The organism is Pelobium manganitolerans (genome assembly GCF_003609575.1).
GTDB lineage: Bacteria > Bacteroidota > Bacteroidia > Sphingobacteriales > Sphingobacteriaceae > Pseudopedobacter > Pseudopedobacter manganitolerans.
This window is the reverse complement of the sequence record NZ_MBTA01000005.1, coordinates 1-57671: the sequence shown is the minus strand read 5'-3', so window position 1 is coordinate 57671 and position 57671 is coordinate 1. Positions and strand designations below refer to the sequence as shown.

Annotated in this window: 53 protein-coding genes and 1 tRNA gene (1 of these 54 running past the window's edge); 27 read left to right on the top strand and 27 right to left on the bottom strand. The window is 41.8% G+C overall.

Annotated elements, in window-relative coordinates; all coding sequences use genetic code 11:
- Together BCY91_RS05135 and BCY91_RS05130 are read left to right on the top strand one after the other, a co-directional pair.
- Positions 1–1279, top strand: partial view of a bifunctional GNAT family N-acetyltransferase/carbon-nitrogen hydrolase family protein gene (locus BCY91_RS05135; protein ID WP_120180952.1) — the 3' portion only. It extends 263 nt beyond the left edge of the window; 1279 of the gene's 1542 nt are visible here — the last part of the coding sequence; its start codon lies beyond the left edge, outside the window; it ends in the stop codon at positions 1277–1279.
- 302 nt (positions 1280–1581) lie between these two features.
- Positions 1582–2880 carry a UDP-N-acetylmuramoyl-tripeptide--D-alanyl-D-alanine ligase gene (locus tag BCY91_RS05130; protein WP_120180951.1) on the top strand — a complete coding sequence of 433 codons (1299 nt, stop codon included), beginning with the start codon at positions 1582–1584 and terminating at the stop codon, positions 2878–2880.
- Here the strand turns inward: BCY91_RS05130 and BCY91_RS05125 are convergent.
- On the bottom strand, positions 2877–4220 hold the full coding sequence (locus BCY91_RS05125) for a DNA recombination protein RmuC (RefSeq protein WP_120180950.1): 1344 nt from the start codon (positions 4218–4220) through the stop codon (positions 2877–2879). The two genes, BCY91_RS05130 and BCY91_RS05125, sit on opposite strands and share 4 nt — an antisense overlap.
- A gap of 90 nt (positions 4221–4310) precedes the next feature.
- Here BCY91_RS05125 and BCY91_RS05120 point away from each other — a divergent pair, with 90 nt between their 5' ends.
- From BCY91_RS05120 to BCY91_RS05110, 3 genes are all read left to right on the top strand, one after another.
- Positions 4311–4724 (top strand): 6-pyruvoyl trahydropterin synthase family protein, encoded by a 414-nt coding sequence (locus tag BCY91_RS05120; RefSeq protein WP_120180949.1) that lies wholly within the window; start codon positions 4311–4313, stop codon positions 4722–4724.
- 99 nt (positions 4725–4823) lie between these two features.
- Complete coding sequence (locus BCY91_RS05115; protein WP_120180948.1) at positions 4824–5459, top strand: TetR family transcriptional regulator C-terminal domain-containing protein; 636 nt, start codon at positions 4824–4826, stop codon at positions 5457–5459.
- A 40-nt stretch (positions 5460–5499) separates the two neighbouring features.
- The gene (locus BCY91_RS05110; protein WP_120180947.1) at positions 5500–6813 is read left to right on the top strand and encodes an ABC1 kinase family protein; all 1314 of its coding nucleotides are present in this window, start codon (positions 5500–5502) and stop codon (positions 6811–6813) included.
- Here BCY91_RS05110 and recG read toward each other — a convergent pair whose 3' ends face one another.
- From recG to BCY91_RS05095, 4 genes are all read right to left on the bottom strand, one after another.
- Positions 6814–8919 (bottom strand): ATP-dependent DNA helicase RecG, encoded by a 2106-nt coding sequence (gene recG / locus BCY91_RS05105; protein WP_120180946.1) that lies wholly within the window; start codon positions 8917–8919, stop codon positions 6814–6816.
- Between the two features lie 20 nt (positions 8920–8939).
- The gene (locus tag BCY91_RS05100; protein ID WP_120180945.1) at positions 8940–9320 is read right to left on the bottom strand and encodes a RidA family protein; all 381 of its coding nucleotides are present in this window, start codon (positions 9318–9320) and stop codon (positions 8940–8942) included.
- A gap of 44 nt (positions 9321–9364) precedes the next feature.
- Complete coding sequence (locus BCY91_RS17540) at positions 9365–9514, bottom strand: DUF6728 family protein (protein WP_317124678.1); 150 nt, start codon at positions 9512–9514, stop codon at positions 9365–9367.
- A 65-nt stretch (positions 9515–9579) separates the two neighbouring features.
- Complete coding sequence (locus tag BCY91_RS05095) at positions 9580–11034, bottom strand: OmpA family protein (RefSeq protein WP_120180944.1); 1455 nt, start codon at positions 11032–11034, stop codon at positions 9580–9582.
- 159 nt (positions 11035–11193) lie between these two features.
- Between BCY91_RS05095 and BCY91_RS05090 the strand changes: the two genes are divergently transcribed.
- The 4 genes from BCY91_RS05090 to BCY91_RS05075 all read left to right on the top strand — a co-directional run bounded on the left by BCY91_RS05090 (position 11194) and on the right by BCY91_RS05075 (position 15576).
- Positions 11194–12486, top strand: a complete 1293-nt coding sequence (locus tag BCY91_RS05090; protein WP_120180943.1) for an aminopeptidase P family protein — start codon at positions 11194–11196, stop codon at positions 12484–12486.
- Between the two features lie 83 nt (positions 12487–12569).
- On the top strand, positions 12570–13718 hold the full coding sequence (locus BCY91_RS05085; RefSeq protein ID WP_120180942.1) for a DNA polymerase III subunit: 1149 nt from the start codon (positions 12570–12572) through the stop codon (positions 13716–13718).
- 3 nt (positions 13719–13721) lie between these two features.
- On the top strand, positions 13722–15044 hold the full coding sequence (locus BCY91_RS05080; RefSeq protein ID WP_120180941.1) for a PSP1 domain-containing protein: 1323 nt from the start codon (positions 13722–13724) through the stop codon (positions 15042–15044).
- 58 nt (positions 15045–15102) lie between these two features.
- Positions 15103–15576, top strand: coding sequence for a gliding motility lipoprotein GldH (locus BCY91_RS05075; protein ID WP_120180940.1), 474 nt, complete (start codon positions 15103–15105; stop codon positions 15574–15576).
- Here the strand turns inward: BCY91_RS05075 and BCY91_RS05070 are convergent.
- Complete coding sequence (locus BCY91_RS05070) at positions 15569–16108, bottom strand: hypothetical protein (protein WP_120180939.1); 540 nt, start codon at positions 16106–16108, stop codon at positions 15569–15571. The two genes, BCY91_RS05075 and BCY91_RS05070, sit on opposite strands and share 8 nt — an antisense overlap.
- Positions 16109–16459: 351 nt before the next feature.
- Here BCY91_RS05070 and BCY91_RS05065 point away from each other — a divergent pair, with 351 nt between their 5' ends.
- Both BCY91_RS05065 and BCY91_RS05060 read left to right on the top strand, forming a co-directional pair.
- Positions 16460–17011, top strand: coding sequence for a 30S ribosomal protein S16 (locus tag BCY91_RS05065; protein ID WP_120181051.1), 552 nt, complete (start codon positions 16460–16462; stop codon positions 17009–17011).
- A 191-nt stretch (positions 17012–17202) separates the two neighbouring features.
- On the top strand, positions 17203–17406 hold the full coding sequence (locus BCY91_RS05060; RefSeq protein ID WP_120180938.1) for a hypothetical protein: 204 nt from the start codon (positions 17203–17205) through the stop codon (positions 17404–17406).
- Between the two features lie 4 nt (positions 17407–17410).
- On the opposite strand, the gene BCY91_RS05055 is transcribed toward BCY91_RS05060, so the two are convergent.
- Positions 17411–18205 (bottom strand): (Fe-S)-binding protein, encoded by a 795-nt coding sequence (locus tag BCY91_RS05055; protein WP_120180937.1) that lies wholly within the window; start codon positions 18203–18205, stop codon positions 17411–17413.
- Between the two features lie 272 nt (positions 18206–18477).
- Complete coding sequence (locus BCY91_RS05050; protein WP_120180936.1) at positions 18478–19788, bottom strand: (Fe-S)-binding protein; 1311 nt, start codon at positions 19786–19788, stop codon at positions 18478–18480.
- Between the two features lie 245 nt (positions 19789–20033).
- On the opposite strand from BCY91_RS05050, the gene BCY91_RS05045 reads away from it, so the two are divergent.
- The 4 genes from BCY91_RS05045 to BCY91_RS05035 all read left to right on the top strand — a co-directional run bounded on the left by BCY91_RS05045 (position 20034) and on the right by BCY91_RS05035 (position 23068).
- A tRNA-Phe gene (locus BCY91_RS05045) sits at positions 20034–20106 on the top strand.
- Positions 20107–21024: 918 nt separating this feature from the next.
- The gene (locus BCY91_RS05040; RefSeq protein WP_120180935.1) at positions 21025–21420 is read left to right on the top strand and encodes a hypothetical protein; all 396 of its coding nucleotides are present in this window, start codon (positions 21025–21027) and stop codon (positions 21418–21420) included.
- Between the two features lie 308 nt (positions 21421–21728).
- Positions 21729–21959, top strand: a complete 231-nt coding sequence (locus BCY91_RS17695; RefSeq protein WP_220699430.1) for a hypothetical protein — start codon at positions 21729–21731, stop codon at positions 21957–21959.
- Positions 21956–23068 carry a hypothetical protein gene (locus tag BCY91_RS05035; RefSeq protein ID WP_220699429.1) on the top strand — a complete coding sequence of 371 codons (1113 nt, stop codon included), beginning with the start codon at positions 21956–21958 and terminating at the stop codon, positions 23066–23068. The genes BCY91_RS17695 and BCY91_RS05035 overlap by 4 nt, the downstream gene beginning before the upstream one ends.
- Before the next feature lie 65 nt (positions 23069–23133).
- Here BCY91_RS05035 and BCY91_RS05030 read toward each other — a convergent pair whose 3' ends face one another.
- The 11 genes from BCY91_RS05030 to BCY91_RS18005 form a co-directional block, all read right to left on the bottom strand.
- Positions 23134–23568 carry a hypothetical protein gene (locus BCY91_RS05030; RefSeq protein WP_120180934.1) on the bottom strand — a complete coding sequence of 145 codons (435 nt, stop codon included), beginning with the start codon at positions 23566–23568 and terminating at the stop codon, positions 23134–23136.
- Positions 23569–23922 (bottom strand): phage holin family protein, encoded by a 354-nt coding sequence (locus BCY91_RS05025; protein ID WP_120180933.1) that lies wholly within the window; start codon positions 23920–23922, stop codon positions 23569–23571.
- A 6-nt stretch (positions 23923–23928) separates the two neighbouring features.
- Positions 23929–24195 (bottom strand): YtxH domain-containing protein, encoded by a 267-nt coding sequence (locus BCY91_RS05020; protein WP_120180932.1) that lies wholly within the window; start codon positions 24193–24195, stop codon positions 23929–23931.
- Positions 24196–24280: 85 nt separating this feature from the next.
- Positions 24281–25291: an AI-2E family transporter gene (locus BCY91_RS05015; RefSeq protein WP_120180931.1), complete on the bottom strand. Its 1011-nt coding sequence runs from the start codon at positions 25289–25291 to the stop codon at positions 24281–24283.
- 81 nt (positions 25292–25372) lie between these two features.
- On the bottom strand, positions 25373–26332 hold the full coding sequence (locus BCY91_RS05010; protein WP_120180930.1) for an OmpA family protein: 960 nt from the start codon (positions 26330–26332) through the stop codon (positions 25373–25375).
- Between the two features lie 82 nt (positions 26333–26414).
- Positions 26415–27884 carry a hybrid sensor histidine kinase/response regulator gene (locus BCY91_RS05005; RefSeq protein ID WP_120180929.1) on the bottom strand — a complete coding sequence of 490 codons (1470 nt, stop codon included), beginning with the start codon at positions 27882–27884 and terminating at the stop codon, positions 26415–26417.
- Complete coding sequence (locus BCY91_RS05000; RefSeq protein ID WP_120180928.1) at positions 27862–28278, bottom strand: response regulator; 417 nt, start codon at positions 28276–28278, stop codon at positions 27862–27864. The genes BCY91_RS05005 and BCY91_RS05000 overlap by 23 nt, the downstream gene beginning before the upstream one ends.
- Before the next feature lies 1 nt (position 28279).
- On the bottom strand, positions 28280–31105 hold the full coding sequence (locus BCY91_RS04995) for a PAS domain-containing protein (RefSeq protein WP_120180927.1): 2826 nt from the start codon (positions 31103–31105) through the stop codon (positions 28280–28282).
- 15 nt (positions 31106–31120) lie between these two features.
- Positions 31121–32542 carry a sigma-54-dependent transcriptional regulator gene (locus BCY91_RS04990; protein WP_120180926.1) on the bottom strand — a complete coding sequence of 474 codons (1422 nt, stop codon included), beginning with the start codon at positions 32540–32542 and terminating at the stop codon, positions 31121–31123.
- 170 nt (positions 32543–32712) lie between these two features.
- On the bottom strand, positions 32713–33228 hold the full coding sequence (locus BCY91_RS04985; RefSeq protein ID WP_317124677.1) for an enoyl-CoA hydratase/isomerase family protein: 516 nt from the start codon (positions 33226–33228) through the stop codon (positions 32713–32715).
- Positions 33216–33494: an enoyl-CoA hydratase-related protein gene (locus BCY91_RS18005; protein ID WP_317124676.1), complete on the bottom strand. Its 279-nt coding sequence runs from the start codon at positions 33492–33494 to the stop codon at positions 33216–33218. Before BCY91_RS18005 ends, BCY91_RS04985 begins: the two co-directional genes overlap by 13 nt.
- A 1611-nt stretch (positions 33495–35105) precedes the next feature.
- On the opposite strand from BCY91_RS18005, the gene BCY91_RS04980 reads away from it, so the two are divergent.
- From BCY91_RS04980 to BCY91_RS04935, 9 genes are all read left to right on the top strand, one after another.
- Complete coding sequence (locus BCY91_RS04980) at positions 35106–36593, top strand: transglycosylase domain-containing protein (protein WP_120180925.1); 1488 nt, start codon at positions 35106–35108, stop codon at positions 36591–36593.
- Positions 36584–37216, top strand: a complete 633-nt coding sequence (locus tag BCY91_RS04975) for a hypothetical protein (protein ID WP_120180924.1) — start codon at positions 36584–36586, stop codon at positions 37214–37216. Before BCY91_RS04980 ends, BCY91_RS04975 begins: the two co-directional genes overlap by 10 nt.
- 410 nt (positions 37217–37626) lie before the next feature.
- Positions 37627–37857, top strand: coding sequence for a hypothetical protein (locus tag BCY91_RS17535; protein WP_120180922.1), 231 nt, complete (start codon positions 37627–37629; stop codon positions 37855–37857).
- 55 nt (positions 37858–37912) lie between these two features.
- Complete coding sequence (locus BCY91_RS04960) at positions 37913–38308, top strand: hypothetical protein (RefSeq protein ID WP_120180921.1); 396 nt, start codon at positions 37913–37915, stop codon at positions 38306–38308.
- Positions 38309–38409: 101 nt separating this feature from the next.
- Positions 38410–38907 (top strand): helix-turn-helix domain-containing protein, encoded by a 498-nt coding sequence (locus BCY91_RS04955; RefSeq protein ID WP_120181050.1) that lies wholly within the window; start codon positions 38410–38412, stop codon positions 38905–38907.
- A 4-nt stretch (positions 38908–38911) separates the two neighbouring features.
- Entirely contained in the window at positions 38912–39937 is a 1026-nt protein-coding gene (locus BCY91_RS04950; RefSeq protein ID WP_120181049.1) for an HNH endonuclease signature motif containing protein, read from the top strand.
- A 168-nt stretch (positions 39938–40105) separates the two neighbouring features.
- Positions 40106–40777: a hypothetical protein gene (locus BCY91_RS04945; RefSeq protein ID WP_182995306.1), complete on the top strand. Its 672-nt coding sequence runs from the start codon at positions 40106–40108 to the stop codon at positions 40775–40777.
- Complete coding sequence (locus tag BCY91_RS04940; protein WP_120180919.1) at positions 40777–41355, top strand: hypothetical protein; 579 nt, start codon at positions 40777–40779, stop codon at positions 41353–41355. Before BCY91_RS04945 ends, BCY91_RS04940 begins: the two co-directional genes overlap by 1 nt.
- 318 nt (positions 41356–41673) lie before the next feature.
- The gene (locus BCY91_RS04935) at positions 41674–42555 is read left to right on the top strand and encodes a hypothetical protein (protein ID WP_120180918.1); all 882 of its coding nucleotides are present in this window, start codon (positions 41674–41676) and stop codon (positions 42553–42555) included.
- Between the two features lie 205 nt (positions 42556–42760).
- Here the strand turns inward: BCY91_RS04935 and BCY91_RS04930 are convergent, their stop codons facing one another.
- Entirely contained in the window at positions 42761–44017 is a 1257-nt protein-coding gene (locus BCY91_RS04930; protein WP_120180917.1) for a pyridoxal phosphate-dependent aminotransferase, read from the bottom strand.
- A 128-nt stretch (positions 44018–44145) separates the two neighbouring features.
- Between BCY91_RS04930 and BCY91_RS04925 the strand changes: the two genes are divergently transcribed.
- Positions 44146–44574 (top strand): nuclear transport factor 2 family protein, encoded by a 429-nt coding sequence (locus tag BCY91_RS04925; protein ID WP_120180916.1) that lies wholly within the window; start codon positions 44146–44148, stop codon positions 44572–44574.
- Between the two features lie 181 nt (positions 44575–44755).
- Here the strand turns inward: BCY91_RS04925 and BCY91_RS04920 are convergent, their stop codons facing one another.
- Positions 44756–45736, bottom strand: coding sequence for a deoxyhypusine synthase family protein (locus BCY91_RS04920; protein ID WP_120180915.1), 981 nt, complete (start codon positions 45734–45736; stop codon positions 44756–44758).
- A gap of 44 nt (positions 45737–45780) precedes the next feature.
- Between BCY91_RS04920 and BCY91_RS04915 the strand changes: the two genes are divergently transcribed.
- Positions 45781–46920, top strand: a complete 1140-nt coding sequence (locus BCY91_RS04915; RefSeq protein ID WP_120180914.1) for a BamA/TamA family outer membrane protein — start codon at positions 45781–45783, stop codon at positions 46918–46920.
- Between the two features lie 103 nt (positions 46921–47023).
- Here the strand turns inward: BCY91_RS04915 and BCY91_RS04910 are convergent, their stop codons facing one another.
- Together BCY91_RS04910 and BCY91_RS04905 are read right to left on the bottom strand one after the other, a co-directional pair.
- Positions 47024–48091 carry an AI-2E family transporter gene (locus BCY91_RS04910; protein WP_120180913.1) on the bottom strand — a complete coding sequence of 356 codons (1068 nt, stop codon included), beginning with the start codon at positions 48089–48091 and terminating at the stop codon, positions 47024–47026.
- A gap of 140 nt (positions 48092–48231) precedes the next feature.
- Complete coding sequence (locus BCY91_RS04905; RefSeq protein ID WP_120180912.1) at positions 48232–49017, bottom strand: O-methyltransferase; 786 nt, start codon at positions 49015–49017, stop codon at positions 48232–48234.
- Between the two features lie 104 nt (positions 49018–49121).
- Between BCY91_RS04905 and BCY91_RS04900 the strand changes: the two genes are divergently transcribed.
- Positions 49122–49982 (top strand): transglutaminase-like domain-containing protein, encoded by an 861-nt coding sequence (locus tag BCY91_RS04900; RefSeq protein WP_120180911.1) that lies wholly within the window; start codon positions 49122–49124, stop codon positions 49980–49982.
- Here BCY91_RS04900 and BCY91_RS04895 read toward each other — a convergent pair.
- From BCY91_RS04895 to BCY91_RS18125, 4 genes are all read right to left on the bottom strand, one after another.
- Positions 49979–50905, bottom strand: a complete 927-nt coding sequence (locus BCY91_RS04895; protein WP_120180910.1) for an alpha/beta hydrolase — start codon at positions 50903–50905, stop codon at positions 49979–49981. The two genes, BCY91_RS04900 and BCY91_RS04895, sit on opposite strands and share 4 nt — an antisense overlap.
- A protein-coding gene (gene prfB, locus BCY91_RS04890; protein WP_120180909.1) for a peptide chain release factor 2 occupies positions 50889–51978 on the bottom strand; the annotation gives its coding sequence in 2 pieces (ribosomal slippage) (positions 50889–51917 and positions 51919–51978; 1089 coding nt in all). The genes BCY91_RS04895 and prfB overlap by 17 nt, the downstream gene beginning before the upstream one ends.
- A 331-nt stretch (positions 51979–52309) precedes the next feature.
- Positions 52310–52852, bottom strand: coding sequence for a T9SS type A sorting domain-containing protein (locus BCY91_RS04885; RefSeq protein WP_120180908.1), 543 nt, complete (start codon positions 52850–52852; stop codon positions 52310–52312).
- A gap of 484 nt (positions 52853–53336) precedes the next feature.
- Positions 53337–54785: a hypothetical protein gene (locus BCY91_RS18125; RefSeq protein ID WP_120180906.1), complete on the bottom strand. Its 1449-nt coding sequence runs from the start codon at positions 54783–54785 to the stop codon at positions 53337–53339.
- Positions 54786–57671 lie beyond the last annotated feature (2886 nt).

Below are 57671 nucleotides of genomic sequence, written 5' to 3'. Positions count from 1 at the left end.
CACGGGCAATTACACATTCAACACGCACACTTATGACGGTGATGTTTTGTATGGGATAGAGATATTTGTGCATCCAGATTTTAGAGGTTTACGCCTAGCGCGAAGGCTTTATGACGCGCGGAAGGCGCTTTGCGAAAACCTCAATTTAAAATCGATTATTTTAGGGGGGCGTATCCCCAATTTTGAAAAACACAGCCATTTAACCCCCCGCCAATATATTGATAAGGTGAAGATGAAGGAAATTTACGATCCTACGCTTACCTTCCAGATTTCTAACGACTTCCACGTTAAAAAAATACTGAAAAACTACCTGCCGGAAGACCAGCAGTCAAAGCAGTTTGCCACCCTTTTAGAGTGGAACAACATTTATTATGTGGACGAGGAAAAGGACAATCTACTCAAAAAATCTACTGTGCGTATAGGTTTGGTGCAATGGCAAATGCGGCTTTTCCCTACCGTTACGGATTTGATGGAAAGCGCCGAATATTTTGTGGATGCCGTAAGCGATTATTCTTCGGATTTTGTGGTGTTCCCCGAATTTTTTAACGCGCCTTTAATGGCGGATTATAATCACCTGGGCGAGGCAAAAGCCATCCGAGAGCTGGCGCACCATACAGAATACATCAAAAACAGATTTTGCGAGCTTGCGGTGTCTTACAACGTAAACATCATTACCGGCAGCATGCCTTTGCTTGAGGACGAGAAATTGTACAATGTTTCTTATTTATGTCGCAGAGACGGCAGTTTTGATCGGGCGATAAAAATCCATCCTACACCTTCAGAAATTCACTCGTGGGGCATGAGCGGCGGAAACGAATTGAAAGTATTAGATACGGATGCCGGAAGAATAGGTATTTTGATTTGTTATGATTCGGAATTTCCGGAGCTTGCGCGGATGCTTGCTTTGGAGAAGATGGATATTCTTTTCGTTCCGTTCTGGACGGATACCCAGAACGCCTACAACCGTGTACGCATTTGTTCGCAAGCCCGTGCTATAGAAAATGAGTGTTATGTGGCTATCACCGGCTCGGTGGGCAACCTGCCTAAAGTGAACAACATGGATTTACAATACGCACAATCGGCCATATTTTCACCGTCTGATTTTGCTTTCCCATCAAATGCTATTGTTGGCGAAACCACTCCAAATACCGAAACCATTTTGATTGCCGATGTGAACTTGGATTTATTGAAAGAGCTTCATGAATTTGGTAGCGTAAAAAACTTAAAAGACAGACGAACGGACTTTTACGAACTGAGTTTGAAAAAGAAAGGCAAGTAAGCACTCAGGCCTTAAGTCTGTAGTCTGTAAGCAAGTTTATATGCTATTTCCTAATCTCTGCGTTCTTGGTGAACTTTGCGGTGTAACTATAATGATGGTTACATTCCCAATCTGTTTTAACCACAAAGAGCGCAGAGCACGCACAGATTGTGAGCCTTTAAGGTTGAACTACAAAATTTAGCTTGTGAGTTCTACTTACTGACGTCTGAGTGCATTGCTAACTCTGGGTAACAGCACTTCGGTAAAACTATCCCCAGAAATCTGCAGTCAAAAATGTAATTTTGCGCAACAATTTAAAGCCCATGAGCATCCCAGAACTGTATCAGTATTACCTTTCGTTTCCAAACATTTGCACGGATACCCGAAAAATTGAGCGCAACAGCCTTTTTTTCGCTTTGCGCGGAGAAAATTTCGACGCCAATGCCTTTGCAGAGCAGGCTTTGGAAAAAGGTGCGGCTTATGCGGTAATTGATAATCCGGATTTTAAGAAAAGCGAAAAATATTTGTTGGTTGAAGATAGCTTAAGCACTTTACAGCAGTTGGCAAGGTATCATCGGCAACAATTGAAGATACCGGTTATCGGTTTAACCGGAAGTAATGGAAAAACTACTACCAAAGAACTTATCAACAGCGTTTTAAGTCAAAAATTTAAAACGCTGGCAACAAAAGGCAATCTGAACAACCATATCGGCGTGCCACTAACCCTTTTAGAAATTGGTAATGATGTGGAGCTTGCTATCGTAGAAATGGGCGCTAACCATCAAAAAGAGATTGAACTCTTATGTAGCATCTGCGAACCGACGCATGGCCTCATCACTAACATCGGGAAAGCGCATTTGGAAGGTTTTGGTGGCATTGAAGGTGTAAAACAAGGCAAGGGAGAACTTTACGATTTCCTACAAGCCCACCAAGGAACTGTTTTTGTAAATGACGACAGCCCTGCGCTAAACGAAATGCTTAAAACAAGGAATTTCGTAAAGCTTGTGAAATACGGAACCGACGCAAGCAACCAAGTTATGGGCGAACTGTTGAGCAACGAACCTTATCTTAAAATTAGGTGGACTTACCCGCGCGGAACTTTTGAAGTACAATCTCAGCTCACCGGAATTTACAACTTCGAGAATATTTTGGGCGCCATTGCCATTGGTTTAGATTTTGATTTAAGTCCTGCCCAAATTAACGCCGGCATCAGCAATTATGCCCCAAAAAATAACCGCTCACAAATCAGCAAAACAGAAAAAAACACGGTAATAGGCGATTATTACAATGCCAACCCTAGCAGTATGGTACTGGCAATAGATAATATTGCCCAGCTGAAGGCCACCAAAAAGGTTTTGATTTTAGGCGATATGTTTGAGGTGGGCGAAAGCACTGCGCAGGAACACCTAAACGTGATACGCAAGGCTTTAGCTTATCCTTTTACGCAGGTAATATTTATTGGCAAACACTTTAAAGAAGCGTCTTCACAAGTCAATGCTTTATTTTTTACTGATACAGATGAAGCTTATAATCACCTTAAACACCAGCGGATTGAAGATTCTTTGGTTTTAGTGAAAGGTAGCCGGGGAATGCGCTTAGAAAAACTGATGGAACTTCTTTAATCTTCTAAAAAGCGCTCGTCTATTTGTTTAGTAGCTTTTGCACCCAGCTTACGCAGGTTTTCAACACGGTTCAAAATATTCCCTTGGCCCAAGTTAAGCTTGTTCATCGCGTCTTGATAAACCTTTTGCGATTTATCCAGATGGTCGCCAACTTTTAGCAAATCGCTGTGGAAGCCTACAAATTTATCGTAAAGCTGTCCGGCTTTGGTTGCAATATCTATGACATTGCGCGTTTGTTGTTCTTGTTTCCAAATGGATGCAACGGTTTTCAAAGTTGCCAACAAAGTAGAAGGCGTAACAATAACCACCCTTTTATTCCATGCAAAATCAAACAAATCCTGATCGTGCTGTACGGCAATGGCAAAAGACGACTCTATCGGCACAAAAAGCAACACAAATTCTGGCGAGTTAATTTGGTAAAGCTCATGGTAATTTTTACCGCCTAAACCGTTAATATGGCTTTTAATACCGGCAACATGCTGTTTTACAAATGCGATTTTATCTTCATCTGTTTCGGCATTTACCAAACGCTCATAGGCTATTAGCGAAACTTTAGAATCAATAATCAGGTGCTTGTTATCCGGTAAAAACACCACCACATCTGGCAACATCCTTTCGCCTTCGTGTGCAATATAACTGCTTTGTTTACTGTAATTTAAACCTTCCAATAAGCCAGAACGCTCTAGCAAACGGTCCAATACCATTTCGCCCCAGTTTCCTTGCTTTTTATTATCGCCTTTCAGCGCTTTGGTGAGATTGTTAGCTTCATCGCTGATTTGCTTATTAAGCTCCATCATCTTAATAATTTCGCCCTTCAGCACATTGCGTTCATCAGACTCTGCTTTATAAACCTGCTCCACCTTATCGCGGAAGGCGTTTAAATTTTCTTTTAGCGGATTTAACAACAAGCCCAAATTGTTGCGGTTCAGCTCGGTAAATTCTGCCGACTTCTGTTTTAATATCTCACTGGCCATCAGCTCAAAGTCTTTGGAAAAGCGCAATTGCATCTCAGCAATAAATTGCTTCTGCTCCTCAAAACGTTCTTGTTGTGCTCTGTGCATTTCTTGCAGTTTTACAGATGCTTGTTTGGCCAAAGAAAGCTCTTCGTACAAGGCTAGTCGCTCCTGTTCTAGCGTGGCTATTTTTAATTGCATTTTATGGTCCAAGGCTTCTTTCTCTTCTCTAATGTTTAAAGTTTGTTGCTCGGCCAATGCCACAGAGGTTTTCAGTTGCTGTAGCATCTCATCAGAATCGGTGTTTTTTGATTTCCGATTTGTAAATATCAAGATTACAGCTAGCAATAAAATCACTAGCGCTACCAGCAAAATCACAATTTCCATGCGCTCAATTTAAGCTTTCGGCGCAACACCATCAAAACAGAATTGTCGTTTTTTTTGTTTACCTTCTGAACCAAATTAGATTTTTTTGAGATGAAGCAAAAAGTAGCCGTTTTCCGAAAAGAACATTTTAATGCCGCACACCGTTTACACCAGCCCAACTGGAGCGATGAAAAAAACCAAGCATTTTTTGGCCAATGCAACAACCCTAATTACCATGGCCATAACTATGATTTGATTGTAAAACTTACGGGTTACGTGGATGAAGAGTCGGGCTACTTATACGATATGAAATTACTTTCTGCGCTTTTGCACAAGAAAGTAATTGATAAGTTTGATCACCGGAACCTAAATTTAGATACCCAAGAATTTAAGAGTTTGAACCCCACCGCAGAAAATATCGCAATGGTCATTTACGATTTATTGCGACCAGAAATTCCGCAGGACCTTGACTTAAAAATTACACTTTACGAGACCGAACGTAATTTTGTAGAATACCCCGCGTAGCGCTTTTCACAGCTTTTTGTCATAAAATTTGCTTAAGCTTTGCAGTAAAAACAACTTGCTACATTTGGCGTTATTACCCAATAACAAACCACCAAAAAAATGGCAAGCAAGCAAAAAATCCAAATCGCCTATTTAGATTATGTGTTATCCGAAGGTAAACGCCCGGCATCAGTATTTGCGTTTGCGAAAAAGCACAAGTTTGCAGAAGAAGAGTTTTACCAGCATTTCGCATCTTTTGATGCGATAGAGGCCGACGTTTGGGCAAGCTTGTTTATCACCACCATTGCAGAAGTTAAAGCACAAGAAATTTGGTCACAATATAGCTCCAGAGAAAAAGCTTTGTCTTTCTTTTACAGCTTTTTTGAACTGCTAAAAAGTAAAAGAAGTTTTGTTAGCTACAGCATAGGCAACTTCAAAAAAGGCCTGCAAACCCCTGTGCAGCTTCAAGAAAGCAAAAGCGTTTTTGCAGATTTTAGTGATGAACTGATTAAAGAAGGTTTGGAAAGCGGCGAGCTTGCAGAACGGAAGTTCTTGAGTGATAGGTATCAAGATGCGCTTTGGTTCCAGTTGATATTTGTTCTCAACTTTTGGCTCAAAGACCACTCCGCAGGTTTTGAAAAAACCGACGAAGCCATAGAAAAAGGCGTAAATCTTAGCTTCGATTTGTTCCAACAGGGACCATTAGACAGCATTTTAAGCTACGGAAAGTTTGTTTTCCAAAATGTGATGAAGTAATAGAAGAGTGAATGAGTGAAGAGTGAATAACTAAAAAAACATGGCTAAAGAACAACAGCATATCCCGGCCAGCAAAGTGGCACGTTCTGCAAAGTTTGTGGGCACCGGTATTAAAATAGGTGGAAACTACATCAAACATTATTCTAAAAAGCTCTTTAATCCCGATTTAAGTAAAGAAGAGCTAAACGAAGACAATGCTACAGACATTTACGAGTCATTAAGCCAACTGAAAGGCAGTGCTTTAAAGGTGGCGCAAATGCTAAGCATGGATAAAAACATCCTGCCAAAGGCTTATGTTGATAAATTTTCGATGTCGCAGTATAACGCACCTCCGCTAAGCGGACCGCTGATTGTGCAAACCTTTAAAAAGCATTTTGGAAAAAGTCCGGAGCAGATTTACGATAAGTTTAACCTCAAATCTAGCAACGCCGCCTCTATTGGACAGGTGCACCAGGCGGAGCTTAAGGAAGAAAAACTTGCGGTAAAAATCCAATATCCGGGCGTAGGCAGTTCCATTTCATCTGATCTAAAAATGGTGAAACCTTTTGCTTTCCGCCTATTAGGAATGAGCGAAGCCGAGCTTGCCGTTTACATGAAAGAGGTAGAAGAGCGCTTATTGGAAGAAACCGATTACGAATTGGAGCTGCGGAGCTCGATGAAAATTTCTGAAGCCTGCAAAGACATCCCAAACCTGGTTTTCCCAAAATATTATCCAGAACTCTCGGGGCCACGTGTAATTACCATGAGCTGGTTAAACGGACTTCATTTGAAAGAATTTTTAGCCACCGAACCTTCGCAAGAAACACGCAACCAAATTGGGCAGGCGCTGTGGGATTTTTACAATTTTCAGCAACATGAACTGCGCGCTGTACATGCCGATCCGCATCCGGGCAACTTTTTAATCACACCCGAAGGAAAGTTGGGCATCATTGATTTTGGCTGCATTAAATCGTTACCGGATAGCTTTTATTATCCGTTTTTCGCTACTACCTCTTCAGATTTGATGGATAACAAGGAAAAAACCATCAAAGCGTTTAGACAGCTGGAAATGATTTTACCAAAGGATAATGAGGCACAGGTTGAGTTTTATTACCAAACCTACCGCGAAATGATTTCTTTGTTTGCACAACCCTACGCAAAAGGCAGTTTTGATTTTAGTAAAAACGGCTACTTTGATCAATTATATGCTTTTGGAGAAAAACTAGCCAAGATGCCCGAATTTAAGCAGGCACGCGGCGTAAAACACTTCATTTATGTAAACCGCACCAACTTTGGATTATACAGCATTTTGCATGAGCTGGGCGCTCAGGTGCGCACAGACACCTATAAACCGCATTTAAAAACTGATTATTAGTTACGAGATTTTATTGAGCGTAATGCCAGTATCAGATTTTAACAGCAGTATTTTAAGGCACTGATGTTCCGGTTTTTCCAGTTGTGGATCTTCTTCAAAAATCTTGATGACAGTTTTTCGCGCTTCTGCCAAAATATGCTGGTCCATCGCTAAATCTGCCAGTTTTAACTCCATTACACCGCTCTGCTCCTTCCCCTCAATATTGCCTGGTCCGCGCAGCTGAAGGTCAATTTCTGCAATTTCAAAACCATCACTACTTTTTACCATAGTTTCTAAACGGGTGCGCCCGTCTTTGCTCAGCTTATCGCCAGACATTAAAATACAGTAAGACTGTTCGGCGCCACGCCCCACCCTGCCGCGCAATTGATGCAGTTGCGATAAACCAAAACGTTCGGCGTTCTCAATCACCATCACCGATGCATTAGGAACATTGACGCCGACCTCAATTACTGTTGTGGCCACCATGATATGCGTTTGCCCTTTCACAAAGCGCTGCATTTCAAATTCTTTCTCATCCGCTTTTAGCTGGCCGTGGACAATACTTATCTGATATTTTGGCAAAGGAAATTCGTGGCGCATGGTTTCCACGCCATCCAACAAATTTTTCAGATCGAGCTTCGCGCTTTCTTGTATCAGCGGATATACCATATACACCTGCCTGCCCTTTGCTATCTCGCGTTTCATAAAGCCAAACATGCGCAAACGCTGGCTCTCAAAAAGATGTAATGTTTCTATTGGTTTTCGGCCGGCGGGCAGTTCATCAATAACAGAAACATCCAAATCGCCGTAAAGGGTCATCGCTAAAGTCCGCGGAATTGGCGTCGCCGTCATCACCAGCACGTGCGGCGGAATAAAGTTTTTGCGCCAAAGCTTTGCCCTTTGCTCAACCCCAAACCGGTGTTGCTCGTCAATCACCGCCAAGCCTAAGTTTTTAAACTGCACGCTATCTTCAATAAGCGCATGGGTGCCAATTAAGATAGATAGCTCGCCACTTTCTAGCATCGCGGCGATTTTTGCCCGCTCGCGTTTTTTTGTCGAGCCCGTTAGTAAGGCTATCGATACAAAATCATCTTTCAGCAAGGCTTTTAGAGATAAGTAGTGTTGTGTCGCCAAGATTTCTGTAGGCGCCATTAAGCAAGCCTGAAAACCGTTATCAACCGCCAACAACATCGTCATTAAGGCAACCACCGTTTTCCCGGACCCTACGTCGCCCTGTACCAAACGGTTCATTTGACTACCGCGTTGGGTGTCTGTACGTATCTCTTTAACTACGCGCTTTTGTGCATTGGTTAAGGGAAAGGGTAACAGCTCGTGGTAAAAACGGTTAAATTTTTCGCCCACCGTGTCAAAAATATGCCCCTTAAATTTTTGTGTGCGGATGAGCTTTGCACGTAGCATCCTAAACTGAATTTGAAAAAGCTCTTCGTATTTCAGCGTATTTTGCGCAACGCGTAAATCTTCTGCATTAGACGGAAAATGGATTTGATAAAGTGCCTGCGCGCGTGGCACCAGCTTATATTGCTGAATAACGTATTCTGGCAACAGGTTTATCACCTCCTGCAAACAGCTGTCTAATACGTTTGCTGTCAATTTTTGAATGCCCTTTGCATCTAAGGCGTGTTGCTTTAATTTTTCTGTAGTGGAGTAAACTGGTTGTAACTTTAAATTCCCACGGCTCAGCGCATTCTTTTGGTACAGCTCAATCTCCGGATGCGCCATTTGGGCTTTGGCATTAAAGAAATTCACCTTTCCAAATATGACATACACTTGGTTGAGCACCAAATGTTTTTGTACCCAACTTATCCCCTGAAACCATACCAACTCTATTTCGCCGGTATCATCTATTGCTTGAGCCAGCAAACGTTTTTTTCTGCCCTCGCCAATAAGTTCAAAAGATTTTAACCTAACCAGTATCTGCACATAGGGTAAGTCTGCGGTGGTTTCGGCAATTTTATAAAAACGGGTACGGTCAATATAACGGAAAGGATAATAGGCTAATAAGTCACCATAGGTTTGGATCCCCAATTCCTTTTTTAAAAGCTCGGCGCGGTGCGGTCCAACTCCTTTTAAATATACAAGCGGTGTATCTAATGATGACGGGCCCAATATCCTTACCTGAAATTAGCTTATCCTTTTACGGCTATGGCCGATATTTCTACATTTACATTTTTGGGCAATGTTTTTACGGCAACCGTTTCCCTGGCGGGAAAATCAGCGCTGAAATAGCTTCCGTAAACTTCGTTCACAACCGGAAAAAAATTCATATCGCTCAAAAAAATGGTTGTTTTAACAATGTTTTCAAAACCGAATCCGGCTGCAGACAAAACCGCCTTTAGGTTCTCCATCACCTGCTGGGTTTCTGTTTCAATACTGTCTAACACCAAATTCCCGCTTTCGGCATTCAACGCAATTTGGCCCGAGATATATAAGATATTGCCGGCCAGCACCGCTTGGCTATAAGGACCAATAGGAGAAGGTGCTTCGTTTGTATTTATGATTTTCTTCATGACTTCTAATTTATGGCTTTAATAGGACACCAAGGTTTGCTTCTTCAATGCTTCAAAAAAAGCACGTCAATCAGCTTCCACAAAACGCCTAAAACAAATACCACAATCACAAATTTGTTAATCCAGTGCATTACGCGGATGTTAAAGGTGTTTGGTGCATTTGGATCTTTCTTTCCGAAAAAGTACATAAACAAATTTAACAATAAAAAAGGGAGTCTGCTAACAGACTCCCTCTCTCAGATTAATATATGATAATCTACTATTTTTCTCTGAATTCAACACGACGGTTAGCAACGCGACCTTCTTCTGTTGCATTAGATGCAATTGGACGAGTTTCGCCGTAACCTTTAGTTGAAACTTTCTTAGCATCAACACCAGAGTTTACTAAGTAAGTTTTTACCGCGTTAGCTCTGTCGATAGAAAGTTGCATGTTGTAAGCTTCAGTACCTTCTGAAGATGCGTGACCGTCTAATTGAAGACCAGCAATTTTGTTTGATCTTACCATTGAAGATACTTTATCTAAAGTTGGGTAAGATGAAGTTCTTAAAACTGAAGAGTTGTACTCAAATTGGATGTTGCTTACACCAGCGATAGTACCGCTTGACATTGTAGGGCAACCATCTAGCTCAGCAGAACCTTTTTCTAGTGGGCATTTGTCTTTCCAATCTGGCACACCGTCACCGTCAGTATCTAACTCGCAACCAGAACCGTCAACTTTTGCACCAGCTGGAGTGTTAGGGCATTTGTCTAAATGATCTGCAACACCGTCACCGTCAGAATCTTTTTTCAAATCTTCAACAGCTTGCTCTACGTTAGTAACACGGCCTTTTAAAGCTTCAACTTCTTGACGTAAGGTTGGGTCTTTCAACTCATCATACATCATAGCAATTGGGTTAACCCAGTTCAAATCTGGTTTTGATTTTGAACCTAAAGAGAACTCTAAACCAGCTCTAACAACAGAGAATTTATCTTTAGAAGTTCCTTTTGCGTAAACACCGTCAAAGTTATCTCCGTCGATGAATTTAGCATCGTAACCTAAGTCTAAAGCTACTCTATCTCCTAATTTAAATTTAACACCCACACCTACTGGGATGTAAGCTTGTCTGATGTAATCATTGTTATCACCAGCATCGCCGTAGTTTCCTTTGTTATTTACTTCAGTACCGTCTAAATCGTAACCAGTGTAAAGTACCGGATTGTAAGCAATGATACCGTAACCTACTTTACCGTAGAAGTTAACCGCATTAGTTCTGTTTAAGAAATCAATGGTAGCTAAGTTAAAGTAACCGCTCAAGTTTGCATCATATTGAACCTGAGTTTGCGCAGAGTTGTAGGTTTGACCTGCTGGACCCCAACCTGGTGCTAAATTACCTGCTGCTGGTGCTTTGTTTACGTGGTTAACGTGCCCACGGTACAAGTTACCTTCTAAACCAAATACGTGACCAAATTGTTTTCTTAAAGACAAGCCGTAGTAACCGCCAAGTTTGTACTCGCCGAAAGCTACATTGCTTCCAAAATCATTTGAACCACCTGTAATTACCGCTGGGATTGAAAAACCACCATTAAGACCCAAAGTCCAAGTACGGTACTGTTTTTTACCTCCGAAAGTCTTTGCCGAACTGCTAGTTGGCGTAGCATCCTGAGCATTTGCTGAGATCGCGAAAGCCGTAGCTAGCGACAAAGCAACTGTCTTTTTTAATGTAGAATAATTCATCATTTTTTTTTTAAGGTTAACAATTCTTAATTGTAATTTGTCGTAAAATTAATTATAAGTTTGACTGCATCAAGTATTCAAATTCCGTTCCAAAATTTGCGGGCTTACGAAAAAACATCGTGCAAAGCCAACATTTAATGTTTAACTTATTCAATCCTAATGAAGTATCAAATCAAAGAACCAATTTTACACGCCAAACATAGAGAAAATTTTTCTTTTAACATCAAAAAAAATTCGCTAGCTATAATAAATGCCAGCGACGAGTTCCCGCGCAGTGGCGATCAAACCTTCAGTTTTAAACAAAATCCTGATTTATTTTACCTTACAGGGATAGACCAAGAGCAAACCATCTTGCTCTTGTTTCCAGATTGCCCAAATCCGCTTTATCGCGAAGTACTTTTTTTAAGACAAACCAATGAGCATATCGCTGTTTGGGAAGGCTACAAGTACACTAAAGAACAGGCTAAAGAAACATCGGGCATCCAAAACATTTATTGGCTAGATGAGTTTTGGCCCATCCTTTCTTCCATTATCCACTATGCCGAGCATATTTATCTGAATACCAATGAAAATGACCGATACGAGCAATCTGTGCCCTACCGAGATTTACGTTTCATTAGCCAGATAAAAGCTAAGTATCCGCTACACCGTTACGAGCGTGCCGCACCTATTTTTAGAAAGCTTCGCGCCATCAAATCAGACACTGAACTAAAATATATACAGCAGGCCTGCAACATCACGGGCGATGCCTTCCGCCGTGTACTGCGCTTTGTAAAACCAAACGTAGGCGAATGGGAAATCGAAGCAGAAATCATCCACGAATTCATCCGCCAGCAGGCTACCGGGCATGCCTATGCGCCAATTATAGCTTCCGGAGTAAACGCTTGCATTTTACACTATAATGACAATAACCGCTTTTGTAACAATGGCGATGTAATCCTTTTTGATTTTGCTGCCGAGTATGGAAACTACAACGCGGACCTTAGCAGGAGCATTCCGGTGAACGGAAAATTTACGCAAAGACAAAAAGACGTATATAACGCCGTGCTACATGTATTTAAAGAAGCTAAAAAAATGCTTTTGCCCGGCACCATCTGGAATGAGTACCACGAGGAGGTTGGGAAAATAATGACTGCCGAGCTAATTAAGCTCAATTTGCTAGACCGGCACGATGTAGAGAAGCAAGACCCTAAAATGCCTGCTTATAAGAAATATTTTATGCACGGCACTTCGCATCATTTGGGTATAGATGTGCATGATTTTGCCAGCCGCTACGAGCCTTTTGCCATTGGCAATGTGCTTACCTGCGAACCGGGAATATACATCCCTGCCGAAGGTTTAGGCATCCGCATTGAAAATGACATCTACATCAGCGAAAGCGGCCCTATTGATTTAATGCAGCACATCCCGATAGAAGCAGAAGAAATTGAAGACATCATGAACGGGGCTTAATTGTGCAAGGCCGTTTAGATAAAATTAGACGGCTGTGATTTTTACGCCATTTATAAACGCTTTAATTTTTTTATTTTGCAGGCATGCAGTTTAGCGATATTGTTGGGCAAGAAGCCGTAAAAAAACATCTGATACAAACCGTTAAAGATGAAAGAATTAGCCACGCACAGCTTTTTTTAGGTGCCGAGGGTGTGGGTGCTTTGCCTTTAGCGCTTGCCTACGCTCAATATATCTGTTGCGAAAATAAGCAAGAAAATGATTCGTGCGGCCAATGCGCATCATGCCGTAAATACAGTAAACTGGTGCATCCAGATCTGCATTTTTCTTATCCGTTTTTTGCCAAGCATAAAGAAGATACGGCGCTCAACTTTATAGAGCAGTGGCGCAAAGCCTTTTTGCAGAACCCATACATGGGGATGGATGAATGGCGCGAGCAACTGGAAGCAGAAAACAAGCAGGCTAACATCAACATTGCCGAAGCACATGCTATTATCAAAAAGCTGAGCTTAAAAGCCTTTGAAGCCGAGTATAAGGTTTTGATTTTATGGATGCCCGAATACCTGGAAAAAGAGGGCAACGCTTTATTGAAGCTGATAGAAGAACCGCCCCAGAAAACCCTGTTTTTATTGGTGGCCCAAAATCAGGAGCAGATTTTAAATACCATTATCTCGCGTACGCAACTGGTTAAAATACCGAAGTTAAAAAAAGATGAGATTGCCCACTACCTGAGCGAGATAAAAGGGGTTGAACCCGCTTTGGCCAAACAGCTGGCCTATTTAAGCAACGGCAGTTTACAAAGCGCCTTACACCTGTTGCAACACCAAGAGCATGATTATCATAACTTATTTTTAAGTTGGTTGCGTGCCTGCTGGGGCAACAAAGGTTTAGAAATTGTGAGTTACAGTGAGGGCGAACTGGCAAAAATGGGGCGCGAGAACCAGAAAAACTTTTTGCGCTACGCTGTAAGTATGATGCGCGAATGCGCCTTATTTAAAGCCGAAACACCGGGTTTAATTAACGTGCCCGAGTCGGAACTGAAGTTTGTAAGCAGCATATCCCCTTCTTTAAGCTTGGCGCAGATTCAGGAAATAATTACCGAGCTGGAGAAAGCACAATATCACATTGAACGGAATGCCAACCCGAAAATATTATTTTTAGATGTATCTTTGATTTTGGTTAAAATTTTAAAATTTAAAACGCTCCGTCCAACGGCGGACTCAATTATATTATAGATTATGGGCTGTGGAAGTTGTTCATCGGGTGGCGGTTGTTCGCCCGCTGGCTGCAACAATAACGGATCGTGCTTAACAGACGGTGGTTGTAGCAAATTAGACGTTTATGACTGGTTATCCGACATGGATTTACCATCCAATTATACTCCGTTTCCTTTTGTAGAAGTAAGATTTAAGGGATCTCGGAAAGATTTTTACAGGAACGAAGACAATATTTATTTAGAAGCCGGAGAGCTGGTGGCTGTAGAAACCACTACCGGCGGATACGATATTGGCCACGTTACCCTTACCGGAGAGCTGGTGCGTATGCAGATGAAACGCAAACGGGTAAGCGAAGAAAAAGCACCTTTTAAAATTTACCGGAAGGCTACACCGCAAGATGTGGAGAAATGGAAAAACGCCAAGGAAAAAGAATCGGAGACGATGCATAAAGCACGTACCATTGCTTTGCAACTGGGCTTGGCCATGAAACTTTCTGATGTAGAATATCAGGGCGACCGCTCTAAGGCTACCTTTTATTATACAGCAGATGGCCGCGTGGATTTCCGCGAGCTGATTAAAAAACTAGCGGAAGCTTTTAGGGTACGTATAGAGATGCGCCAAATTGGGATGCGCCAAGAAGCCAGCCGTTTAGGCGGTATCGGCTCATGCGGGCGCGAGCTTTGTTGCAGTACCTGGTTAACAGATTTTAAAACTGTTTCTACGGCATCGGCACGTTACCAAAACTTATCCTTAAACACGCTGAAATTAGCCGGGCAATGCGGTAAACTTAAATGTTGCCTCAATTACGAGCTGGACACCTATATGGATGCTTTAAAGGCTATCCCGGACCATGCCGACCGTTTGCGTACCGAAAGAGGCGAAGCTCGCTTGCAAAAAACAGACATCTTTAAAAAACTGATGTGGTACAGCTATGCCGAAGATAATACTTGGATTCCCCTAGCCGTGGGAAGGGTGAAGGAAGTGCAAGAAATGAATAAGCGCGGCGAAAAACCTGAAGATTTAAGAGAGTTGGCCAGTGAAATTGAAAATGTAGAACTGCCAGAAAAATCTTTCGATTACGAAAATGTGGTAGGCCAGGATAGTTTGACCCGTTTAGATGAAAAAGCGCGCAAAAAGAAAAACAATGCGCGTAATAAAAACCGTAATCGCGGAAACGCAAAACCAGCTAGCAACAGCGGACCTGCAAGTGCAAACATCCAAAAGCAGGCAAACCCGCACGCCAATGTAAAAGCAAATACAGAAAATACCAATAAGCCTAAGCGCAACAACCGGAATAAAAAAAGAAGAAACAACAACAATAACAACGGTAAGCCCGAAAACTAAGCATAAAAGCAGGCGCCATTAGTGCGCCTGCTTCAAACAGAAAACAGCGGTAAAACGGATGAACATCAAACGCTTAATATACTTAACCCCACTACTGGCACTACAAGCCTGTATGGATCCAAAAGTTAAGGTAGACACTTACGAGGCTATCCCTAAGCAAAACTGGACTTACATTAACCCTATTAAGGCCACTATTAACGTTACTGATAGCACCCAAGCCTATAATATCTATGTTAATTTCAGGCATACGGCAGATTATAAATATTCTAACATTTGGTTGCGTTTCCACATCATTGGACCGCAACAAAAAGACATCCCCGTAAGGCAAGAGTTTCAGCTGGCCATGAATGACGGCCAATGGCTAGGCACCGGATCTGGCCAATTATTTACCTATCAGCTGATTTATAAAGAGAACTATAAATTTGCCAGCACCGGCAAGTACACTTTAATTGTAGAACAGAATATGCGCGACAATCCGCTGAAAGCAATTAGCGACGTGGGAATTTATGTCGAAGAAGCGTCCGTTAATTGATAGTGATGACGTCTAAACTATAATCCTCACCTACTTTTTTCTTCGGTTTGGTTGGATAATAAACATTTCCCGTTAATATTGCTGCCGGAAACAAGGAAAAAGCGCCTGCAAAGGCTACTGCGCCAGGGTTAAGCTCCATTTTGTCTGTTATAATCACCGCTGCAGTGCCAATTACTAAGGTGCTTCCAATAAAACTCATCAGCTCACCAGATTTTGAAACTTCTTTAATCGCATCAATATCTGCAATGTTAAAGGCTTGTTTCTTTAAGCTGCGTTTATCCCTAATCAGCCAAATTTCACTGCTGCTGATAGAATCCACTTTACCTCTTATTCCTACAATTTCTGGAAAACGGCCGTTTTTGCTTTTGATGTCCAGTTTGGCGCTGGGATAAGCCATGCGCACATAATCGCCTTTTTTGATGGTATTGCTGCTGCTATCTTTAAACGTAATGAGCAATTTGTTTTCTTGCGATTTGGCGATAAAACTGAGGAGAGCGAGCAATACGGTGAAGGTGGCGGATTTGATTTGCATGCCTAAAAGTAAACACAATTTCGGCTTGTAAAAAATTTATTTTTAGATGCTAAGAGCCTGTTTAAATTTATATTGTAAAAATGTTTATCGCTTATTTTTTCATAAGTTACTTATTGTTATTCAAGGCATTCAAGAAGGCGTACTGCCTTTTTGAGCGAAACGAGGCGTGTTTTTACAGAGATAGCGAGGGCTTCTACCTCAAAAAAACACAACAAAGTTGTAGCCTAAAAGAAGCATAAACAAATTATTAGATAAATTTTAAAGAGGCTCTTAGGGTTTGTAATCCAAAAGTTGTACATTTGCGTCCCTTTTCGAGCAAAAGGGATATTGCAAAAATTTAATGTATTAATAATGGCAACTAAAATCAGATTACAAAGACACGGTAAAAAAGGAAAACCTTTTTATTACATCGTGGTAGCAGATTCAAGATCTCCAAGAGATGGTAAATTCATCGAGAGATTAGGATCTTACAATCCAAACACCAACCCGGCAACTATCGAATTAAACTTTGACAGTGCTGTTAAATGGGTATCTACTGGTGCAACCCCTACAGACACTGCAAAAGCTATTCTTTCTTATAAAGGCGTGCTTTATGCAAACCACTTAAATGGCGGTGTTAGAAAAGGCGCTTTAACCCAAGAACAAGCTGATGCTAAATTAGCGGCTTGGTTAGAGGGAAAAGAAACACAGATCCAAGCTAAAAAAGACGGCTTAGCATCTTCTAAAGAAGCTACTAAAAAAGCTGCTTTTGAAGCAGAGACCAAGAAAAAAGAGGCAATGGCCGCAGCTATTGCAGCTAAAAACACGCCGCCGGCAGAAGAGCCTGCAGCAGAAGAAGAAGCTACTGACGAAGTGGCAACAGAAGCAAGCGCAGCTGACGAAGAAGCACCTGCAGCTGAATAAAAGAAAATTTCTTTTAAACAAAAAAGCCGGTGGAATTATTGTTCCACCGGCTTTTTTTATTGTTTTATCCCAATACCCAAATCTGGGTATTTGACACTACATCAAATTTTTATACTTTAGCACACGCAAAATCTACCATAACAAACAACGTGTAACAGATGAAGGCCGGGAAACCTCTACATTTAGCATTAATGTTAACCATTTTAGTAGCCCATACGGTGTTTCTTAGCATTTGGCTAACGGATAAGCCTCATCATCAAACACAGGCCCAAAACAGCGCTGTAAACGCAGAGAAGCCTGCAAACATCCCCACTAAATTTGTAGCTAAAAAAGATTCGCTTCTGCACAGCCACCTTAACGTTCACGTGCAGGCAACCGGATTTTTAATCAGGTAAAATTTTATAGCAGGCCGTTGGCTCTAGCGGTAATCTCTGCGATATCTAATACCGTAATTTCCTGCTCTTTCTCTACATGTTTTACACCATCGTTCATCATCGTCATGCAAAATGGGCAACCCACAGCAACTATATCTGCCTTGGCTTCTAAGACGTCCTCCATACGCTCTACGTTTACATCTTTTTTTCCAGGCTCGGGCTCTTTAAACATTTGCGCACCTCCGGCACCACAGCATAATCCGTTAGATTTGCAACGCTTTAATTCTACCAGATCCGCATCTAGTTGCTCCAGCGCCTTCCGTGGCGCTTCATACACACCGTTCCCTCTGCCTAAATAGCACGGATCATGAAAGCTTATTTTTTTTCCTTTAAACGCGCCACCCTCGGCTACTAACTTTCCTTCGGCAATTAAATCTGCTATTAGTTGCGTATGGTGGATCACCTCGTAATGGCCACCTAAAACAGGATACTCATTTTTTATGGTGTTGAAGCAATGCGGGCAAGCGGTCACAATTTTTTTTATGGCATAGCCGTTCAATACCTCTATATTGCCCATTGCCTGCATCTGAAACAAAAACTCGTTACCGGCGCGCTTTGCGGGGTCGCCCGTACAGGCTTCTTCTGTCCCTAAAACCGCAAATTTGATCCCAACATGCTTTAATATTTTTGCAAAAGCTCGGGTAATACGCTGTGCACGCTCGTCATAGCTGCCTGCGCATCCCACCCAAAAAAGAATATCAGGTTGTTCGCCCTTAGCCGAAAGTTCGGCCATTGTTGGTATGTTTATCAATGTGTCCATTTTTTAGTTGGTTAGTTGGTTAGGGGTTAGTTGGTTAGAGGGTTAGTAAATGGGAGTTCATTAGTAGAGGGAGTTCAATAGTCATTAGTTTATCAGTCATTAGTAGAGGAGCACGTTTAGTTCATTAGTTGAAAAAAGTTCATTGGAGTTTACTAGTCATTAGTAGAGAAAGTTCATTAGTCATTAGTTCCAATCTCCCGTTCTACGTCTTTATTCTTTGTTCCTTATTCCTTGCTCTTTCATGCTCTTTATTCCTTGTTCTTTAATGCTCCTCACTCTTTACTCCAATCGCCCTGCGCCCAATTCAACCGATCTGCTGGAGCATATTTCCATGGCGCGGCATTATTTTCAACATTCGCAAACATGGCGCTTAGGCTGTTCGGCACATTAGATTCCTCCATTACTGCATAACGGCGCAAATCCAGAATAATGGATAAAGGATCTATGTTTACCGGACAGGCTTCTACACAAGCATTGCAGGTTGTGCAAGCCCAAATTTCTTCGCGACTGATGTAATCGTCCAGCAAAGCTTTACCATCGTGGTAGCTGGCTCCGTTTTTATCTTTGGCTTTGCCCAACTCCTCTAAACGGTCGCGCGTATCCATCATAATCTTCCTCGGCGAAAGCAACTTTCCGGTAATGTTGGCCGGACAAACCGACGTACATCGGCCACACTCGGTACAAGTATAAGCGTTCATCAGCTGTACCCAGTTTAAATCGACCACATCTTTTGCCCCAAATTTAGCGTCGGGGTCTGCCGGCGGAGGCGTGAAGCTAGGATCTAACATGGCTTTCACCTCGTTGCTTACGCTCTGCATATTGCTAAAGTGACCTTTGGGGTTCAAATTGCTGTACCAAGTGTTGGGGAAGGCCAAAAGAATATGGAAATGTTTGGAGATAGGCAGGTAGTTTAAAAAAGCTAAGATACCGATGATGTGAAACCACCAGCAAAAGCGCTCTATAAATACCAAAGCCTCGGTGGATGAGGGCAACAAAGGCGACAAAAACTGTGATACCGGGAATGCACCGGCCTGAATGTAATGTCCGTATAGCCTACTTTGCAATTGATAATCGGCGGCGTTCATTGTTAAAAAAGCAGTCATCAGCAACACCTCTATCAACAAAATGTAAATGGCATCTGATTTTGGCCAGGCCTTCATCTCTACGCCCGAGAAACGTTTGAGCCTGACCACTAAGCGCCGCGCTAAAAACACCAATACCCCTAGCAAAACCAAGAGCGCCAAAATCTCGAACGAGCCAATTAAAAAACTGTAAAAACCACCCATAAAAGCAAAGAGGCGGTGCGTGCCAAAAATACCATCGAGCACTATCTCTAAAACTTCTAAATTGATGATAACAAAACCAAGGTAAACAAAAAGGTGCATCAGGCCCGCCACCGGCCTTACCATCATTTTGCTTTGCCCCATCGCAACCCTCGCCATGGTGGTCCAACGTTCGGCCTTACGGTCGTTACGGCAAATGTTTTTCCCTAAACGTATGTTGCGGATAATTTTGCGGACTTGCACTGTAAAAAGTGCTACCGCAACTATAAAAACCAGCGTGAAAACAATTTGTGCAAGCATAACTGAACTTAAAACCCTAAGTTATATAAAAGCGCACGGTAAAAATAATATGCTTGCATAGTATTTTTAATTTAGAATGGTTTAAAACGCTAAACCACTAAAGAAAATAAACAACTTGATATTAAGGAATTAAGTGCATAGAGGCAATTTCGAACGATTTTTTTTATGATTTTATTTGCTAATCCGCAAAAAGAACCTACATTTGCAATCCCTAACCGATAGCATATCTGCTTAGGTAACGGCGGGGTGCCTTAGCTCAGTAGGTAGAGCAAAGGACTGAAAATCCTTGTGTCCCTGGTTCGATCCCTGGAGGCACCACCTCAAGACAGAAAGCTTCACAGAAATGTGAGGCTTTTTTGTTTTATAGGTTTAAAGTACTTTTAGCACTAATAACTCATCAGTTTATCCTTAGTTCTAATGATAAAACTAAAGAACCGCAGAGAACGTACAGAAAATAAATATTGGTTTTCAAAACCTTGATACTGATTGCTTGACACTTTGATGCTCCCTTAACCCTTAAAACTACCGCGACTATTGTTAACTGACTATTAGCAACTTACAGCCATAAAACAGAAAGAAGGTAAAATAGTGTAAATTAAGCCTCCAAAAAGAACCGCCAAATCAACGGGGCAAGCAGACAAGGCCAACGCGACAATAAAGATACGCCTGGAAATGTCCCATCATTAAAGCCACATGTGCACAAAAAAGGGAAATAGGCCTTTTTTAGTCTTCGATGCTTTTAGATGTATGGAACGATTTGCTTACAACGGCAAGTGTTTCATAGCTAGATTTTTTGGTAATAACCGACTTGCCTTAACCTAAGACAGGTCGGTTTCTATATGATCGTAGCAAACGAAAAATAAAGAGAAGCTTTGGCTATACTTCTAAAACAACAGAGGGATCCAATTAACACTTGCCTGCATGGAAAAGCGCGGATGCCCTCTGCTGTATTTGCTGTTCTGGGTTTGATGATGTGTTTTTATATGGTCGTTTAATCAACCGGGACCCGACTATCCTTCTCTAGTTGCGACCTGTACCACAGAGCATCTTAAGCCTCAAAAAAACCGCCAAAAACCACGCATGCAATTTTGGCTATAATAAATTGGCGTGACAACTAAATGCATACACGCTTATACATTAATATACAATATTATATATTTTGAAATACAAATACAACTATTAAGATAATTTTATATATATTTTTGTCTATTATATTAGGTTCTTTTAATAAACGTATTGAAGAACCAGAAAAAACAGCTTTCCAGAGGGGAAGTTTTACATATTGTAGCAAAATCTAGCCGACTGAGCATTGGCGAAATCACGAAAAAAGCGGGCTTCAAATACCCAACTTTTTATGCGCATGTGAAACGCGAAGACTTACCGTTTGAAACGCTAGCGCGCTATGGGAAAGCTTTGGGGCATAATTTTGCCGACGAATTTCCGGAAATGGGCGACTTTATTTTTAAGGAGGATGAGGTTGTTTACGGAAAGAAAAAAATGAGCTACGAAGAATTGGAGCTGGAACGCGACCGCTGGCAAAACAAATACCACAAACTGAACGAAAAATACCAGGCTTTGGCCGATAAGTACCAGATATTACTGGAAGAGAAGCTGGGAATTGGTGGGAAGTGAAACTGCAACAAAATATGACCTATTCTTAAAAATTGCATTTTATTTGCGTTTAGGCAAAAATAATCCTTAATCTAAAAACAGGCACTAAATAGAATTGGCCAAAGAAGAAGAGTTGCAGGCCATTACTGCTTTATACCGTTATAGCGGTTCCTAACATGCGGTTCAGATACGTATTCCCAACATTTTACAACTGAACGTAACGTAGTCCGCCTTTCATCCCGCCCAAATCTTACAAAAAGTATCTAAAATTATATAACAGCACCAAAGGGCCGATTAGCGATTTTTGTACGATAACAAAATTACTAGAGATGAAAATTCTAAGCTCCCTTATCGCCTTGCTATGTTTCACCCTCAGCGAGGCTATAGCACAACATCAACACCATACCGAAACGCAGGTTAAAGAACAGCATTTACATGCCGACAGTACCGCGGAAGCGCATACTAACCAGCATGTGGCCATGAGCCACTCCTTTTCATTAAACCTACCCATGAGCCGGAACGGATCTGGCACGGCTGGCTACCTGATGCCTCGCCGATGAACGGCGTAATGTTCCATACGCCCAAATGGATGTACATGTTGCACGGAAATTTATTTGTGCGTTATAACAACCAAGATTTTAACAATAAGGGTACGCGCGGAGGCAGCGAATTTGACGCGCCCAACTGGCTAATGTTTATGGGGCAGAGGCAGGTGGGTAAAAACGGGCAGTTCCGTTTTGGCAGCATGCTATCTTTAGACGCGCCACTTGGTGGCGGAGACGGCTACCCTTTACTTTTTCAAAGTGGCGAGGCTTATAAAGGCAAAGCCATTGTTGACCGTCAACATCCGCATGATCTTTTTTCAGAACTTTCTGTAAGCTACAGCCATGCCCTGTCACAAAAAACAGATGTGTTTGTTTATCTGGCTTATCCGGGCGAACCTGCCTTAGGTCCGGTTGCCTTTATGCACCGGCCATCGGCACTGGCCAACCCAGATGCACCCATTACGCACCACTGGATTGATGCGACGCATGTGACTTTCGGCGTGGCAACACTGGGCTTCCGTTATGGGAAATTTAAAGTAGAAGCATCCTCTTTTACAGGCAGAGAGCCCGACGAACACCGTTACGACTTTGACAAACCACGCTTTGATAGCTTTAGCGGAAGACTATCTTACAATCCGTCTAAAAACTGGGCTTTACAGGTATCGCAGGCTTTTGTGAAACATCCGGAGATATTACATGCCGGAGATATTAAGAGAACTACCGCCTCTGCCATTTACAGTGTTGAGTTGGGCGCAGAAAGTAGGTTAAATACAACTGCGGTATGGGGTATGAATAAAGCTGCGCACCATGACGCAGAAAACGCCGCTTTGTTAGAAGGCGAATGGAGCTATAAAAAGTTGGCCTTGCACGGCAGGTACGAATGGGTACAAAAAGGAATCGAAGAACTGTCTTTAGATGAGAGCGTTTTTGGGCACGATGCCGTTTTTCCGGTAAATGCCTTTACTATGGGTTTTAATTACGACTTATTTGATATTGCACAAACCAAACTTGCCGGTGGCAGTCAAATTACCTTTTATAATGCGGATGGGCGTTTAAACAATTTGTATGGTAAAAACCCTATGGCCATACAGTTTTATTTACGTTGGTACCCGAGGTTGATGTAAACCAAACAAAATCACGCGTAGTTCAATAAAAAAACCGATTCCTCAAGAGAATCGGTTTTTAGATTTTAAGCCGTTTCGCTTTCTGGCGGTATACCGTAATCATCGGCACCGTAGCGCCGTTCCTTTTTAGTTTTACGTTTAATAAAGGAAGTTGCCTTATCTACCCAACTGGCCAAAACTTCGGTGTTAAACAAAGAAGGCTTTACCAATTTTTGTGAAAGCAGTGAAGCTACAGCTTTAATAACCACCCCTTGTTTGCGTAAAATTGTACGGTTTAGCAACATGGGTACAAAAATGCGCCCGAAACGTGTCGCCCAATCGGCATGGCCCTGTAATGATTTGTGCGCAAAAAGACCTTTAACAAAATTCACCGGCGCCAATATTTTCTCTTTAATGGCAGTAAATTTTTGGTTAAAGTACACTTCATCTTCCACTTTTTTGAGTTGCAGCAAGGTGATGCGGGCTTGTAGCTGTTGCATGTTTGTAATTGGAGTTTCCATTTATTCGCCCTTTTTAAAAATGTTTTTGATTAATGCGTTAATTACAGGGTTTTGGATGTAGTTTACGCGTATCAGCAGCACAATAATAGCTAGCAATAGGTAAAATGCGGTAACTATAAAAAATCCGCTCGACATGCTTCCTAGCACCTCACCCAGGTAACAGCCTAGTGCAACACTTAGAAAAACCACGAAAAAGAAAACGACAATCGCTAAAGCCAAAGCGCTTACCAAACCGCCAACGGCTTTCACCACAGATTGGATAAGCGTTAGCTTTTTTAACTCTATATAAGTTTGGATATAGTCTTTGGCCCTTTCGAACAGATCATCCTTATTCATATCGTTTTTCTCCATCATCAGCTATTAAACGTTGCTTACACCGTCAACATATTCGTCTTCTTCGGTTTTAATTTTATCTTTTATTTTGCTTACTACTTTATCTTTAAAATCGCTAAGGTTGTCGATTTCACTGGCCGCACGCTCGCGGATGCTGTCGCCTAAATTCTTTAGCGATTCTGATAATTTATCGCGGGTATCCGCACCTTTCTCTGGCGCAAATAATAATCCTAACGCGGCACCTGCGGCAACACCTGCCAAAAGCGCAATAAGTGTTCTTGAATTGTCTTTCATGTTATTTTGTTTTAAAGGTTGCTATTTATGGTTAAGATAAGAAAATACCTTGCCAAACAGGTTGATAAACATCATTTATTAAAAACTATGTTTGTTCTACGGCTACTTTGTTGGTTTCGTAGATTTTTACCAGATGGATAAACCACAAAAGCAATAAGGGGCCAAAAACCAATCCCGGGAAACCGAACAAAGGCAAACCGATGATAACACCTACCACAGTAATAATAGGGTGCGTGTCTGCCAACTTTTTGTTGATCATAAAGCGGATGACATTATCGATATTTACCAAAATAACGAGCGTAAAAGCCGCTACAAAAATGCCCTGCCATGTTTGTCCGTTTAACAAAAGGATAACCGCCGCCGGTGAAGTGATGAGCGGTGCGCCTATCACGGGCATAAAGGCTAAAAAGAAAGAGATGATGCCCCAAAAAATAGCATCATTAATGCCTACTATAAAAAAGCACAGCACCACCAACAGGCCTTGCACCAAAGCAATTACGCCCTGGCCCAATATATTTGAATAGGTAGTGTTGCGCAGTTCTGACGCAAACTGCAAGGCTTGGTCCTTTTGCATGGGCGCGTAACGCAGGGCGTTGCCTTCAAAAGATTCGGACTGCACCAGCATAAAGTATAGGATAAAGTACATCACCGTTACAGTTAAAAATATGCCCAAGGCGCCGGTGAGCATTGACGGAAAAAGGTCCTGCACAAAAGCGCTGAATTTGTCCACATATTTTTGCACCATATGGGGCTGGTTAAATTTTGAGCCCACAAAGTCATCCAAACGCGAGATGTAGCCTTTCACCTTAAAATTATTCCCTTTTAAATCTGTAAGCCGGTTTAGCACCATATAGCTTAGCGTGAAAAAAGGGATAACGATAATAATAAAGGAGCTGAGGATGACCACCACCGCCGACCATATTTTGCCAATTTTGCAGATGAGGTAATTGTAAACAGGTTTAAATAAAGTGTATAGTAAAATAGACCCTAAGAAGGCGTTGAACAGTTCGCGCAAGCTGTATAATATAACGCCACCCAACAGAATGAGCGATGCAAGAACAATGTTATTTCTTTGTTTATCAGTAAAAATGGACATAAAAATGAATTGGTGAACAAATAGGCTGTAAACAAAAAAAGCTCCGAATTTTTCGGAGCTTCTATATCATGATAATTTCTTTTACGGATTAAGCACGTTCAAAGGGCATCCAGCACCGTCAACTTTAACGCCAGCTGGCGTGTTAGGGCACTTATCAAATTGGTTTGCCACACCGTCGCCATCGCTATCTTTTTTAAGCTCGCTTACGGTATCCTCTACCTTTTTGGTTCTGCCATCCAGTTGTTTTACCTCATCTCTCAAAGTATTGTCTTTTAGCTCATCGTACATGGTAGCAATTGGGTTTGCCCAAATGATGTTTGTTTTTGATTTAGCACCTAAAGCGAAATCTAAACCTGCAGAAGCATAAGAGAATTTATCTTTTGAGGTTGGTTTAGCATAGCTAGCGTCTAAGTTATCGCCGTCTACAAAATAAGCGGTGTAACCTAAATCAAAGGCAATGGCGTCGCTAATTTTAAACTTTATGCCTAGGCCCACCGGGATATAAGCTTCTTTAATGTAATCATTACCGCCTTGGGCTTTGCCTTTCCAATCGATAACGGTGTTAGCCGCCGTAACCACGCTTGGTGCATAGGCTAGCAAACCGTAACCTAAAGAAGCGTTGAAATTAATGTTGTTGGTACGGCTTAAAAAGTTGATAGAACCTAAATTGAAGTTTCCTCTCAAATCGGCACCGTAGGCAATTTTGGTTTCGTATGATCTTACACCGTTGGCTATGCCTCCGGCTGCATCATCATTATTTCCGGAAAGCTTACCGAACAATAGGTTTCCTTGCAATCCGAAAACATGTGATAGAGATTTGGTTAATTTTACGCCGTAGCCCACTTCTGCGTTCCAATTGGTATAGTCATTTGAACCACCAGTAGCCACCACCGGCATTAAAGCACCGGCATTGATGCCTAAAGCGAATGTTTTGTACTGATCACGGCCTCCAAAAGTCTTCGCTTTTGTGGCGGGCTGGCTTTGTGCCATTGCAGTACCTGCAAAAGCTAAAGCCAATAAACAAAGTAAATTTTTCTTCATCTTAATTTATTGAAAATATGTTTCAAATATAAGTTTATTTAAAGAAACAAATCCTTTATGTTAAAACATTTTTTTAACAAAGCTAAACGTCCCAGTTTAAACTCTGTGTACTTAAAGGCAATTTTAACGTAAAAACCGTACCTGCCCCTTCTTTGCTGGTAAAATTAATTTTCCCCTTATGGTTTATTACTGTTTTTTGAACGTCGGTTAAGCCCAATCCCGTTCCTCTGCTTTTGGTGGTAAAAAAAGGCTCGAACACATGGCTTTTATTTTCGTCACTTATGCCATGGCCATTGTCATGCAATTCTATAACCGCGTAATTGCCTTCTTTAAGCACGTTTACGTTTATTTCTGTTGCTCCGGCCTCTAAAGAGTTGCTCAGTATATTGGAGAAAGCATTTACAATACGCTCATAGTCTGCATTTATAAAAATGTTTTCGTCTTGCTGTTGCTGATGAACCTGTACCCCCTGCTTTTCAAACTGGCTTTGCAACAAGTCCAAACTTTCGTTTAGCATTACTGTCAAAGCCCGCGGTTCGGCGGTAAGTTCTACAATTTGTGTGGCGTTCACAAAATCACTTATCAATAGGCTAATGCGTTCTGTGTTGGCTTTCAAAATATCCAGGTAAAGCTTCACCGCCTCATTATCTTCGCTGTTTAGCTCCAAGTTAAGCTGATCTAAAGATAAATTGATGTTTGAAAGCGGGTTGGTAATCTCATTTGCCAAGCTTTTGGCCACGCGTGCGGTAACGGCGGCTTTTTCGGTAGTTACGGCGGTTTTTTCGGCTTCTAAACGGCCGGATATATCGTGGATAATGCAATAATAAAGTTCTTCCGTAGCGTGCTGGTCTATCTGCAAGAAAGCCGAGATAGATACTTTCTTAATCTCGTGATCGCGCGAAATCAACTCTGTTTGGAAGTCGTTGATGGCACCGTTGCGGTCCAACGCGTCCGAAAAATCTATGGCCTGTTTACGGTTGTAAAAGAGCTGGGTGCCGTTAAGCTCCAACAGCTCTTCTTTACCATAGCCCAAAAGTTTTAAACCGGCGTGGTTTACATCCCGTATGCCTCCTAAAGAATCCATGATTAAAAAAGGTTCTTTAGAGCGCTCAAAAATAATACGGAACTTGTTTTCGCTTTCGCGGAGCGCTTTTAAAGCGCGTTTATGTTTTAGCGCATAGCGGATAGAACGTTCAATGGCGTATGGACTAATCTGATCTTTCACCAGATAATCGGCTGCGCCGGTTTCTAAAGCATCTTCATCTACTTTAGCGTCTCCTTTGCCCGTTAAAATGATGATAGGCTCGTCCACATTAGATTTTATCGCCTCATGCAGCAAATCCAAGCCAGTGTATTTGCCCAAACGGTAATCTACCAAGTAAATATCATAATGGCTCTTCAACATGGCGTTGATGGCCTCTTCATAATTATTTACCCAGCTTAACTTATAATTTTCGCTCTTCGGGATGTCGGCAAAAATATCACGTGTTAGGATATAATCGTCCTCATCATCATCTACAAGCAATACGCTAACTGGTTTCATACTTGCCATATTTTTCAATTAAATTACGCGTTATCTCTACCATCATATCAAAGCTGATAGGCTTTGTGATAAACTCATTGGCTCCTAATTTTATTGCTTTCTCTTTATCGCGCTCGCTTTTAGAGGTGGATAAAATTACAACCGGAATTCCACTGGTGCTTTTATTCTTTTTAATCGATTGCAGTACCTCTACCCCATTTACTTTGGGCATATTCAAATCTAAAATAAGCAAGGCTGGCACAGTGGACGGTGCAGTTGCCAGCTTCTTTTTTAAGGTTTGTAAAAGCTGTTCGCCGTCTTCAAAAAAAGCCAGCTGATCGCAATAGGCGCTTTCGCTAAAAGCATCGTTAATAATCATTCTATCATCCGGGTCGTCATCGGCAATCCAAAAAAGCTTCTCCATATTAAAACTGCTGTAATGGTAAGATAATGATAAATGTTGTACCGTGGTTTAATGCGCTGTTTACGGCAATATGCCCGTTGTGTTTATCTACAATTTTTTTGCATACGGCCAGCCCGATACCGGTACCTTGGTACTCGTTACGGGTGTGCAGGCGCTGGAACAGCTCAAAAATTTTATCGGCATATTGTTGGTCAAAGCCGATGCCGTTGTCTTTGATGCTGATGCGGCAATAGTCTTTGTTGGCTTCCAAATCCGGATTATAGAGCTCGCTTCCTTTTAAAATCTCGCTTTTTATCTCTACCACAGGCTGCACGCCCTCTTTGGTAAATTTAATAGCATTGCTAAGCAGGTTTAAGAAAAGCTGGCGTATTTGCCCCGGCACCGCATTAATTTTATGGTTTACCATTAAATCAACGGTGGCGTTTTTCTTTTCTATGGCATACTCTAAATCTTCGATGATTTTTTGGAGCTCTTCGTGCAAATCCACCTCCACAAAACCTTCGTCTGTACGGGTAACGCGCGAGTAGGTGAGCAGGTCATCAATCAGGGTTTGCATACGTTCGGAAGCGTTTTGCATCCTTTTGATGTAATCCAGGCCTTCTTCGGCAATGTCCTGGCTAAATTTGCTCTGCAAACGGTCACCAAATGCCCTTATCTTACGCAAAGGTTCCTGCAAATCATGCGAGGCTACGTAGGCAAACTGCTCCAGGTCCTGATTAGAGTTGTTCAGCTCCTCCACTTTTAGCTCCAGGCTTTTCTGCACCTTTTTCATCTCGGTAATATCATGCATCACCACCATTACGTTGAAAACCTCACCGGCGGTATTTTTCACCGGTTTATAATCAATCATAAAGGTTTGATGGTTTAGCTCGCGCTCCTGCTGTATTTCCTCGCCACGGAAGGCACGGTCAAAAATATCCTGATAAGGTGTATCATCATCCTCTGGCACCAAATCTTGTAAAGAAGCGCCCTCGCGCAAGTGGTTTTGCTCGGTAAAGCTTTTTACGATAGGCCCATCAAACAGCAAAAGTTTTAGGTTTCTGTCAAACATCAGCACAATCGAATCTGGCACGTTGCTGGCAATGGTTTTATAGATGCTTTCCGTTTTTTCTACTAAAATTGCCGCGTTCTTCAGTTCGGTAATATCTTGCAGGTTACCGATAATTTTGGCGATGTTATCATCATCATCCAACACCAGTTTTGCCGTGAGGTACACGTAACGGATGCTTTTATCGGGGCGGACAATGCGGTATTCGAAAGCGAAGTTGGTTTTGTTGTTGAACATGCTCTCGAGGTAACTTTTGCATTTTTCGATATCATCCGGATGCACCAAGCTTTGGTAAAAATTAATGGTAATTTCTACCGAGTTTGGCTCGTAGCCGTGGATGCGGAACAGCTCCTCGGACCAAAAAAAATGATCTATCCCGGCAAACCACTCAAAACTTCCGTTATGCGCAATAGATTCTGCTTCTTTTAACAAGGCTTCGTTTTGCGATAGTTTTTGGCTGGTTTCTTTCAGCTCGGTGATATCCAAACAGGTACCTATTACTTTATTATCCGGTTTGATGTAGCGGCACTGCGCTAAAATGTACCGGCGCTGGCCGTTTACCCAAAGCACCTCATACTCGGTATTAAAAGATGATTGGTTTTTAATGGCCTCTTCCAGCATACGTTTATAATCTGCACGGTAGCTAGGGATAATCATGTTATACATCAGCTCCAAATCGGGCGAGATGGAGTTGGGCATATAGCCGAAAATCTTATACAGGGCATCAGAGAAGTTAATTTCGCCGCTTTCTACATCCAACTCCCAACTGCCCATATTAGCCAGCTTTTCGGCATTTTGCAACAGGTTTTGCCGGCGTTCTAAGGTTTGTCTGATTTTTTCTTTAGCCCTTACCTCCTCGTCCAAAATCATGTTCATTTGGTGCTGTTTGGTGATGTTGCGCGAGTAAGTTAGGCTAATACCCAGCAAAGGCACAATATAGGTGATGAAGCGGAGGAATTGTGCAACGTTGTACTCGATATCAAAATTTTTGAAGAACACCGCCATATGCACGTTGGCAAAGATGGCCGGGATCATGCTCAGCACCAGCATCTGGAAAAAAATACCGCTGTTTTTTTTGAGCAAGCGCGGCATCATTAGCGCACCCCATATCAGGTAAAGGGCAATGCTTAACCCTTCTAGCGGATGCGTAAAAAAAGAATCGCGTTGTACAAAAATATCGCGGACATTCTCTAAAGTAAACAGGGCAAAAACCGCCAAGAAGGTGAGCAAAGAGAATGTTAAAGCAACGGGTTTTAAAGAAGGACGCGTGGTTGGATCAAGCACAGGCACGCGGTAGTTTGGCCTCAGCAACATCAAGGTGCCTATCATCAACAGCAGTACCTGCAATATGCGGCCTAAAAACCAGCTCATATATATGGCGGTATCTACCGACATGTTGGTTTTTATAATACCGAAAACAACTAATAAATGCAAGGCATCAAAAAATGCCACGCATAACATCCCCAAACCAATAATAGGCGGCGCCACATCGTTTTTTACCCTAAAATCAATAAGCGTTAACAAACAGGTGAACGCGGCAACCGCGATGCTGAACACAATCCAGATGGTACTAAAGGTTTTACCCAATATCAGCTCGGTTGCTACCTGTTCTGTAATTTTAGAGAAGCTGAAAAAGCGGTAACCGCCATAAGCAATCTCGACCCCTAACATAGAAAGCACCGTGGGCGCGATACATATCAGGAAAATAGCCCAAAAATATCCCATGGGGATATTGATTCCGCTTTGTTCTTTTTGTAAGGAGAGTTTGTTAATTGACACGGGACAGGGGTAAAGTTATTCCATATTGATTGCTTTCATTTTATTGTACAACGTTTTACGGTCGATGTTGAGGATTTGTGCCGCTTTTGTTTTGTTAAAGTTTACCTCTTTAAGCACGCGCAAAATGGTTTCGTATTCGGCTTCTAAGGCCGCGTTTTTCAAATCCAGCTTTTTCTCTTTGGCGCCGTTGGTGCTGGCTGTTTCCACTGCATTTTCAAAAGCCGATACTTTAGAGAAGGTGGAAATTTCTAGAGGCAGGGCTTTAGTTTGGATAAAATCGCCCTCGGTTAACAGTACGGCACGGCGCAACACGTTTTTTAGCTCCCTTACGTTGCCCGGCCAAGGGTAAGTTACAAAGCTTTCTTCTACCTCGGCAGAGAAACCTTTTACATCTTTGTTTAACTCTCTATTGGCCGACAGCAGGAAATATTCGGCAAAAATCATGATGTCTTTACCGCGCTCGCGCAGGGGCGGCATATAAATACCAAATTCGTTAAAGCGATGGTACAAATCTTCGCGGAATTTCCCCTTAGAGATGGCATCTATCAGGTTTTCATTAGTGGCCACAATGATGCGCACATCCAAATCAATCTCTTTTGTAGAGCCTATTCGCTTTACTTTACGCTCTTGCACGGTACGCAATAAAGCGGCCTGGATTTCGTAAGAGAGGTTACCTACCTCATCTAAAAATAAGGTTCCGCCGTTTGCCATCTCAAAATGGCCAATTTTGGTGTACAATGCTCCGGTAAAAGATCCTTTCTCGTGGCCAAAAAACTCGGAACCTGCCAGCTCTTTGGTTAAAGAACCACAGTCCATGGCCACAAAAGGCTTGTCTTTGCGCGGACTTTTTAAATGGATGCTTTTTGCTACGGATTCTTTTCCGGTGCCGCTTTCGCCGATTAGGATAACGCTGTAATTTGTTGGCGCTACCAAATCTATTTGCCGGCTTAGCTCTTTGGCGGCAGGGCTTTGACCCACTACATATTCTTCCAGACGGAAATCCTGACTGCTTACTTCTCTGTTTTTTCCGGGCTCTGTCTGAGTTTTTGGCTTATCCATTTCCTCATTCAAAGCCTGTTGGGTTTCAATGGCCTTTTTGATGGTGTTTAAAATCTCATCTGGGTAAAGCGGCTTGGTGATGTAATCATAAGCACCCATTTTGATGAGCTCTACTGCCAGCTTGATATCCGAATAACCGGTGATGATGATGACCCCCGTGCGCGGATATTGCTGTTTTATTTTTTTTAGAATCTCGCGCCCATCGGTATCTTCTAACCTGAAATCGCAAAGCACTAAGTTGAATTCTTCTTTTTCTAAAATCTCAAAAGCCGAGACGCCAGACGTTGCCGTTTTTGCTTCAAAACCGTTGCGGGTCAAGAATTTTGAAAGCAAAAGACCAATATTAACTTCATCGTCGACTATGAGAATTTTTTTCATCTGGTTGTGTTCTTTTATACGTAAGGCTGTACTGTTTAAAAAGCTTGAGATTTAAGAGGTTAATTTCAGTACCGCGTTTTGGTTTAAGTTAAGCGAATATAAATACTAAAATTTGGATGGGAAAAATTTTCTACACAATTAATTTTAAAGAAATTTATAATATTATCAAATTAATTGTACTTACTAAAATTGGGCTTTCGCTTCTCTAAAAATGCTTGTGTGCCTTCTTTAAAATCTTCTGAAGCAAAACAAGTTGCAAATTGTTCAATTTCAATATCGTAGCCATTATTTACGCTGTCTGTTGCGTTAACCGCCTTTATAGCGGCACTGATGGCACTTGCAGGCTGTTTTAAAACTTGCTGTAAAAAAGCTTCGGCTTCCGCTATTAAATCCGCAGCCGGAACGATGCGGTTGATGAGGCCGATGGTAAGTGCTTCGACTGCGTCAACTTGCCGTGCCGATAAAATTATCTCCAAGGCTTTTGCTTTACCTACCAAGGCCGGTAAACGCTGTGTGCCACCGTAACCGGGAATAATGCCCAAGGTAAGTTCGGGCAAGCCCATTTTGGCATTCTCACTTGCAAAGCGGAAATGGCAAGCCATGGCCAGCTCTAATCCGCCACCTAAAGCGTAGCCGTTAACCGCAGCCAAAACCGGTTTTTGCGCGTCTGCAATCAGGTTAAACACCTCGTCCTGATTTTTTTAGCGAAAGCTTTTGCTTCTGTGGCTTGTAAAGCCGCCAGTTCTTTAATATCGGCCCCGGCCACAAAAGCTTTATCTCCGGCTCCGGTGATTAAAATAGCGCCAGTTTGGGCATCGGCTAATGCCTGATGTAAAGCTTGGTGAAGCTCGGCGAGGGTTGCTTTATTTAAGGCGTTCAATTTCTCGGGGCGGTTGATGGTGATGCTGAAAATACCCTGCTTTTGCTGGGTGAGTATGTTTTGATAATTCATAGCTGTTTTTATAAAGTGTACGGCTTTAAAAGCAATATAAGGATTTGTTGGGAGATGGGAGGGGCTTTTCTGTGTAATACTATTTCTGGCTCGTTGGCGCTGGAGTAGGTGTGTCTGCTTTTTTCGTCCATCTCCACTAGGGCTAGTCCTCTTTCTTGATAAAAGTACCGAGCCTAGCAAGCGCGTAAAAGCCTTTAAAAACATTGAATAAACTCTGCGCTACGCCGATTGCTACAATGCCAAAGCGCGCAGGGCTTTCCGCCACTCATTGGCGCGACACGCCTAGTCCTTTTTTCGGTAGTTTTTATTATTTTCTTTTGCCCTCAAGAATGCTACGCATTTTTCCTTGACGCAAAGGACCAAAGGTCAAGGCTGACCTCATTTTGTTTGTTGCGCCTGCGGGAAATCTTTGAGCGCAAACCGAAGCCGTGCGAACGGTTGTGCTTTAACAGAGTTTCTGCAACACTCGTCGGTTTGCCCACGTTAGTGCAAGCATTAATGTTTCTGCAAAAAGATTTCCCGGGCTCCACTGCCAAAACTCGGAAGGCCGTCCGGTCGCACGGGACACTTTGGGCTAATAACGTACGAAGATCAAACTCCGAAGTTTTAAAAACTTCGGAAGTTTAGCTACTAAACGTTTTCCCCCTCGTTTAAGTCTTCCAACGGATGACTTAAATGCTTTCACGAAACCGAGGACTCTGTCCGGAATGCCCGTAAACCACTTTTAATTAAATGATACTGCAACTTCCCGGTCAAAGTCCTTTGTTTCTAGCCATGGTTTAAGTTATCGCTGAAATAGCGAACACTTAAACCAGTTGCGCATCGCCTGTGAGCTTGTCAATAGCTTGGAGCTCCGTGACACAATTTGACTAAGAATGACGCAGTAATTTTGGTGATTTTCGGCTTTTTTTAGTTTACTCGTTCGCTAAACGAATACTTAAGGGATACTTAAAGAATACTTAAAATAGGCTTCCGAACAGACGAAAAGATACAAGTGCCATAACAACTTTTAAGATGATTTTTGTTCATCACACCTCGAGGGCTAGTCTTTTTTTCCACTCCCAATCATATTTTTTCCAAGGCATTCAAGAGTGCTTCGCAGTTTTTCTTGATAAGAAAGTAACAAAAACTCGGAAGGCCCTCCTTATCGCTTGGGATACCCCGAGGTTTGGGAGATAAACACCTGGATACGGTTTAAACAGTAATTCCTCATTTTTTAGCTTATCTAACAATTTACTCCGATATAAAACAGTTGGTATATAGCTAAGTAAAAACCGCATGAAATCCCAACAAATGAGCGGTTTAATTACGTAGGTTGCCCAAGGCCCCATGTCCATTTTTTTTGTGGGGTTGCCGCTCTTTTCAGAGATTTATAATCCAGGCTATCCACTGCTATTCAATATTACCTTGAGTATCATAATGTGTGATAATATTCCAATGGCAACCGAACAACATCAACCAATTGTTTTTAGAATTTATATTTTTAACTACATTTATCTGAGAAAAGAACCGATTTATTGCGCAAAGCCAGCGAAAAAGGATGTGTTGTGGAGGTCCTATTGCGCATATATTTAAGTTGGTGGCAATGCTAAATGACGACACAACAACACAATGAATAACGAATTAAACGGATATGTCATTTACGGTAAGGACTCTGAAAGAGAAACCCCTTTGGGCGTTGTTTCCGACACTTACGACTGTCAAGCTATTTCAGACTATGTTCCAACTCGTTTAAAAGAATTCGTTGTAGAAATAGAAGACAAAAGATTCTATAGTCATAATGGCATTGACTTTAAAGGAGTATCTCGGGCAATTATTGAAAATATAAAGGCAGGTCGTATGGTTCAAGGTGGCAGCACTATTAGCCAACAACTAGCAAGAAATATCATTCGTGACACTAGCAAGACAATAACAAGAAAATTAAAGGAAACCATTAAAGCAATTCAAATTGAAAAGCAATATTCAAAAGATGAAATTTTGAATCTGTATTTCAACAATGTTTATTTTGGTAAAAACATTTGGGGATTGAGAACAGCAGGTCTTTACTACTTCGGTAAAGAAGTCGAAAAGCTAACCCAAACTGAACTACTCTATTTACTAACAATTTTACGTGGACCAAATTACTACTCAAAGAGACCGGTAATTACTGAAAAGAGATATAAGAATATAAACAGGATTTTGCTTGACAGAAAAATAATTTCAAAAGGCAGATTTCAAAAAAATGAGAAGTCTAAAATCATTGTTACCGAAACCCAACTTTCAAATTTTAAAAATGCTTCCATTCCGTTTATAGCAAATCGTATTGATGATAAAAAAAAGACTATAAAATCTTCCATTGAATTTAAAACCCAGGAATTCGCAAGAAAATTTGTTGCTGAATCAAAGTATCCTGTGTCAATAGTTGCCTTGAGAAAAGGTAAGATTGTTGGCTTTGCTAGTAGTTATGGGACTGACTATCCATTTATATCAAAGTCAAATGTCGGTTCAACTTTAAAACCATTTTTATATTGCCACCTTAGAAAAAACGGAATTTCGGAATTTGAAAAATTTGATGCTTTTAGAAATAATTTGAATTGGGAAGTAAGAGAAGCAGGCTATTACAAATCACGTTTAAATCTCCAAGAAGCATTATTTTACTCAAATAATAACTCATTCTTAAATGCTGTTGGAAAAGTCGGATTTGAAAATAGCTTAAATTTCTTGTCTGACATTTTTAATAAACCTGAAACAGATTTTTTTCCTTCAAGTGTTTTAGGTGCTACGAAAAATGGTATTTCTTTATACGAATTAGCTTTAGCATATTCAAATTATTTTAATTGCGAGAATTTAACTGATACTAAAACCGAATGCCTTTCAATCCTTAACAAAGTATTCTACGAGAAATTGGGAATTAGGATTGAAAATGCCTTTCTTAAAACAGGAACAACTAACGACAACAAAGAAAGATATGCCGTTTTGGGTAATGCTGACTTGGTATATGCTGTTTTAAGAAATGAAAACGAGCTGAATGATGAATCGAAAGAAGGAAGCTTTATGAATCAAATTTCAAGGAGTGTATCTTCAATGTTAAAACCTAATTTGAACTTCGTATGGATATAAAGACAATTATTAAAGAAGCAAATCCAGACATAGTAATATTCCTATCAACCACATTAATAGCGTTTATTTCTTGGCTTGTAAAAAGTTTAGTTGAAAAGCCTTTGACAGAATCTAAAAATACATTTACGAAATATTTTGACAAACGCATTGAAATTTTGACCGAAGTAAAAACAAGACTGAATTTCATTGCTTACTTTCCTGAAGGCGAAGATAATTTAGAATACAAAAATCAACTACAGTCAATCCTACTTACAGACGGTAAAGCGGCTTATTTGAGCAAAGAAGTATATGACAATGTTCTAAGGATATCCATTGACCCCAAAACAGATGAAAAATTGCTATTGGCAACAATAAAAAGTATTGACGAAGAACTTTATAAGAAAATTTCAAAGGTTCAAGATGAGATTAACTTTTATAGACGCTTTTCAAACTACAGTCCTTTAAGACGTTTTGTTGGTATTACTATTCTTTCTTTACAATATGTTGTTTCATTAACAATCGTCATTTCGCTTTTACTTTTAATGACAACGACATTTTTCAATGGTAGTATTTATATAAAAATTGGAGTAATACTGACAGGTATTCTGGGACTGTATTTGACTGACAAATGGCTAAAAAGATGAGAAGCACAGCCACCAACAGCCGTTTTGCAAAAGCGGGGTTTTCGTGCTTCTATAACAGTGAAGTGCTAAATTCAAGTTTTGTGCATCTAGTAAAGTTTAGTGCTGAAAATCCCCGCCTTCGCAAAGCGGCAAAACGTCGTTATGTACAATTGTTCCCCGACAGAAATTCATCAGTTAAGGAACGTTCCCGACTTTGCAAACCGACAAAGTTGGACTGACCAAAGCTTTTAATAAATTGAACCAAAAAACCGAACTGAAAGAATATTTTGAACGAACGGAATGAATAAATAAACGGAATTTAAACGCTTTTATAACATGTGTTAGACCGACCAAAACGCTCAATTGAACGACAAACCATTGGACTTTGGACCGAACATAACGCCTGACCGACCGATTTTTTTTAGTTGTTAATGACAAACTTAAAGAAAACTGAACTCATTGTTTTAGGGCTGACCGAACTGAAACAGGAAATGCTTGAATATCGCAACGACAGAAAAGATACAACTGTACATAACAGCAAATTTGCACAAAAATGGCTGACGGTGGTTCAACTCAGGTTTTTCGTTAATTATTCAGTCCAATGCGGTACGACGTCGGTTCTGCAAATAATGCCATTTATGCGCAAATTTTCAAAACGTTAGCGGTCAGCATACAACGACCCTGCACTAAAACAAAACACATAACGACACAGACATTATGAAAGCAAAATTAATTACATTATTTTTTGTGCTATTTGCAACGACTTCATTTGCTCAAAGTACATCGGAAGCTCCTCACCAGAATATTTCTACAGATAGTGCAGTTGTTTATAGACTTTTTTCTACACGAAATATGTACACGTTTATCAAATTGGACACAAGAAACGGGAAAATGTGGCAAGTTCAATGGGGTACTGAAAGCAAGTACCGTTTTGAAACCACACTATCGGACATCTCACGAGTAGAGAAAGAAGAAGAGAAAAATGGCAGATTTTTTCTTTACCCAACAACCAACATATATAATTTCATTTTGCTTGACCAAATAGACGGCAGAGCTTGGCAGGTACAATGGGCGATGGAAGAAAAAGATCGGATGGTTCTTCGCATCTATTAAAACTTGTAATTGGCAAATTTGCCAATTACAAGTTTTCTTTTTATCTTTGCTCCATAACTTTTAAAAGTGGCGACAACACGATAAACTCGGCAAATAAAATTATGATACAAGCAAAATTTGTAGATGACTTTACTATTGAAGTCATTGCACAAGACGGAGAAAAATTCACTTGGAACACTTATTTTCCAACTCCAAAAGCAGACCAACAACACTATGCTGAAAGATTAGCATATTATTTTCAAAAATATTATGAAGATAACATGGGATACAGTACAGGTATGAGTATGCAATATTGGGTTTGGATACAAATGAATTATTACGAAGCACTTGGAATTAATGGCGGAAAAGGTGACAGAGACGATGAGAGAATTTTACTTCATCAAGAAAGAGAAAAAATAGGAGCAAAAATCCGTGAATTGCGGAAAGAAAAAAATATTGAAGCAAAAACGCTTGCTCAAATTGCGAATATAGATGCAGCTAATCTTAGTCGCATTGAACAAGGACGTTATTCTGTTGGCTTAGATATACTTTCTAAAATCGCTTTAGCACTTGGAGCTAAAATTGAGTTAGTTGATTTCGTTGAACCTAAAAAATCATAAAACTATGGTCAATGTAAATCACTTTGAAAAAGAATGCGACTGCATATATAAGGACGAGCAATACTCTGTTCGGGATAACGGTGCTGTATTACGACACGCTCCTAACAACAAACGACCACGACCAACCGACAACAATTGGACTTTTGGCAAACTGAACAGCAAAACAGGTTATTTAGAAATCGCTTCTGTTCGTATTCACAGAATAGTTGCGACAGCGTTTCACAAAGAACCTCCAACAAAAGAACACGTTGTTGACCATATTGACACAAACAAACAAAATAACCGACCTGACAATCTACGTTGGGTAACAAGATTAGAAAACATTTTGCTCAATCCAATTACCGCAAGACGTATTGAAATTGTTTGTGGAAGTGTTGAGGCGTTTCTTGCCGACCCTTCAAAATTTCGGGACAAATTTCCAGACCCAAACTATGAATGGATGTGTGCTGTTAGTCGTGAAGAAGCACAGGCAAGTAAAGAAAGATTATTGGCTTGGGCAGAAAGTGACAAACCATTGCAAAGTGGTTCATTAGGAGAATGGATATTTAATAGAGAAAATAATCAAAATCAACCTGACACACGACCTAATTATATAATATCAAAAACACCCAATTCGGCACAGCGTATTATTTTTAATTTTGAGGACAAACCAAACGAATATCCAAGCACACCACAAGTGTTTGAAGGCAATCCATTGACAGCGTATCATAAAAACTTGACCAAGGGAGCGGTTTTCTTCAGAAACCATAACGGAGAATATGTAGTTGTGAAAAGCGGATTTTCAAAAGACCGACACACTCTATATGTACTAACAAAGGCTGCTTATGTATATCGGGAACAAAAAGATGGAGAATGGAAACCTGTACCTATAGCTAAACTTTCTGAAACAGTATCTGACACAGATTTGCCCCACTCACTTGCGGAAATAACCTATGAAGATGGTTTGTTTGTACACGGAAAGGTAGAAACGGGCTTTCATCCAACGGAAGAGTTGGAGCAGTTATTTGACGACTATATACAAGAGGTATAATAACGTAGAACAAAATGCCGGACCGCTAACATGGTATTGCCGCAATGGGGGGGGGGGGTGAAGTGCTTCTATGAAACTTTTGTGCTTAAACAAACGGTAGTGCATCTATTGAACATTTGTGCTACCCCCCCCCACTGCGGCAATACCCAAAACGTTAGCAGTAACTTTATGACGAAGAAACTACCAAATAAAAAACAACTTGACACTGCACGACAGCAAAACGTGTGGGACTTTGGTAATGCAATTTTATATAAACTCTGCAAAGACAATTTTGAGCACAAAACAGACGACCATATTCTGACAAAAGTTTTATTCATTGGACGTATTTATGCTGCGGCAGTTGAAAGACGGAAAAATAAGTCAACGGATATTAACGACAATTTTTACACCGAGACTATTGCTCCGACTTTTAGGAAATCGAAACTTGACGAAAAATTATCTTACCTAAAAACGCTAAAAACTGACAAAGTTGAAAACATAAAATCTGTTTTACAGACACATTTTTACTTGACAAGTACGCTTCAAAAAATCACTGCACTTGAGAAGCGTTCGTTTAGTTCAAAATATTTACACTTTCACCTTCCTGACTTGTTTTATATTTACGATAGCAGAGCAGTGACTGCTTTAAGACAATTTACAAGTAACATTCCAGAGGACTTAAAACATATTCTTGAACTCGACAACATTGACAGTGAATACACAAAATTTTATTGCAAATGTTATGACTTCAAAAGAAGAATTAATACTGAATTAAACATTGACTTAACCAACAGACAACTTGACAACTTATTAATTGAAGTAGCTAACAAACAAAGTAGCTTAAAATTGAAAAAACTCTAATGCTAAACGAAGAACAAAAGAAAGACTTTTCATCGCTGAGAGTAGAGCTAATTGATTTGAATATCTTGGCTTGCTTTTACATAAGAAAATTGAATAGAACAGGTTACCTTTTTCAAAATTCAACAAGGCATTTTATGCTCGAAGAGTTTACTGCATTAAGGTATATGGAGAATGGATTAATTCTTCATTTGACAGATCTTGACGATGATAGCTCAACATACTCATTCAGACAAATCCTCAAAGCGACCAGCAAAACATATAAAGACCAAAAAGGAATTAAAGACTTAAAGAAAAAATTTGACACATATCGCAAAAACATTAATGGTTTAAAAGTGAAACATCGTAATAACAGAATTGCACATTTAAACTATTTGGAGGACTTAAATATAGACGAGTTTTTAAACTTCGACAATTATTTAAAACCCTTAATAGCTGAAGCAAATGAAATTGGAGACTTTATTTTTGGTGAGAAAATAGCTTATAGGTTTAAACTTGGGACTTATGAGGGGATATTAAACTTCAGAGAAATATTTGAAACACTTAAGTTTGACATAAATGGTCAACGAGAATTTGTATAACGACAGAAGAAAAGCTACTGCTAACACGGGTTTTGCGTCAGGCGGGCTGACGTGTAAACTTGAAGCCTTGAACTTCTAATAAACTTTATTTATTAATTAAAACTTTGTGCTCCGAAACCCGCCCGAACGCAAAGCCCGAAACCGTTGCATTGAATAGAAACTTTACAAATTTCAGAACGTCCTAACAGTGACGTATAAATAAATCTTGATTACAGCAAATTGAAAAGTCTACACATCAATGAGCGAAAATTTATATCGTAAAAACAAAAACCACTCACTGGCAAGAAATATGCAGCTAAAAACCGATGATTTCTGACAATGAATAAATTCAAGCTGATTGTGCTTTGCACGGCTTTAATCCTTTTCCCCCTTGTCCACTGTTTTGCAAAATGGGACGCTAAACACATCATCTACAACCAAAACCCTATTTTAATTAGCGATACGTTAAAAACAAAATCGTTAAAACAACTTATTCGGCCTTCTTTAGATCTGCTGAGCGCTAATATTTACTGGAACAGCTTGCAAACGCCATCCTACATTGCCCAACAATTCCATTTTTATCATAAAACAGGAACGCCCTTTCTAGAACTACGCGCATTTAATGAACTGTATAAGGGCAAGCTAAACACCGGAATTCACATTCTAGAGGCGGTATTCCGTTATAGCAAGGACAGCCTTCAGCAAATGCAAACGAGTATGAATTTGGCAAAACTCTATTACCAAAACGGAGCGTTTGATGAAAGTGAGGACTGGCTTGCTGTTGTGCAAGAAAAATTTTGGGCGCATTTATCCTCCCGAAAACGTTTGGATTTATTGCTTTTAAAAAGCGACTTATTTTTAGCCGAGGGTAATTACCAACGTGCAGAACGGACGCTTATTTCACAAGCTTTGCCATTGGGAAGCAAATTAGGCGCACGTCAGGCCTATAAATGTTACCTTTTGCTAGGCAAAGTTTATTATAAATGGAAGCAATACACGCCGGCCAAGTGGTTCTTTTTACAGGCTAACAGCATTGCGCTAAACATTAATTTTATCAGTGGGCGGATTGAAACCTCGCTGCTATTGGCAAAAGCTAAAATAAAGGGGAAAGATTACACCATTGCCTTGCAGGATTTGTCGCGCGCGAGCAACTTAATGCGAAGCGGAAATTTTGAGACTTACCGGCGGGATTTGCAGGAAATGCGTGCAGAAAGTCTGTGAGAGTAAAAAGGAGCAAGGAGTCAAGATTAAAGAGCAAAGAATAAAGAATAAGGACTGAGGCGTTAACCTTTAGGGCTAAAGCCTGATGTAATTAGGATCCTGTTTTAACGATAATTTGCAGTGCGTATAATAAGCAGATTAATTGTTACTAAGCCTAAATACATCAGACCATGGAAGTCCCGGCAGAAAAATTTGAACTCCTCTCCTATTTCAAGTTTTCTAGTGCTTTCTTCAGAGCGGGCATTTTACTTTCTATTTCTGTTGCGGAGCAGGCACCTACCGATGCCCGGAACCAGCACAAATCATCGGTACCAAAAGCAGCAAATGGCACCAATGCAATGTTTGCTTCTTTAATGAGGTAAAAATTGAGTTGAGTGGCGTTTTGTAACACGTTGCCGTCTGGTGTAGTTTTGTCTAGATAATCAATTTTTAAAGTCAGGTAAATTGCGCCCATAGGTTCAATGGCATCTACTGCGAAACCTTGATTTTTTAAATCGGTGATGCCTTTGTAAAGGGTATCTAAACTGTGTTTAATTTGTGTTTTAAATGTATTTAAAAATGATGTTACAGCGGTTTTATCATCTAAAAACTGCGCAGTGGCCATTTGTTCGGCTTTTGGTGCCCAAGCACCCATGTGGCCTACAATGGCTTTCATTTTGCTGATAACATTTGCCGGACCAAATCCCCAACCTACCCTTACGCCTGTAGCGGCAAAACATTTTGAACTGCCATCAATAAAAATGGTATAATCGCGTAAAGCTGGTATTAAACTTACCGGGTCAACATGCCTATGGTTGCCGAAAGTTAGTTGCGAATAAATCTGATCGTAAAGGATGTACAATGGTTTTTCATCAGCACCTCTTTGTTGGTTTTCTGCCAACACCAGTTCGCATATTTCTTTTAATCCTTCGGCAGAAAACATGGTGCCGGTGGGGTTTAAGGGCGAGCATAAAGCCAACAAAGTTGCTCCTTTTAAATAAGGTTTCAAATCTGCACCGGTTGGCATAAAGTTATGCTCCGGAGAAGTTGGCACTGCCACTCCTTTTGCGCCTAAAAGATGCACGTAATGGTTATTATTCCACGACGGAGCCGGGTAAACCACCGTGTCGCCAGCATCAATGAGCGCTAAATAGGTGGCGTAAATCAAAGGCCGCGAGCCTCCGGAAATTAAAATTTCTGACGCGGCATCGTATTTCAGATTAAACTGCTCTTGCAAAAACGTAGCTACGCTTTTACGCAAGGGCAAAACACCGTCGGCAGGCGGATAGTTGGTTTGGTTATCCTGATAAGCTTTAACAATGTTGGTTTCCAGCTCTTGTGGGATGGGAAAAAGCTTCGAATCAAAATCGCCGATGGTTAAGTTGGCAATCGCTACGCCTTTGGCTTTCATCTCGTTTACCTCGCCGGCAATTTTTATTATTTCGGAACCTATTAAAGTTTGGGCTAATGCGGATACTTTCATAAGCGCCAAAGTTAGAAAAAGCTGATGAAAATGGATTGATGACACCGTACTAATTGAAAAATCTTAAATTAGACGCATGTTAAAAAGCGGGATATTTACATCCGCAAAAAAATTAAACTATTGATGAAATGAAGAAGATTAGTTTTTTGACTGTATTAGCAGTAATGTTGAGCCTCAACCTAAAAGCCCAAAACCCAAAGGCGGAAGTAGAAAATGCGGTGACTTACCTAATTAACGCATTAATAAGTGGCAAGCAGGCAGATTTAGAATTTATAGCCAGCGATAGCTTAAGCTATGGCCACTCGAGCGGTAAAATTGAAAGTAAAGCGCAATTTGTAAATTCATTGGTAACCAACCAATCGGATTTTGTGAGCATCGATATTAGCAAACAGCATATTACCATAGATGGCAACACGGCTATTGTGCGCCACCAGCTTTATGCAAAAACTAACGACAGAGGCAACCCGGGCGAAGTAACTTTGGGTATTATGCTGGTATTTAGCAAGCAAGCCAACGGCGAGTGGAAGTTATTGGCAAGGCAGGCGTATAAGGTGTAGGGGGAAGGCTTAAGGTTTGAGGCTTTAGGTGTAGGGTGGAAGGTATAAGATTTAGGCTGGAGGCCGAACAAAAAAAGGGATTGTGCTTTTGCAAATCCCTTTTTTTAACTGAAAAATCAAAAGTAAAAAGTAAAAACCAGCGCACTCAATACCCAATACTCAATACTCAATAACTCGATACTTACTGTCCTAAAATCCAAGCAAAAATGAGCGGGGCTACAATAGTAGCGTCAGATTCTACAATAAACTTAGGGGTGTGGATGTCCAGTTTTCCCCAAGTGATTTTCTCGTTAGGCACTGCGCCAGAATAAGAACCGTAAGAGGTGGTAGAGTCAGAAATTTGGCAGAAATAGCTCCAGAACGGAATGTTTTCCATCTCCAAATCCTGATAAAGCATAGGCACCACGCAAATAGGGAAATCGCCGGCAATACCGCCGCCTATCTGGAAAAAGCCAATGCCTTTACCGTCCGAATTATCTTTGTACCAATCGGCCAGCCAAGCCATATATTCGATACCGCTTTTCATGGTAGTAGCTTTCAACTCGCCTTTTATCACGTAAGATGCGAAGATGTTGCCCATGGTAGAATCTTCCCAGCCCGGCACTACAATCGGCAGGTTTTTTTCCGCAGCCGCTAACATCCACGAGTTTTTCGGGTCAATTTCGTAGTACTGCTCCAAATCACCACTTAACAGCATTTTGTACATATACTCATGCGGAAAATAGCGCTCGCCCGCGGCTTCTGCATCTTTCCAAATTTTTTCGATGTGCTTTTGCAACCTTCTAAAAGCTTCTTCCTCGGGAATGCAGGTATCGGTAACGCGATTGTAGTGGTTTTCTAGCAAATCCCACTCGTCTTGTGGACTTAAATCGCGATAGTTAGGTACTCTTTTATAGTGTGAGTGGGCTACCAAATTCATGATATCTTCCTCTAAATTTGCGCCCGTACAAGAAATAATAGAAACTTTATCCTGGCGGATCATCTCTGCTAAAGAAATCCCTAACTCGGCAGTACTCATAGCACCTGCAAGGGTAATCATCATCTTTCCGCCCTCGTCTAGGTGGGTTTCGTAACCTTTTGCCGCGTCAACCAAAGCCGCTGCGTTAAAGTGCAAATAATTTTTCTCTATAAATTGAGAGATAGGTCCTCTTTGCTTGCTCATATTCTTTTCGTTTTTTTGCAAAAATAGGATTTTAAGCCGAAGGGATGAATTGTTTTAAGTTTAAGCTTGTTTACACCGTTTTATGTTTGTTGGCGTTTGAGCAGGCTGTTGCGCAAAGGAAAATAATTAATAAGGTTTTTTCTGATGATACCACACGCCACAACAGCTTTTTGCCTGTGCCTTTGTTTGGTTACTCGCAAGAGGCGGGGCTTACTTTAGGTGCCGCCGGCATCTATTCTTTTTATACGCATAAGAACGATACGGTGACCAAAGCCTCGCAAGCTTATGGGGTTTTGGGCTTTAGCACCAAAGGACGCGTGCAGATAAGCTTAAAAACCGATGTTTGGGCCGCACACAACAAATACCACTACATTACCGAAGCCAAATTTTTGAACCAGCCTTTTAATTTTTACGGCATAGGCAACCAAACACAAAAGGCCGATGAAGATAAAATAAACCTTAAACGCTTTAGGCTTAACGGCGAGTTGGAGCGCCGCGTGGCCCGGCATTTTTATTTAGGCGGTGGCGCCGAGTATGAAAATTTGCGTTTCCGCGATAAAGAAGCCGGCGGCATTTACAGCAGCGCCCCAAATTTGGTGGACCGCGATGGCGGAGAGTTTCTGTTTTTAAAGGCAACATCTTTTTTTGATTCGCGCGATAACGTGCCCTACCCCAACAAAGGCTTTTATGCACGCTTACAATACGGCTATGCACCTAACTTTTTTGGAAGCCCCAATTTTGAAGGCAGCTTGCTTAACGCAGATTTGCGTGCTTTCCATAGCTTTAGCCAAAGCTTTAAACTAGCTTTAAATGCTACTTATGAGGGTTTGTTGAGTAACAACGCCGTCCCGTTTTACTTGTTGAGGCAACTAGGGAACGACCAGTTTATGCGCGGTTATTACAGCGGCCGTTTTAGAGACGAGAATTTGCTGACCTCGCAGGTGGAGTTGCGTTACCGCCCGATACCGCGTTTTGGTTTAACGGCTTTTGGCGGCACGGGGAAAGTTTTTGGCCAACAGTCTTTTGCCGACGGCCAGTTTAAGCCCACCTACGGCTTGGGCGCACGTTTCTTTTTTGATTTAGAAAAGGGTTTGGCCTTGCGGTTTGACTATGCTTTGGGCGAGAAACCCGCCAACGAAAAGCGCATCAGCGGGTTTTACATTTCTTTAGGAGAGGCTTTTTAAACAACAGAACATTTGTGTTAGGGATGGAAGCGGATACCGGCCTGTGCTTAATGCCTTGTGACGTATGAGCGGACAGCCCGTTAAAACACCCAAAACATACAATTTACTCGCGCAATGGGTTTTTCTCCGGAACATCTGTACCCAGCAGTACGCCCCATTTTTTGAAATTGTTGGTACGGTCAAAAGCGATTTTAAGGATGGCGATGATAGGCAATGCCAAAAACATTCCGGAAATACCCGCCAAACTGCCGGCAACCACTATGCCCACTAAAGCTACCAAACTGTTGATTTGTACCTTTGAGCCCACAATGCGCGGCATTAAAATATTATTGTCTAGAAACTGCACAACGGCGATAACGCCCAATACCGTGAAAATTGGCCATATTTCTTGCGACGAACTTACAGTTAACAGCACGCCCAAAATATTTCCAAATAATGCGCCTATGTAGGGGATAAGGTTGAGAACAGCGAAAAGCACACCTATCAATAAGGCGTGTTTAATTCCAATGATCCACAAAATACCGCCTAATAAAACGGTGATGTAGGCAATTTGTATCAGCAGGCCCATTAAGTAGCTTTGGATAATTTTCTCGATCTGTTGGATGCTTTCTTTCACGTTTGGCAAATCCTCATCACTAAACCACATGATGCAAAATTTGAGCAATAGGTTTTTGTAGGCCAATATGAGGTAGATGTAGATGGGCAAAAGACCAAAAAAGATAAAAGCACCCGAAACCGAGTTAAAGATGCTGCCTAAAATGGCGCCCGTGCTATTTAACAGCTTGTTGCTTTGTTCGTTAATAAAGGCAATTTGCTCTTTGGTAGAGTAATGGGTAAAACCGCTGATCCAATTGCTAAGCGCATTTAGGTGGATGTTGATGTTCTTTTTTATCTGCGGAAAATCACTGACTAAAACATTAATTTGGGCCGAAAAAAACCAGATTAAACCCGCCACAACGACAATTAAGATGAGTATTGGGATAATGATAGCGATGGAAGTTGGTATTTTTTTGCCCACCAAAAAACGATAAACGGGCAACAACAACATGCTTAAAAAGAAAGCCAACAGCAAAGGCATTATCACGTTGCTCCCCACTAGGATAATAAAGCCTATTAGGACCAAACCTAAAAGCTCGAGCGCTCTTTTAGCAGTAACCGGAAATTCTTTCATGTATTTATTTTTCTATTTGCAAAGATGCCATTGTTGTGCCAAACGAATGTACAGGATGTGCTTCACAACAAAAAATTAAAATAGCCAGTATGGTTATTTTAGTTTTTAGTGATTTTCTAAAATAAGGCAAAGAGTAATGCCTAAAACCTAATTTTAAAATCCTGCCTCGCCTGCCCTTTTCTAAAAAAAACCAGGCCAATCCAAAATAAATCTATGCTAACGCTGACTTGCGGGTGTGCTTTAATTTGCTCCCAAGCTTGCTGCATGCCTTTGCTCCAATAAATATCATCAAAAACCAAAACTGAGTGCTCGTGTACTTTGGGCAGGCATAAATTAAAATAGTTTAAAGTAGCCTCTTTGCGGTGGTTGCCGTCAATAAATACAAAATCCAAATTCTGTTGTTGCGCAATAAATGGTGCTAAGGTTTCATCAAAATTGCCTACAATTACTTCCACGTTGTTGATACCCAATTTTTGCCAGTTTTCTTGTGCTATCTGCGCCGTTTGCGGGCAGCCTTCCATCGTAACTACCTTAGCCTGCGGCAAAGCTTTAGCAAAATAAGCGCTGGTTAGCCCTAAACACGTACCTAGCTCCAAAATCTGTTTCGGGTTAAATTCTTTTGCCAAGCGATATAACAGCTGCGCCAGTTTTTTAGGTTTTAAGGCATTTTTTGCAATACTTTTAACTGCTTTTTGTTTTTGGTTGTTAATGTGCGAGCCTGCGCCCAAATCCGTCACCGTAATCACGCGCTCATCTTTAAGCAACTGCTTTCTCAGATTTTCTAAATCTGCATAAGCCTCTTTGGCGCTAAAATCGTAAATTACCTCATCCACCAAACGATACACAAATGGCGAATGCGTGCCGTGGCGCGATTTGGCATTTAAAATGTGCTTGATATAATTGCTGAAAAGGGTGGTGTTGAGCATGTTGGTAGTGAGTAGTGGGTATTGGGTAGTGAGTATTGGGTATTGAGTATTGGGTAGTGAATATTTGCTTTTCTATTTGAAATGCCAAATATCGATTTTAGAATATGGAAACCAAAGAAATAAATTCCTTGATTAAGTTGTTGGATGATCCGGATCCGCAGATTTTTAGCCATGTGGAAGATAAGTTGCTGAGCTATGGCAACGTTGCCATTGGCTATCTGGAGCGGGCTTGGGAACAATCTTTTGATGCCGTATTGCAGGGCCGGATTGAAAATTTAGTGCATAAAATCCAATATCAAAACGTTAAAGAAGATTTAGCCTTATGGCACCAAAGCGGTGGCTTTGATTTATTGAGGGGGTTCCTCATCATAAACCGTTACCAATATCCAGATTTAAACGAAGAAAAAATCATCCAACAAATAGATGCCATTAAACGCGATGTATGGTTGCAGATGATGTACGAAGCCAGTCCGGTAGAAAAAGTTAAACTGCTGAACCATATTTTTTACAATGTGTACGGCTTCTCTGGCAATACCAAAAACCATCAAAGTCCGCAAAACTCTTATTTAAACCAGGTTTTAGAAACAAAAAAAGGGAATCAAATTTCTTTAGCCATCATTTACTCGGTGATAGCGCAAAAGCTGGACATCCCGATTTACGGAGTTAACTTACCGCAACATTTTATTTTGGCTTATGTAGATGAGTTTGAAAAAAGTGATGATGCTGAAAGTAATGTGCTTTTTTATATCAACGTATTTAACAAGGGCTACATTTTCGCTAAGCGCGATATTGACCAGTTTTTGCGCCAGCTGCAAATAAAGCCCGAAAGGTTTTTTTATGAGCCTTGCAGCAACGTAGAAATTATAAAAAGGGTATTGCGGAATTTAATTAGCGCCTACGAAAAGGCAGGCGCTAATGATAAGGTGAAAGAACTGATTAAACTGCTGGAAGTGTTTGCCAATTAATCTAGCATTTTGATAGCGTGCAACCAGCTGATCATACTATCAAACCATTTTTCGGAAGTGGTGGGGTTGTTCATCCCGAAACCATGTCCGCCAGCCGGATAAAAATGCGCCTCTGCCGGCACACCGTTGTTTTTTAAGGCTAGCATATAATCTACGCTATTTTCAACCGGCACAGTTTTATCGTCATTAGCATGAAACAAAAATGCCGGAGGCGTTTGCGCGTTTATCTGTAGCTCATTGGAGTATTTCTGTATCAAAGTATCCGAAGCGTTAGCACCCAGTAAATTTGTTTTAGAACCCTTGTGCGTATATTGGCCCATGGAGATTACCGGATAACCTAAAACCGAAAAATCTGGCCTTAAGCTGATGCCTTCGCTATCCTCTATCAAAGCATCTGCAAAGTGGGTGGATAAGGTAGAGGCCAAATGCCCGCCAGCAGAAAAACCCATAATTCCTATCCTTAGCGGATTAATTTTCCATTTTTCGGCATTCGCGCGTACTGTTTTTATCGCCTGTTGGGCATCTTGCAAAGGACCGATGTTTTTATTTGCCATAATTTGATCCGACGGCAGGCGGTATTTTAACACAAAAGCCGTAATCCCCTGCGCGTTTAACGCTTTGGCCACATCAATGCCTTCATGGCTAAAAGCTAAATGTGAATATCCGCCGCCGGGACAAATAATAATGGCCGTGCCGTTAGGTTTCTCGGCAAAAAACATGTACAGCTCGGGTTTAAAAACTTTAGAAAAGCCAATGCGACCGTTTCCGGACACGGTTTTTTGCTCGGCATAATCTTTAGCTTGGACAGCGTTAGGGATTTTTCCCGGATATAAATCCATCACGTTTTGCGCAAATGCAGTGCTTGCTAAAATCGACATAAAAATTGCCGTTAAACCTTTTTTAAATTTAGTTGTTGCCTCCATATTCCATTAAATATGATTTCAAAAATTCGTCCAGCTCGCCATCTAAAACCGCTTGGGCGTTAGATGTTTCATAATCGGTACGTAAATCTTTTACCAGTTTGTAGGGGTGCAGCACATAATTACGGATTTGCGAACCCCACTCAATTTTCTTTTTATTGCCCTCAATGGAATTGGTGAGTTCCATTTTTTTGCGCATCTCTATTTCGTAAAGTTGCGATTTTAAAAGGCGTATGGCGTTTTCTTTATTTTGCAGTTGCGACCGCGATTCTTGGTTTTTGATAATAATGCCAGATGGCTTGTGGTACAAACGGACAGCCGTTTCTACTTTGTTCACGTTTTGGCCTCCGGCACCGCCGGACCTAAAAGTCTCAAACTCGATGTCGGCAGGGTTTACTTCAATTTCTATACTATCATCCACCAGCGGGTACACATAAACCGAGGCGAAAGAAGTATGGCGCTTAGCATTGGCATCAAAGGGCGAAATACGCACCAAGCGGTGCACCCCGTTTTCGCCTTTCAAATATCCGTAAGAGAAATCGCCGTCAAATTGCAGGGTTACGGTTTTTATGCCCGCCACATCCCCTTCTTGGTAATCTTGTTCGGTAATTTTATAGCCGTTCTTTTGCCCCCACATCATGTACATCCGCATCAGCATAGATGCCCAATCGCAACTTTCTGTACCGCCCGCGCCCGATGTTATTTGCAAAACAGCGCTCAACTGGTCCTCCTCTGCCGAGAGCATGTTTTTAAATTCCAGCTCGTCGGTATGTTTTAGCGCCAGTTCATAGGCCTCGTTGAGTTCGGCCTCGCTGGCCTCGCCCATCTGGTAAAACTCTAAAAGCACCGCCAAATCTTCCAGCTCTGTAGCCAAGGCTGTATAGGCATCTGTCCACACCTTTTTGCTTTTTATCGCGTTCAGTACTTTTTCGGCTTCTTTGGGTTGATCCCAAAAATCGGGAGTTAGTGTTTTCGCTTCTTCTTCTTGTAAAATTTCTAGTTTGGCATCAACGTCAAAGATGCCTCCTCAGAGACGCTAGTCTGTCTCTTAAATCCTGTAAGTTTTCCTTAGTCATGCTGCAAATATAAAGTTTTTGGAAAGATTGAAGAGTTGATTGAGTTCATTAGTAGAAGGAAGTTCATTGTTAAAAAAAGGGGTTCATTGGTGACGGGAGTTCATTAGTGACGGAGTTCATTGAGTTCATTAGGGAGGACAAAGTTCAGCGAGTTCATTCGTGGCGAAGCTCACTGAGTTAAAAGAAGTCCTTTTGAACGCATAACTTGATCACCAATACCTACTGAACTAGTGACTAATGAACTAATGACAAATGAACTCAATGATTAATGAACTGCAAAAAAAAATCCCCAGCCAAAAGCCGAGGATTCAGATTTGAGAGCATTGTAATATTATAGAGCTACAGTTTTTTCTTGTAAACCTGCAACCAATAGTTTTTTGGTATACACTTTTTTGTTGGCCACAACTTTAAGAGAATAAACACCTGCAGGCACATAACCGAAAGTAAATTTAAGCTCATGTTTGCCTTGTGTTAAGGTATAGTTTTGCGAGCTAAGCGGTTGGCCCCACATATCAATTAAAGAAACCTTTGCGCCGTTATCATCAATTAAGCTTAATGCAACAGTGGTGTAGTTTACAGCTGGGTTAGGGAAAGCTTGGATGACGTTCAAATCTGATTCGGCATAAACCGGAGTGTTGATGTTAACATACTCGTGGCTGCTTGGCTGTTGGAAACCCTGAGTGAGGTAATTGCTACCATCTTGGGTTAAAGTGTTGGTCATAAAAGCCTGGCCAATTGAAAACTGAACGCTTTCGCCGAAAACTGAAGTTGCTTCGCCTCCACCAGAAGTGATTGCAGCTCTTTCTATAGTTTGAGCAACAGATGCAAGTGCTAAAGTTGCAACTAAAACGGCTGTTAAGATTGTTGTTTTCATGCCTAGGCTTAGACAAGTGTTAAGCCACGGGGAAAACTTCCACAATTTGGCGCGCCAAAACAGCAATATACGGCAGTTTTTAGGAGTGAAAAATCGGATAAAAACAGCGCTTAAAGCACTTTTAAGAGTGTTTTGTAGGTTTACAGAATTTGTTTTGCTTTTTTTAGCAAGCTTGATATAGCACCGAAAACGCGATTCAAATTTCGGGATTTATTTCCCCAAAATTCCCATTTAGCAAATAAAACGGGGAATTCTAGCGCCAAATATTGATGCTCTATGAATAGCAGAATGGTTAGATTTTCACCTTGGCACGGGGTGTTTTTGAAAGTTAGCGCATACGGATGTAAGCAGAAAAAGTTTCAAATATCAAATTAATATTTTTGTAGACTATTTTTCTCGTATTGTAGATTTTTGAGAAAGAATGAGAACAAAAAAAACCTCTGCGGGGTGGATGCAGAGGTTCTTTGCTCAATTTAAATGTATTTTACTGGATAATCGTAATGTTAAGCTGAGTGTCAGACATTGTTACCGCTGTATTCGTATTATTGAAACTAATTTCAATCTTATTAGTCCCAACTACTCGAGCGTACCCTATGGCAACCGTAGCTGGCAAGGCACTACGCGGAGAAACCATGACAGTAGCTGTATTTGCATCTAACCCAGTGATTCCTGACAATGTGTAAGTTCTGTTGGTAGAACTTGTGTAAGCAGAAACTGTAAAACTTCCGCTAGCAATCGTTGTTTTATAAATACCGTTAATTACTGTATTACTTCCCACCTGTAAAGTACTAGTGTGCGTATTACCGACTACTTGCAACTCAGAATCAGCGGTTACGCCTGCTGTGTTAATGCCTACCCGAACGTCATTATTTAAGCCTGTCCCCTGCATTCTCAACATCTCCACGTTTCCGGCAGGAGAGTAGTTGTATTTAGAAAATACAATCGGTTCATCTCCGTCATCACCAATGATAAAATCTAAGCGCCCGTTGTTACTGGTGCCACTACTTCCAATTTCGAAATAGTCGGTTCCGGCCGCGCTACCTTTCAATCTAAAGTTACCCTCGGTAGTGGTAAAGAACATCGGCTTGTAAAAATCAGCTGCGCTTGCGGCAAACTGTAAAGCAGAGGTGGTACCATTACCATTAATGTAAACCAAAGGCTGGCTGTTATCTGTATAATCCGTATAAGATTGTGTTAACCCTAGCGTTTGTCTCCTACCAAACTGCAACATTTGCGTGTTATTAGATCCGATTTTGAATACTGCATCATTAGTAGTGCCTAAAAACGACGACGACGTAGTATTTGAGTTGCCTGTCATAGACCAGTTATTTGCCGATGCTTCGTTTGCTGGTGCCCAAGTGGTTCCGTTGTATTTTAGCACCTGACCGCTTGTAGCTGACATGCTGTTTAACTTAACTGCTGTCACGCTACCGTTGGCCAATTCGTTAGCCGTCACGGCACTTGTGGCAATCTTTGCAGTTGTTACAGCATTGTTAGCTAAATCTGCCGTAGCAATTGTGTTATCAGCGATTTTGGCACTGGTAATTGCATTATTAGCAATAGTTGGAGACGTAGCCGAACCTGTTAAATCCCCACTTAACTGGATAATACCTTTTGCAGAAGCGGTGGCATCAGATGCTCCAGAAGCTGGCGCCACAGGCTTCCATTCGCCATAAACATTAGTTAAGACATCACCATTATTACCGCCAGTGGTAGATAATTTACTTACGCTAATAGCTTTATAAGCAATCGCTGCATCAGTTACCGCATCCCATGCAAGTTTATCCTTAGAAATATTGCCAGCCAATTTTGCATTTGATATTGTTCCGTTTTGGATTTTAGCATCGTAAACAGCTCCGTCTTGGAGATTGTATCCTTGAATCGTGCCGCTTCCAATTTTATCTGCCGTTATCGCACCGCTCTTAATCTGCATCTGATTTAGAGAACCTGTGATGTCACCTCCGCCAGCTCCTATTGTGGCATACCTGTCTACATTAATCGTAGTTCCACTGATGTTGATCAGATCGCCTGCCGTATAAGTGCCCCCGGTTCCTGCTGGGCCTTGCGGACCCTGAGGACCAGTTGCGCCGGTATCGCCTTTCGGACCTTGTGGTCCTGCAGAGCCGGTAGCTCCTGTTGCTCCAGCTGGACCTTGTGGACCGGTTGGACCTTGGGCGCCCACTAAAGACACCCCTGCCGGCCATGCGCCCGAAGCTTTAGGGCCGTATATCATTTTGGTACTTGTGTTATAATAAAAATCGCCGTTTGTTCCCAATGATGCAGCAGGAGGTGTCGCAGTGCCACTTAAAATAGTTTTACCGTCCAAACCAGCTGCACCCGTTGCCCCGGCTGGACCTGTCGCCCCGGTCAAACCTATCGGACCTTGAGCTCCGGGATCGCCCTTGTCGCCTTTATCTCCTTTTAAGCCTTGAGCACCAGTTGCACCAGCAGGACCTGTTGCCCCGGTCAAACCTATCGGACCTTGAGCTCCGGGATCGCCCTTGTCTCCTTTTAAACCTTGTGGACCGGCAACTCCCGTGTCACCTTTTGGACCTTGTGGACCAGTAGCACCTGTATCTCCCTTATCGCCCTTTGATCCTTGTGGACCGGCAACTCCAGTGTCGCCTTTTGGACCTTGTGGACCAGTAGCACCTGTATCTCCCTTGTCGCCTTTTAAGCCTTGCACACCTTGGTCACCTTTTGCGCCTGTATCTCCTTTTAAGCCTTGAGCACCAGTTGCACCAGCAGGACCGGCAGGACCTGTTGCCCCGGTCAAACCTATCGGACCTTGAATACCCTGAATTCCTTGATCGCCTTTTGGACCAGCAGAACCTACTTCGCCTTGGTCACCTTTAGGACCGGTTTCTCCTTTCGGACCTTGAATCCCCTGAGTTCCTTGATCGCCTTTTGGACCCGCTTCACCAACTGGACCTTGTGGACCCATAGCGCCAGTAGCACCTGTATCTCCCTTGTCGCCTTTTAAGCCTTGCACACCTTGGTCNGCACCTGTATCTCCCTTGTCGCCTTTTAAGCCTTGCACACCTTGGTCGCCTTTTGCGCCTGTATCTCCTTTCGGACCTTGAATACCCTGAATTCCTTGATCGCCTTTTGGACCAGCTACACCAACTGGACCTTGTGGACCCGTAGCGCCAGTAGCACCTGTATCTCCCTTGTCGCCTTTTAAGCCTTGTGGACCAGCTACACCGGCAGGACCTTGTGGACCCGTAGCGCCAGTAGCACCTGTATCTCCCTTCTCGCCTTTCAAGCCCTGAACGCCAGTATCGCCTTTAGGACCTTGTGGACCTGCTTCGCCTTGGATACCTTGGTCACCTTTAGGACCGGTTTCTCCTTTAGGACCTTGGATACCCTGAATTCCTTGATCGCCTTTTGGACCAGCTTCACCAGCTGGACCTTGTGGACCCGTGGCACCAGTAGCACCTGTATCTCCCTTGTCGCCTTTTAAGCCTTGCACACCTTGGTCGCCTTTTGCGCCTGTATCTCCTTTAGGACCTTGTGGGCCTGCTTCGCCTTGGGTACCTTGATCACCTTTAGGACCGGTTTCGCCTTTCGGACCTTGTGGACCGGCAACTCCCGTGTCACCTGTATCGCCTTTTGGACCGGCAGGACCTGTTGCCCCGGTCAAACCTATCGGACCTTGAATACCCTGAATTCCTTGATCGCCTTTTGGACCAGCAGAACCTACTTCGCCTTGGTCACCTTTAGGACCGGTTTCTCCTTTCGGACCTTGAATCCCCTGAGTTCCTTGATCGCCTTTTGGACCCGCTTCACCAGCTGGACCCTGTGGACCCGTAGCGCCAGTAGCACCTGTATCTCCCTTGTCGCCTTTTAAGCCTTGCACACCTTGGTCGCCTTTTGCGCCTGTATCTCCTTTCGGACCTTGAATACCCTGAATTCCTTGATCGCCTTTTGGACCCGCTTCACCAGCTGGACCTTGTGGACCCGTAGCGCCAGTAGCACCTGTATCTCCCTTGTCACCTTTCACCCCCGGAGCTCCAGTCAAACCTATCGAACCTTGAACTCCAGGATCGCCTTTCGGACCTTGTGGACCTGCTGCACCGGCAGGACCTTGTGGACCCGTAGCGCCAGTAGCACCTGTATCGCCCTTGTCGCCTTTTAAGCCTTGCACACCTTGGTCGCCTTTTGCGCCTGTATCTCCTTTCGGACCTTGTGGACCTGCTTCGCCTTGGACACCTTGGTCACCTTTAGGGCCGGTTTCTCCTTGGATACCTTGAATACCCTGAATTCCTTGATCGCCTTTTGCACCAGCAGGACCTGTGGCCCCGGTCAAACCTATCGGACCTTGAACCCCAGGATCGCCCTTGTCGCCTTTCAAGCCCTGAACGCCAGTATCGCCTTGCGGACCTTGAGGACCTACTTCGCCTTGGACACCCTGTATACCTTGGTCTCCCTTATCGCCTTTTTCTCCCGGTAAGCCTTGTAGACCGGTTTCACCTTGGACACCTTGTGGACCCGCAGGTCCTGTTTCGCCTTGAGGACCTGTTGCTCCCGGAGCACCGTCGTTACCTTTTTCGCCTTTCTCACCCTGAAGACCTTGTGGACCGGTTTCACCTTGGATACCTTGTGGACCTGTTTCGCCTTGTGGACCTTGGACGCCCGGTTCGCCTTGAGGACCCGCCGGACCCTGAGCGCCGTCGTTACCTTTCTCGCCCTGCTCTCCTTTATCGCCTTTCTCGCCCTGAATACCTTGTGGGCCGGTTTCACCTTGTAATCCTTGAGGACCCACGTTGCCGTCCTTTCCGTCTGCACCTTTCAGAGAAGCAAGATATTCTGTCTCTGT

Excerpts from the sequence above, each read along its gene's own strand:
- BCY91_RS04905 (WP_120180912.1), bottom strand. The coding sequence starts at position 49,017 with ATGCTCAACACCACCCTTTTCAGCAATTATATCAAGCACATTTTAAAT.
- BCY91_RS04935 (WP_120180918.1), top strand. The coding sequence starts at position 41,674 with ATGAATAAATTCAAGCTGATTGTGCTTTGCACGGCTTTAATCCTTTTC.
- BCY91_RS05070 (WP_120180939.1), bottom strand. The coding sequence starts at position 16,108 with ATGCAAATCAAATCCGCCACCTTCACCGTATTGCTCGCTCTCCTCAGT.
- BCY91_RS05025 (WP_120180933.1), bottom strand. The coding sequence starts at position 23,922 with ATGATGGAGAAAAACGATATGAATAAGGATGATCTGTTCGAAAGGGCC.
- BCY91_RS17695 (WP_220699430.1), top strand. The coding sequence starts at position 21,729 with ATGAAAATTCTAAGCTCCCTTATCGCCTTGCTATGTTTCACCCTCAGC.
- BCY91_RS05080 (WP_120180941.1), top strand. The coding sequence starts at position 13,722 with ATGGGCTGTGGAAGTTGTTCATCGGGTGGCGGTTGTTCGCCCGCTGGC.
- BCY91_RS04980 (WP_120180925.1), top strand. The coding sequence starts at position 35,106 with ATGAATAACGAATTAAACGGATATGTCATTTACGGTAAGGACTCTGAA.
- BCY91_RS18125 (WP_120180906.1), bottom strand. The coding sequence starts at position 54,785 with ATGCAGATTAAGAGCGGTGCGATAACGGCAGATAAAATTGGAAGCGGC.
- BCY91_RS04895 (WP_120180910.1), bottom strand. The coding sequence starts at position 50,905 with ATGGAGGCAACAACTAAATTTAAAAAAGGTTTAACGGCAATTTTTATG.
- BCY91_RS04955 (WP_120181050.1), top strand. The coding sequence starts at position 38,410 with ATGATACAAGCAAAATTTGTAGATGACTTTACTATTGAAGTCATTGCA.
- BCY91_RS05075 (WP_120180940.1), top strand. The coding sequence starts at position 15,103 with ATGAACATCAAACGCTTAATATACTTAACCCCACTACTGGCACTACAA.
- BCY91_RS04920 (WP_120180915.1), bottom strand. The coding sequence starts at position 45,736 with ATGAGCAAGCAAAGAGGACCTATCTCTCAATTTATAGAGAAAAATTAT.
- BCY91_RS05115 (WP_120180948.1), top strand. The coding sequence starts at position 4,824 with ATGGCAAGCAAGCAAAAAATCCAAATCGCCTATTTAGATTATGTGTTA.
- BCY91_RS04930 (WP_120180917.1), bottom strand. The coding sequence starts at position 44,017 with ATGAAAGTATCCGCATTAGCCCAAACTTTAATAGGTTCCGAAATAATA.
- BCY91_RS04960 (WP_120180921.1), top strand. The coding sequence starts at position 37,913 with ATGAAAGCAAAATTAATTACATTATTTTTTGTGCTATTTGCAACGACT.
- BCY91_RS05010 (WP_120180930.1), bottom strand. The coding sequence starts at position 26,332 with ATGAAGAAAAATTTACTTTGTTTATTGGCTTTAGCTTTTGCAGGTACT.
- BCY91_RS05085 (WP_120180942.1), top strand. The coding sequence starts at position 12,570 with ATGCAGTTTAGCGATATTGTTGGGCAAGAAGCCGTAAAAAAACATCTG.
- BCY91_RS05100 (WP_120180945.1), bottom strand. The coding sequence starts at position 9,320 with ATGAAGAAAATCATAAATACAAACGAAGCACCTTCTCCTATTGGTCCT.
- BCY91_RS05000 (WP_120180928.1), bottom strand. The coding sequence starts at position 28,278 with ATGGAGAAGCTTTTTTGGATTGCCGATGACGACCCGGATGATAGAATG.
- BCY91_RS04925 (WP_120180916.1), top strand. The coding sequence starts at position 44,146 with ATGAAGAAGATTAGTTTTTTGACTGTATTAGCAGTAATGTTGAGCCTC.
- BCY91_RS18005 (WP_317124676.1), bottom strand. The coding sequence starts at position 33,494 with ATGAATTATCAAAACATACTCACCCAGCAAAAGCAGGGTATTTTCAGC.
- BCY91_RS17535 (WP_120180922.1), top strand. The coding sequence starts at position 37,627 with ATGACAAACTTAAAGAAAACTGAACTCATTGTTTTAGGGCTGACCGAA.
- BCY91_RS04900 (WP_120180911.1), top strand. The coding sequence starts at position 49,122 with ATGGAAACCAAAGAAATAAATTCCTTGATTAAGTTGTTGGATGATCCG.
- BCY91_RS04975 (WP_120180924.1), top strand. The coding sequence starts at position 36,584 with ATGGATATAAAGACAATTATTAAAGAAGCAAATCCAGACATAGTAATA.
- BCY91_RS05110 (WP_120180947.1), top strand. The coding sequence starts at position 5,500 with ATGGCTAAAGAACAACAGCATATCCCGGCCAGCAAAGTGGCACGTTCT.
- BCY91_RS04990 (WP_120180926.1), bottom strand. The coding sequence starts at position 32,542 with ATGAAAAAAATTCTCATAGTCGACGATGAAGTTAATATTGGTCTTTTG.
- BCY91_RS05020 (WP_120180932.1), bottom strand. The coding sequence starts at position 24,195 with ATGAAAGACAATTCAAGAACACTTATTGCGCTTTTGGCAGGTGTTGCC.
- BCY91_RS04950 (WP_120181049.1), top strand. The coding sequence starts at position 38,912 with ATGGTCAATGTAAATCACTTTGAAAAAGAATGCGACTGCATATATAAG.
- BCY91_RS05065 (WP_120181051.1), top strand. The coding sequence starts at position 16,460 with ATGGCAACTAAAATCAGATTACAAAGACACGGTAAAAAAGGAAAACCT.
- BCY91_RS05130 (WP_120180951.1), top strand. The coding sequence starts at position 1,582 with ATGAGCATCCCAGAACTGTATCAGTATTACCTTTCGTTTCCAAACATT.
- BCY91_RS05015 (WP_120180931.1), bottom strand. The coding sequence starts at position 25,291 with ATGTCCATTTTTACTGATAAACAAAGAAATAACATTGTTCTTGCATCG.
- BCY91_RS04910 (WP_120180913.1), bottom strand. The coding sequence starts at position 48,091 with ATGAAAGAATTTCCGGTTACTGCTAAAAGAGCGCTCGAGCTTTTAGGT.
- BCY91_RS05030 (WP_120180934.1), bottom strand. The coding sequence starts at position 23,568 with ATGGAAACTCCAATTACAAACATGCAACAGCTACAAGCCCGCATCACC.
- BCY91_RS05055 (WP_120180937.1), bottom strand. The coding sequence starts at position 18,205 with ATGGACACATTGATAAACATACCAACAATGGCCGAACTTTCGGCTAAG.
- BCY91_RS05060 (WP_120180938.1), top strand. The coding sequence starts at position 17,203 with ATGTTAACCATTTTAGTAGCCCATACGGTGTTTCTTAGCATTTGGCTA.
- BCY91_RS05095 (WP_120180944.1), bottom strand. The coding sequence starts at position 11,034 with ATGAATTATTCTACATTAAAAAAGACAGTTGCTTTGTCGCTAGCTACG.
- BCY91_RS05005 (WP_120180929.1), bottom strand. The coding sequence starts at position 27,884 with ATGGCAAGTATGAAACCAGTTAGCGTATTGCTTGTAGATGATGATGAG.
- BCY91_RS05035 (WP_220699429.1), top strand. The coding sequence starts at position 21,956 with ATGAACGGCGTAATGTTCCATACGCCCAAATGGATGTACATGTTGCAC.
- BCY91_RS04940 (WP_120180919.1), top strand. The coding sequence starts at position 40,777 with ATGCTAAACGAAGAACAAAAGAAAGACTTTTCATCGCTGAGAGTAGAG.
- BCY91_RS04885 (WP_120180908.1), bottom strand. The coding sequence starts at position 52,852 with ATGAAAACAACAATCTTAACAGCCGTTTTAGTTGCAACTTTAGCACTT.
- BCY91_RS05125 (WP_120180950.1), bottom strand. The coding sequence starts at position 4,220 with ATGGAAATTGTGATTTTGCTGGTAGCGCTAGTGATTTTATTGCTAGCT.
- BCY91_RS05090 (WP_120180943.1), top strand. The coding sequence starts at position 11,194 with ATGAAGTATCAAATCAAAGAACCAATTTTACACGCCAAACATAGAGAA.
- BCY91_RS05120 (WP_120180949.1), top strand. The coding sequence starts at position 4,311 with ATGAAGCAAAAAGTAGCCGTTTTCCGAAAAGAACATTTTAATGCCGCA.
- BCY91_RS05050 (WP_120180936.1), bottom strand. The coding sequence starts at position 19,788 with ATGCTTGCACAAATTGTTTTCACGCTGGTTTTTATAGTTGCGGTAGCA.
- BCY91_RS04945 (WP_182995306.1), top strand. The coding sequence starts at position 40,106 with ATGACGAAGAAACTACCAAATAAAAAACAACTTGACACTGCACGACAG.
- BCY91_RS04915 (WP_120180914.1), top strand. The coding sequence starts at position 45,781 with ATGAATTGTTTTAAGTTTAAGCTTGTTTACACCGTTTTATGTTTGTTG.